Genomic DNA, 55247 nt, shown 5'->3' on the forward strand with positions numbered 1-55247 from the left:
GGAAGCGCGGCTTTGCGACCAGGTAGAAGTCGGCGCGGGGCATCAGGGTCGGGGATGCGGAGCAGGCAACCGCGAGCGGCGACGTACCGCGATCCCGTGGCCCGCAGGTGACGGCCGCAGTGCAACGCTTTTCACCATTGCCGGTTCCCGGTCCTCAGCCCGCGGTCGCGCCGCCGGCGCGATCCAGCAGCCACTGGCTGAGCAGGCCCACCGGGCGTCCGGTCGCCATGCCCATCTTGCCGTCGCCGCTGGCGCTGCCGGCGATGTCCAGGTGCGCCCAGCGCTGGCCTTCGGTGAACCGCGACAGGAAGCAGCCCGCCGTGATCGCGCCGCCCCAGCGGCCGCCGATGTTGTAGACGTCGGCGAAGTTGGATTCGAGCAGGGTCTGGTATTCGTCCCACAGCGGCAGGCGCCAGGCGCGGTCGAACACGTCCTCGCCCGCGGCCAGAAGTTCGGACGACAGGTCGTCGTGCTTGCTCATCAGGCCCGAGGCGTAGCGGCCCAGCGCGACCATGCAGGCGCCGGTGAGGGTGGCCACGTCGACCAGTGCCTCGGGCTTGAAGCGCTCGGCGTAGGTCAGCGCATCGCACAGGATCAGGCGACCCTCGGCGTCGGTGTTGCCGACCTCGATGGTCTTGCCGGCCATGCTGGTGATCACGTCGGACGGGCGGTAGCTGTTGCCGTCGATCGCGTTCTCGACCGCCGGCACGATCACCACCAGGTTGATCGGCAGCTGCATGCCGACCGCGGCGACGAAGGTGCCGAGCACGCCGGCCGCGCCGCACATGTCGAACTTCATTTCCTCGATGCCGCCCTGCGTCTTGAGGTTGACGCCGCCGGTATCGAAGGTGATGCCCTTGCCGACCAGCACGTAGGGCCTGGCGTCGCCGCCGTTGTTCCACTTCAGCACCACCAGGTGCGGGCGGTTGGCCGAACCGCGCGCGACCGCGAGCAGGGCGCCCATGCCCAGCTGCTCCATCTGCGCCTCGTCGAGGATCTCGGCCTCGGCCTTGTCGAAGCGCGCCGCGAATTCCTGCGCCTGCTGGGCGACATAGGCTGGGTTGCAGATGTTGGGCGGCAGGTTGCCGAGCTCGCGGGCGAACTTCACGCCGGCCGCGATCGCCTTGCCCTGCGCCAGCGCAGTCTCGTCCTCACCCTGCACCGCGAAGGCGGCCAGGCCGGTTTCGCTGCGCTTCTTGTTCTTCGCACCGAGGGTGCTGGTGTAGCGGTAGGCGGCATGGTCTGCGGCGATGACCGCCTGGCGGATGTTCCAGGCCGCGTCGCGGTCCTTGACCTCGAGCTCGGACAGGGTGAACAGCGCCGACTTCACCGGGCCGGTGCGCAGGGCGCGCACCGCGTCGGCGACCGCCTTGAGGTACTGGGCCACGCCGAACTTGGCCTTTTCGCCCAGCCCGATCACCAGAACGCGCGGCGCGGACACGCCAGGCAGGTCATGCACGGTCAGGCTGCGGCCGGTAGCGCCGGAAATGTCGCCGCGCGTGACCAGCGCGGCCAGCCGGCCTTCGCCGTCGAGGGCCTGGGCGGCGGGGCTCAGCGAGCCGTCGGAGAAGGCGCCTACCACGACGCAATCGGTGCCGGTGGCGCCCGCAGTCGAGCGGTTCAGGGTGAATTCGAGGGTCATCAATCAGATTCCAGAGGCTATTTCGTACAATCGCCGGCCACGCAGCGCCTGGACGCCGGAGCCGCGGCGATCAGGGCCGCATTTGCGGGCCGCAGGCAATGCCCTAGTCTAATCGAACCCCCCATCCGATGCCGAAGCTCGACAGCTACCTGTTCCGCGAATTCGCGCAGACCACGTTCGCGGCGCTGGTGGTGCTGATGGTGGTGAGCCTGGGCGGTGTGTTTGCCGACGTGCTCAAGGATATCGTCGGCGGCAAGGTGCCGGCCGGCATCATGCTGGCCCAGCTGGGCCTGCAGTTGCTCAACTACCTGCCGCTGATCCTGCCGCTGGGGCTGATGCTGGGGCTGCTGCTGGCCGTGGGCCGGCTCTACCGCGACAGCGAGGCGCCGGTGCTGGCCTCGATCGGCGTCGGCCCGCGACGGCTGCTGCGTCCGCTGCTGATGCTGGTGGTGCCGTTCGTGCTGGTGGTTGGCGCCTGCTCGCTGTGGCTGGGACCGTGGGCGCGCAGCTATTCGCAGCAGATGATCGAAGCCGGGCAGCGCACGCTGCTCGTGTCCGGACTGGAGGCCGGGCGCTTCGTCGAGCTGCCGGGCGGTGGCGGGGTGGTGTATGCCAACGCGATGTCGAACGACGGCACGCAGCTGGGACGCGTGTTCATCTACCGCCAGGAGGAGGGCCGGATGGACGTCACCTCGGCGCGCACCGGCGCGCTGGCCGTGGACGGAACGACCCGCTACCTGCGGCTGGACGAGGGTTTCCGCGTCGAGGGCCCGATGGATGGGGGCAAGGACTACCGGCTGATGCGCTATGGCTCCAACGAGGTGCGCCTGCCCGATGCGGACAGCACCGACATCGCCAACGATCCGGAAATGATGTCGACCCTGGCATTGCTGCCCGACGGGCGCCCGGAGGCGCGTGCGCAGCTGCATTTCCGGCTGGCGCCGCCGCTGCTGGCGCTGGCATTCGCACTGATGGCGGTGCCGCTCGCACGCAGCCCGCCGCGGCAGGCGCGCTGGGGGCGGATCCTGGTCGGCCTGCTGGCCTACGTGTTCGGGCTCAACCTGATGCTGCTCGGGACCAATGCGCTGGCGTCGGGCAAGCTGCCCGCGCCGCTGGGCCTGTGGTGGCTGGTGCTTCCGCTGCTTGCCCTGGGCCTGTGGATGTACTTCACCGATGGCCGCGTCACGCGTGTGCGCCCGCGCCTGCCGGGGAGGAGGGAATGATGGCGTTCCCCAGGCGCCACGACCTGCTGGTCGCGCGCGTGGTCATCGGCACGGTGCTGCTGACCTGGGCGGTCCTCACCGGCCTGGACCTGGTGCTGGCGATGGTGGATGAACTGCGCAGCGTCGGCCAGGGCAGCTACGACTTCATCAAGGCGGTCAACTACGTCGCGCACACCGCGCCGCGGCGCGCCTACATGATGTTCCCCACCGCTGCGGTCATCGGCTCGCTGATGGGCCTGGGCCAACTGGCGGCCAGCTCCGAGCTGACCGCACTGCGGGCGCTGGGCATCTCACGCCAGCGGCTGAGCCTGTCGGTGGCGCTGCCGCTGCTGCTGCTGACCGGCCTGATGATGGTCAATGCCGAGACGGTCGGCCCCTGGGCGCAGCGCAGCGCCGACATGATGAAGTCCGCCGCGCGCTCCAACGACATGATCGTGGCCCAGTACTCGGGCCTGTGGGCGCGCGAAGGCGACACCTTCCTCAACGCCCAGGCCGGCCGCGAGCGTGAGGAGGGCGGCGAGCACTGGCTCGAGCTCGACGACGTGCGCCTGTTCGAGTTCGACGAAAACGGGCGCCTGACCTCCATCGCCCACGCACGCGTCGCCGAGCACCGCAGCAGCGGCTGGCTGCTGCATGACGTCACGCGCACCTGGTTCGAGGAGCGTGCGGTCAGCCAGACCGAGTCGACCGAGGAGCGCTGGGAGTCGAACCTGGATTCCGCCGCCCTGGCCGCAAACGCCGGCAACATCTGGCGACCGCGTTACATGACTTCGGCCGAGCTCAGCCAGGGCATCGAGTACCGCAAGCGCAACCAGCTCGACGCCAGCGAGTTCGAGGAATACTACTGGGGCCACTGGTTCTATCCGCTCAACGTCCTGGCCCTGTGCCTGGCGGCCATTCCCTTCGCGTTCGGCAGCCTGCGCAGCGGCGGCCTGGGCAGGCGCCTGTTCATCGGCGTGGTCTTTGCGCTGGGCTTCTGGCTGCTGCAGACCCAGGTGGTGAAACTCGCCGCGGTCTACCAGTTCGACTACCGCATCGCCTATTCCGTACCCCCGCTGCTCATGCTCACCGTCTCCTGGCTACTGTTCAGACGTCGGAGTGGGTGAGGAGCGGGCGCTCGCGAGGCACTGCCTCGCGCCCGCTCCGAACGCCCGGCGCGCTGCGCCGGGCCGGACGTAAAACAACATCTGCGCTGCGCTTCGCGCTTTCGCGCGCCACGGTCCGGAACCTCCCCATGCAGATGATCGCGGACGTCGTTGCCCATCGCGGCTGAAGCCGCTCCTACAGATCCGCAATGCGATCGGCCCTGAGGGAACGTAGAGCGGCGAAGAACGCGCCATCGACGCGCACCTGCCCGCAAACGACGAATCACCGCTCCCGTTTCGGCACCCGCACCACGCGCGTTCCGCTGGCCCGGTCGTGCCAGGCAAGCCGGTCGCGATCCAGCCACGCCCACCAGAGCCCGAGTCCGCCCGCCAGCAGCGACAGGGTGCCGACTGCATAGCGCCGCCAGACGGCGCCCCGCGACGGCGGGCCGCCCTGCAGGGACACGACCCGCAGCCGCCACGGCCGCATGCCCAGCGTCTGCCCGCCGCGATGCCAGCTCAGCGTCGCGTAGAGGCCGGTCACCATCCAGCACACCGCCCACAGCAGCCACTGCAATACGCTGAGCGACCCGATGTTGTGGCGGACATCGCCAGTCACCGCGACATCCAGCAGCACGAACGGCACCGCCACCAGGAACCACAGCGCGAGCGCCGGGAACAGGTCGTACAGCAGCGCCAGCAGCCGCCGGCCGACGAAGGCGGAAGGGCGCTGTGTGCTGGCATCTGCGTCGTGGGCGTGCATCGGCACAGGATAGCGGCTCGGAGCGTCGGCTAAGCTGCACCGATGCCCAGTACCACGCCCGCCGAACGCCGCCAGCGCGCGCAGCAGCTGCCGCCGCTGCGCGATGCCGATGGCGACGCCGTCAGTGCCTTCCTCGACGCGCTGTGGGCCGAGAGCGGCGTGGCCCGGCAAACGCTGGACAGCTACCGGCGCGATCTCGAAGGGCTCGCCCGCTGGCTGGACGGTCGCGCGGGTGGCCTGGCCATGGTCGACCGGGGCGCGCTGTTCGACTATCTCGCCGCACGCACGCGCGACGGCTACTCCGCCCGCAGCAACGCGCGCCTGCTGACCGCGCTGCGCGCGTTTTTCGTCCATCTGCGCAGGCGCGGCGTGCGCGACGACGATCCGGTTGCGCTGATCGACTCGCCACGACTGCCCCGCTTGCTGCCCAAGGCCGTGGGTGAAGGCGAAATCGAGGCGCTGCTCGCCGCGCCCGACGTGTCGACGCCCGCCGGCCTGCGCGATCGGGCCATGCTCGAGCTGATGTACGCCTGCGGCCTGCGCGTGAGCGAACTGGTCAACCTGCCGGCGACTGCGGTCAACCTGCGCCAGGGCGTGCTGCGGGTGACCGGCAAGGGCGGGCGGGAACGGCTGGTGCCGCTGGGCGAAGAAGCGCAGCACTGGCTGGAGCGCTACCTGGCCGAGGCGCGGCCGGCGCTGGCCGGAAGGCGCGTGCTGGCGTCGCTGTTCCTCGCGGCCTCGGGTGAGCCGCCCAGCCGGCAACAGTTCTGGGCGACGGTGAAGAAGTCGGCCGCGGTCGCCGGCATGGATCCGTCGAAGATCAGCCCGCACGGCCTGCGCCACAGCTTCGCCACCCACCTGCTCAACCACGGCGCCGACCTGCGCGCACTGCAGATGCTGCTGGGCCACAGTTCGCTGTCGACCACCCAGATCTACACGCTGGTGGCGCGCGAGAAGCTCAAGCAACTGCACGCCAAACATCATCCGCGCGGATGACTGCGCGGCCTCGCGCGCAGCGGGAGAAAAAAAGTTCTTCTCCCGATCGAAAGAAGGGTGGGCACCGTTGCGAAGTCCGCGCGGCCTCGATTGGACGCCGCGCCCTGTCGACCGGGGGTCGCTTTTCGCTCGGTCAGGACATCCTGTCCTGACTCGCGCGCAAAACATCCATGTTTTGCTTTCCGCGACCCCCGGTCGCCAGGACACGGCTCACTGCGACGGGCGCTGCGATGTTTCGGTGGGCACTCCTTCGAGGCCACGCCAGTGACTGGCGACGGTCGTTCCGGGGCGGGGGTTGCGGAAAGCAGCGCATGGATGCGCTGCGGCGGCGAGTCAGCCATGGATGGCTGACCGAGCCGGGGAGCAACCCCCGCCCCGGGACGACTCCCGGCCGCAGGCCTGGTCCAGTCGCCAGCAATCCGGCTGACCCCCCGAATTGGCGAGGAGCCGCAAAAGCGCGTTGGCTGCCCTCTGCACAACTGCAACACGGACTCCACGCCACAGCATTGTTGCACCGCCGCAAGCAATCTCCAGCCCGAATGTTAGCGTTAACACTCGTCTCCAGGGGAAGTCGTCCACCATGCCGCATCCAGTTCGCCGTCGTCTGCTCGCCGTCACCCTCACCCTCGCGGCGTCCGGATCGGCGTTCGCTGCGCCGCCTGTTCTCAACGAGCTCGAGTACTTCAGCAAGCCGGGCCTCGACGTGCTGGCCTTCAACAACTACTACGACGGGCTGTTCAGCGACTCCAAGCACGCGGGCGTCGAGCTGATCCATCACGGCGTGCGCACCGCGACCAACGGCGACGTACGCCTGAGCCCCACGCCCGAGCAGTGGGATGCGGTGGCGCTGCTGGTCGATCGCAAGGTCGACGCGCGCACAAGCACCGTCACCACCCGGCTGGGCTATGCCGAGCACGGCTTCGAATACGACATCCGCGTCTCGCCCGCGGGCGAGGGCGTGAAGCTGCAGGTAGTGTTCGACAAGCCGCTGCCGCGCGCGCTGGAAGGCAAGGCCGGTTTCAACCTCGAGTTCCTGCCCTCGGCCTACTGGGGCAAGACCTGGCTGACCGAGGCCGGCAGCGGCCAGTTGCCGCTGTATCCGGCCGGCCCGACCACGCGCGGAGGCGACGGCAAGCCGGTGCGGCTGCCGATGGCATCCGGGCGCAGCCTGACCCTGGCGCCGGAGGATCCGCAGCGCCGCGTCACGATCAACTCCAACAGCGGTGACCTGGGCATCTTCGACGGCCGCAACCAGGCCCAGAACGGCTGGTACGTGGTGCGCGGACTGCTGCCGGCAGGGAAGACCGGCGTGGTGCTGGAGTGGACGCTCGAGGGCAATACCGTCCCGGGCTGGACGCGGCAGACCGTGATCGGCCACTCGCAGGTGGGCTACCACCCCGCGCAGCGCAAGGTCGCCGTGCTCGAGACCGATCGCCGCGCCGCCGCGCCTGGCGCCGCGCGCCTGCTGCGCATCGACGCCGATGGCCGCGAGCATGAAGCGCACGCCGCCGATGCCGAGCGCTGGGGCCCGTACCTGCGCTACGACTATTACACCTTCGACTTCTCCGACGTGCGCGAGCCGGGCATCTACGTGATCGAGGCGGCCGGCCAGCGCACCAGCGCCTTCCGCATCGCAGCCGACGCCTACGCCAATGCCTGGCATCCCACGCTCGACGTGTTCTTCCCGGTGCAGATGGACCACATGTTCGTCAACGAGGCCTACCGCGTCTGGCACGGCCGCTCGCACATGGACGACGCGCGCCAGGTGCCGCCGAACAAGGAGCATTTCGACCTGTTCGGGCAGGGACCAGACCTGGATTCGCCGTTCCAGCCGGGCGAGCACATCCCGGGCCTGAACTACGGCGGCTGGTTCGATGCGGGTGACTACGACATCCGCACCCAGACCCACTACGCCACGGTGATGTCGCTGGTCGACACCTGGGAGCAGTTCCGCCCCGAGCGGGACGAGACCTCGATCGACCAGAAGAAGCAGCATGTCGAGATTCATCGCCCCGACGGCGTGCCCGACATGCTGCAGCAGATCGAGCATGGCACCCTGGCGCTGATCGCCCAGCACCGCGTGTTCGGCCATGCGATCCCCGGCATCGTCGAGCCCGACCTCGGCCAGTACACCCACCTGGGCGACGCGGCCAGCAAGACCGACGGCAGGGTCGACGATCCCAACGATCCCGATTCGCCCAACGACGACCGCCTGGCTTTCACCACCAACACCACCGCGCTCAACTACGGCTCGGCCGCGGCGCTGGCCGCCGCCAGCCGCGCGCTGCGCGGCTACAACGACGCACTGGCCGACGAGTGCCTGGCCACCGCGCAGAAGGTGTGGGACTTCGAGCACGCGCGCGAGCCCAACCTGTTCCGCGTCGGCAACACCACCGGCGGCGATCCGGAGGACGAGGAACTGCGCGCGGCGGTGCAGCTGTTGCTGAGCACAGCCGACGCGAAGTACGGCGCGCGCATCGAGGCGCTGTGGCCGGCGATCGACACGCGCTTCGGCTTCAATGCCGGCCTTGCCATTGCCGCGCTGCCGAAGATGGACGCGGCATTCGCGGCCAAGCTGCGCGCCCGCGCGGAAGCCTTCAAGGTGGAGCGTTCGGAGATGGTGGCCGAGAACCCCTACGGGGTCCTGATCACCCGCGGCGGTTGGGCCGGCAACGGCGCCGTCATCGGCATGGCCAGCACCAACTACCGGCTGCACAAGGCCTTCCCCGACCTGTTCGACATCGAGCCGACCCTGCAGGGCCTGAACTACCTGTACGGCACGCATCCGGACTCGAACATCTCGTTCGTTTCCGCAGTCGGCGCGAAGTCCAAGCAGGTGGCCTACGGCATGAACCGCGCGGACTTCAGCTTCATCGCCGGCGGCATCGTGCCGGGCGTGCTCGTGCTCAAGCCCGATTTCCCCGAGAACAAGGAGGACTGGCCGTTCTTCTGGGGCCAGAACGAATACGTGATCAACCTGGGCGCCAGCTACATCTACCTGGTGCACGCGGCGCAGGAGCTGCTTTCGCAGCCGTAGCCGACAGCCTGGGACCGGCCGCTGGAGCGGCGGCCGTCTCAACCCTGCAGCGAGTTGACCAGGGCGAATGCCACCGCAAGCACCAGCGCGGCGCGCAGCAGCACGATGCCGGCTTGCTCGCTCAGCTTGCGGAAGGGAAGGTCGGAGAGGTTCATGGCTGCGGTCGCCTGTCGGTCCGTCGCTTCTGTTGACGGCACCGGGACGGCAAGCAGGAGTCGTGCCTGCGGGAACTGAGACGGGCGGCGCACTTTTTCGCGCAGAAGCTGACGCTGGCCGGCAGTCTGCTGCGTGGCGGCGGGCGGGTTGTGCCGTTGCGACTCGCCACCGGGCGTCGGCAATACGTCTTCGGCTCCCGGAACGTCTCGCCCGGATACGCAAAAGCCCCCTTGCGGGGGCTTCGGCGGATCTGGCGGGGAGGGGGGGATTCGAACCCCCGAGGCGCTATAAACGCCTGCCTGATTTCGAGTCAGGTACATTCAACCGCTCTGCCACCTCCCCTGGATGCGGGTGTTGCGCGGTCCCGGCGCTGAACGCCGGGGGCGCAATCATACGGGGCGGGCTGCCCGTGGACAAGGCGCGCGCTAGACTTCCCGGCCCGACTTTTCCGCAGGAACCGCGTCCATGTCCGAGATTTCCGTGCCCGTGTCGTTCGGCGAGCTGCTGGACAAGATCTCGATCCTGCAGATCAAGTCCGAGCGCATGACCGACGAGGCCAAGTTGGCCAATGTCCGCAACGAGCTGACGGCGCTGGAAAACACCTGGATGGCGCACCCGGTCGCCGGCAACGACATCGCGCGCCTGCGCGCCGAGCTCAAGGCCGTGAACGAGCGGCTGTGGGTGATCGAGGACGACATCCGCCTGAAGGAAAAGGCGCAGGCCTTCGACGAGGAATTCATCCGCCTGGCGCGCAGCGTCTACTTCGAGAACGACGTCCGCGCGCGGGTCAAGAAGGACATCAACCTCGGCCTGGGCTCGGCCTACGTCGAGGAGAAGTCGTACCAGGACTACGGCAGCGGGACTGGCGCCTGAGGCGAACGGTCAGCTGCGGTCGGCGCGATAGCGCTCGAACGCGGCGATGGCGTCGTCCACCGTCACCAGGTCCATCACCGCGTCGAACTCGATCTTGGTGCCCCATTTGAGTGCGGCCGCCGGTTTGCCCAGATAGCGACGGGCGGCGGCGTCGTAGCGGTCGACGCAGTAGCGCAGGTCCGAATACGGCCCGCTGCGCGCGGGATTGCTGGCCGCGTGCAGGCCCAGGACCTTGGTGCCCATGGCGTTGGCGATGTGCATGGGGCCCGAATCGGGGGTCATCACCAGGTCGGCGCGTTCGAGCAGGGCTGGCAGTTGTTTGAGCGTGTCCTTGCCGACCAGGTCGAGGGCGGGCGCGGCCATCGCGGCGAGGATCGCGTCGCTGGTGTCGCGCTCGAGCTGGCTGCGGCCGCCGCACAGGACGATGCGCCAGCCTTGGGCGGCCGCGTGGTCGGCAACGGCGGCATGGCGGTCGGCGAACCAGTTGCGGCGCACGTGGCTGGAGCAGGGTGAGATCAGCAGGGTCGGGGTGCCGTCGTCGGGCCACTGCGCGCGGGCCCAGTCGCGGGCTTCGTCGGGAACCGGCATCGTCCAGCGCACGTCGTCCTGGCGCAGGCCCAGCGGCTCGCAGAAGCTGCCGATGGCGTCGAGCACGTGGATGCCGGGCCGGTCGGGGATGCGCTGGTTGATGAACAGCCCATGCAGGTCCTTGGAGCGCGCACGGTCGTAGCCGATCCGGCACGTGGCCGGGATGAAGGCCGACAGCAGGTTCGCGCGCGCAGCCACCTGCATCTGCAGCAGCGCGTCGAATCGCCGGCCCTGCAGCTCGCGCCGCAGCGCGCGCATGCCGGCCAATCCGGTCTTCTTGTCGTAGACGATGAACTCCACGCCGGGCACGCCTTCCAGCAGCCGGTGCTCGCCGCGGCCGATGATCCAGGTCAGTTCGACACCCGGCCAGGCCTCGCGCAGGGTCCGCACCAGCGGCAGCACGTGGGTGACGTCGCCGAGCGCGGACAGGCGCAGCAGGCAGATCGAGCGCGGAGCAGGGTGGAGATGGGGCACGGCTTGTTAGACTCGCTGGATGGTCGCGTTCGATGCCACTGAGAGCCTGACGCCCTTCCGCGACCCTCGCGGCAGCGGGGAGTATGGCGCGATTCTGTTCGACGCCGCGCAGTTGCGGCAAGTCGACCCGCGCTGGTTCGATGCCCAGGAGTGGGGCGCGCGCGCGCAGGCGGTGACGGGCAGCGGTCGCGGCGGCGCCTGGTTCATCGAGGCCAGCCACGGCCCCTGCGTGCTGCGCCAGTACCTGCGTGGTGGCATGGCGGCGAACATCAGCCGCGACCGCTACGTCTGGCGCGACGCCAACGCGACCCGCAGCTTCGTCGAATACCGCCTGCTGCGCGAACTTCGGCGGCGCAAGTGCCCGGTACCCGAGCCGGTCGCGGCCTGCTACCTGCGCGGCCGCTTCAGCTATCGTGCCTGGATCATCATCGAACGGCTGATGGACGTGCGTTCGCTGGCAGACCTGGTGCGGGAATCCGCCGCCGGTGCGCCCTGGGAGGAGACCGGGGTGCTGATCGCGCGATTCCATCGCGAAGGCCTGGACCATGCCGACCTCAACGCCCACAACGTGCTGTTCGATGCGCGCGGCAAGGGCTGGCTGATCGACCTCGACCGCAGCCGCATGCTTATCCCGGCCACCGCCTGGCGCGAGCGCAACCTGCAGCGGCTGCTGCGCTCGCTGCACAAGATCGCCGGCGCGGGCAACAGCGCCGCGGTGGATGCCGGCTTCGCGCGGCTGCGCGAGACCTATGACGCGCGCTGGGCGCGGGGCAATTGAGCATGGACGGGCGTTGCTTGCGCGGCGCGCCACGCGTTGACCCGCGCCGCAGGGGCGCGCCCGGATGAGCTGGGCGCTGCGCTTCCACGGCGTGGGCAACGCTTCGGCGATCGAGCTGGGTTCACCCATGGCGACCATCGAGCGCGATGGCCGGCCGTGGCTGACCGTCGACTGCGGCAGCGAGGGCCTCACTGCTTTGCTCGAGCATTACGGCGAGCCGCCGCCCGCGCTGTTCATCACCCATACCCATCTCGACCACGTCGGCGGCTTCGAGCGGCTGTTCGTGTCGGAGTATTTCGATCCGGCGCGGCGCGGGAGGATGCCGGTGTACGTGCCGGCCAGCGTGCTGCCGCTGCTGCACCAGCGCGTGGCCGCCTATCCCAACGTGCTGGCCGAGGGCGGCGCCAACTTCTGGGACGCGTTCCGCGTGATCCCGGTGGGCGACGCGTTCTGGCACGACGGTCTGCGGCTGGAGGTGTTCCCGGTGCGCCACCACTGGCCGGACACCGCATTCGGCCTGCGCCTGCCGGGCAGCCTGGTGTGGACTGGCGACACCCGGCCGATCCCCGAGCAGCTGCGCAGGCACGCCGATCGCGACGAACTGGTCGCGCACGACTGCGCCCTGCATGGCAATCCCTCGCACAGCGGCATCGACGACCTGGAGCGCGAATACGAGCCGCAGCTGCTCGCGCGCTGCGTGCTCTACCACTACGCCAGCGCCGCCGACGGCCGGGCCATGGCGGCGCGCGGCCATCGCGTGGCGCAAGCGGGCGAGGTCTTCCCGCTGCGGGCGCCTGCGATTTCCCCGGAGACGGCGGCATGAGTGCGCAGCCCGGTTTCCCGCTGGCGCTGGTCGACCGACTGGCGCGGCCGCTGCATGACCTGCGGCTGTCGGTGATCGAGGCCTGCAACTTCCGCTGCGGTTACTGCATGCCGGCCGATCGGATTCCCGACGACCACGGCCTCGATGCGGCGGGCCGGCTCTCGTTCGACGCGATCGAGACGCTGGCGCGCGGCGCCGCCGGGCTGGGCGTGACCAAGCTGCGCATCACCGGGGGCGAGCCGCTGCTGCGTCGCGGCCTGCCCGAACTGATCGCACGCCTGGCGCGTATCGAGGGCATCGAGGACCTGGCGATGACCACCAACGGCTCGCTGCTGGCGCGACACGCCGCCGCGCTGCATGCGGCCGGCCTGCGCCGGATCACGGTGAGCCTGGACGCCCTGGAGCCGGACCTGTTCCGTACGCTGTCCGGCGGGCGTGGTGACGTGGCCGACGTGCTGGCGGGGATCGCCGCGTCAGAGGACGCGGGCTTTGGTCCGCTCAAGATCAACTGCGTGGTCCAGCGTGGCGTCAACGAATCGCAGGTGCTGGCCCTGGCCGGGCATTTCCGCGGCAGCGGCCATGTGCTGCGCTTCATCGAATACATGGACGTGGGCACCTGCAACGGCTGGCAGCGCGAAGGCGTGGTGTCTTCGGCCGAACTGCGCGCGCGCATCCACGCGCGCTGGCCGCTGCGTGCGCTCGACGCCAACTATCGTGGCGAAGTGGCCGAGCGCCATGCGTTCGAAGACGGCGGCGGCGAGATCGGTTTCGTCAGTTCGGTGACCGCGCCGTTCTGCGGCGACTGCCACCGCGCACGTGTATCGGCCGACGGGCATCTGTACACCTGCCTGTTCTCCTCGCAGGGCCTGGACCTGCGGCCTGCGCTGGCGCAGGGCGAGGCCGCGCTGGCGGCGCGCCTGGCGGAGATCTGGTCGCGGCGGGCCGACCGCTACAGCGAGCTGCGCGGCAGCCCCCACGCGTCGCCGCGGCACGTGGAGATGTTCCTGGTCGGCGGCTGAGTCCAGCGGGCGCGCCGCCGCCGCAGCGACTACGATGGCGCAATGGCGAAAGGCAAGACACTCACGCATCTGGATGCCGACGGCCGACCCGCGATGGTCGACGTGTCGGGCAAGGCCGTCACCGCGCGCCAGGCGCTGGCCGAGTGCCGCGTGCGCTTTCCGGCCGACGTGGCCGCGCAGCTGCGCCGCTCCGGACTGCGCAGCGCCAAGGGCGGCATCGTCGACACCGCGGTGATCGCCGGCACCATGGCGGTCAAGCGCACGCACGAGCTGATCCCGTTCTGCCACCCGCTGCCCATCGACGGCATCCGCATCGCCATCGACTGGCACGGCGAGCGTGACCTGCGCATCGAGTGCCTGGTCAGGACCACGCACCGCACCGGCGTGGAGATGGAAGCGCTGACCGGCGCCACCGTGGCCGCGCTCACCGTCTACGACATGTGCAAGGCGCTGTCGCACGCGATCGTGCTGGGCCCGGCCAAGCTGGCCGGCAAGCGCGGCGGCAAGCGCGATTTCGGGAAGGTCGGCTGATGGCGCGGGTGACGCTGCTGTATTTCGCCAGCCTGCGAGATGCCGCGGGCGCAGCGTCGGAAACGCTGGACACGGGCGCGGCCGATTTGGCCGCGCTGTACGCGCAGACGCGCGAACGCCACGGCTTCGCGCTGCCAGTCGAGCACCTGCGCGTCGCGGTGGATGGTGCCTTCGCCCGCTGGACCGATGCCGTCCCCGACGGGGCGGAAGTGGCCTTCATCCCGCCGGTGTCGGGAGGATGAGCATGCGCAGGCCCAATCCATCCGCCGTCATCCCGGCGAACGCCGGAAGCGCCTTTCAACAGCCCGCAGGGCTGGTCATCCATTTTGCCGCTGATGTTTTCGCGGCGGGTACGCCTGGATGCCTGCCGGCATGAAGCGCTTCCGCATCGCCGATGCGCCCTTCGACATCGCGCCCCTGCGCGAGCGCCTGTTGCACGAGCGCGCCGGCGCGTTCGCCGCGTTCGAAGGCTGGGTGCGCGACCACAACGATGGCCGTCCGGTGCTTGGGTTGCGCTACGAGGCCTACGTCGAGCTGGCCGAAACCGAGGGCGGGCGGATCCTGGAAGAAGCGCTGGCGAAGTTCGGCGCGATCGACGCCTGCTGCGTGCATCGCGTCGGCGATCTCGCGATCGGCGAACTGGCGGTCTGGGTCGGCGCCAGCGCCGCGCATCGCGACGCGGCATTCGACACCTGTCGCTGGATCATCGACGAGGTGAAGTCGCGCGTGCCGATCTGGAAGCACGAACGCTACGCCGACGGCCACGCCGACTGGTTGCATCCGCGCCAAACCGACCCTCCAGGTTCCGGCAACTGACACCGTCGCCACGGGCGAAAGCAAAGAGTGGCCGCTACGCCCGGTCTTTTGCACATCCCTGCCGGTCCATCCGCCGTCGCTGATTACGCAGAGGTCCTCATGAAGCGATTCACACTGTTCCTGCTGGGACTGCCGCTTTCCATGTCGTGTGCGGCAGCGTTCGCCCAGGATGCGCTCCTGGTCGGCAACAAGAGCGACGACACCGTGTGGCGGATCTCGCTCGAGGACGGGCGCAGGCTGGGCGAGATTGCGAGCGGCGCGGGGCCGCACGAGATCGCGGTGTCCGCCGACGGCCGCGTGGCGGTGGTGACCGACTACGGCCAGCAGCAGCCGGGCAGTTCGCTGACCGTCATCGACCTGGCATCGGGCGTCGCGCGCAGCATCGACCTGGGCGAGCACGGCCGCCCGCACGGCCTGCGCTTCCTGCCGGGCGGCGACCTGCTGGTCACCACCGAGCAGAGCCGTGCGCTGCTGCGCGTGGACCTGGAGGCCGGTGCGGTGGCGCAGGCGATCGACGTCGGCGACGGTGTCGGCCACATGGTCGCGATCTCGCGCGATGGCGCGACCGCCTACGTGAGCAAGATCGGCGCCGGAACCGTGTCGCGCGTCGATGTCGCGGCTGCGCGCGTCACCCATGAAGTCGCGGCGGGCGAGGGCGCGGAAGGCATCGAGGTCGCGCCCGACGGCAGCGTGTGGGTGACCAACCGCGCCGAAGACACGGTGACCGTGCACGACCCGGACACATTGGAAAAGATCGACACGCTCCAAGGCGCCGGCTTCCCGATCCGCGTGGTGTTCACGCCCGAGGGGCGCCATGCGCTGGTCACCAATGCCAGGGCCGCGACGATGTCGGTCTTCGACGCCGCGACCCGTGCGCCTGTGGCCACGGTGCCGCTGCAGCCCGAAGGCGGCGAGTCCGGCCAGAGCATGCTCGGCCAGGGCCCGATGCCGATTGGCGTCATCGCCGATCCATCGCGGCCGCGCGTGTACGTGGCGATCAGCGGCGCGGACCGGATCGCCGTGATCGACAGCAGCGACTGGCGCGTGCTCGAGTACTGGAACACCGGCCGCCAGCCCGACGCTCTGGGGATCGTGCGCCAGGGGCCGTGAATCCTGGTTCCGGGTTCGCCGCAGGACGCTGGCGTCGCGCGAAGCTTCCACTGTCATCCCGAGCGCAGCGAGGGATCTTGCATCGAGGCCGAGATCCCTCGCTGCGCTCGGGATGACAACCGTAGTGTGCGGACCATCGGCCGCCCGCTTTTGCTCGTCATTCCCGCGAAGTGCTCTGCAACAGCCGCAGGCTGGTCAAGCGGAAGCGCGTTTCAACAGCGGCGGAAGCGCTGGTCAATCCATTGGCTTCGAACTCAACGGCTTGCGGTCACTGGATCCCCGCGTTCGCGGGGATGACGACAGTTGTTCAGAGGTCACCTGCAACCGCCACCAGTGGCCGCTGCCGCCAGTGACGATCGGCGTGAATACGCAGCGGACTCCCGAAAGGGTGATGGCCCCGCCAGCTTGCCTCGGCACCCGCGTCGATCGATACCGTTGCTGCCTTCCGGCCCTGGCGGGATTTTCAACCTAGCGTCGCGAGGGGCCGACGGGGCCACCATAGGACGGGCCACGCAACGCGCGGCCCTTGAACATGAAACTGAAACTGGCGGAGAGAGGGGGATTCGAACCCCCGAAGCGCGGTTTAGACGCTTACACACTTTCCAGGCGTGCTCCTTCAACCACTCGGACACCTCTCCGGGAGGCCCCGGTGGGCGACAGCCGCCGCTCACAGGGGCGCAAATTCTAGCGGTCGCGCGGCTTTGCCACAACCAAAGACTGCGCTGGCGTCGCGCGATCGTTCGGGCATGGCCAATCGGGACAGGCAAACCGGGGCCCGGCGCGGCACAATGGGCGCATGTCGTATCTCGTCCTCGCCCGCAAGTGGCGCCCCAGGCGGTTTGCCGAGCTGGTGGGCCAGGAACACGTGGTCCAGGCGCTCTCCAACGCGCTCGATTCGGGCCGCGTGCACCACGCCTACCTGTTCACCGGCACCCGCGGCGTGGGCAAGACCACGATCGCGCGGATCTTCGCCAAGAGCCTGAACTGCGAGCAGGGCACGGGCGCCGATCCTTGCGGCCAGTGCGAAACCTGCCTGGCGATCGACGCAGGCCGCTACATCGACCTGCTGGAGATCGACGCGGCCTCCAACACCGGCGTCGACAACGTCCGCGACCTGATCGACAACGCGCAGTACATGCCTTCGCGCGGCCGCTACAAGGTCTACCTGATCGACGAAGTCCACATGCTGTCCAAGCAGGCGTTCAACGCGCTGCTCAAGACGCTGGAGGAACCGCCGGAGCACGTGAAGTTCCTGTTCGCGACCACCGATCCGGAAAAGCTGCTGGTGACGGTGCTGTCGCGCTGCCTGCAGTTCAACCTCAAGCGGCTGGACGAGGAACAGATCGGCGGGCAGATCTCGAAGATCCTCGAGGCAGAGGGCATCGCGGTCGAACCGGGCGCCGTGCGCCAGCTGGCGCGGGCGGCCGATGGCAGCCTGCGCGATGGCCTGTCCTTGCTGGACCAGGCGATCGCCTACACCGGCGGCAACCTATCCGAGGACGGGGTGGCGACGATGCTCGGTACCGTCGACCGCACCCGCGTGGGCGCGCTGCTCGATGCGCTGGCCGCGGCCGATGGCGCGCGGCTGATGGCGGAAATCGAGGCACTGGCCGGGTTCTCACCCGACTGGTCGGGCGTGCTGGACGCGCTGGCCGCCGCGCTGCACCGCATCCAGGTCCGGCAGCTGGTGCCCGACAGCACTGGCGAGGCCGATGGCATCGATATCGCACCGCTCGCCGCCGCGCTGCGGCCGGAGCTGGTGCAGCTGTGGTACCAGATGGCGCTGACCGGGCGTCGCGACCTGCCCCTGGCGCCAGGCCCGCGTTCTGGCTTTGAAATGATCCTGCTGCGGATGCTGGCGTTCCGGCCGGTGGAAGGCGGCAGCCAGGCGGCTGCGGCGACGCCGACGGGTAGCGTTGCGCCGGCGCGTGGCGGACGTTCCGCCGCCGCCGACGCCGCGCGCGCTGCACTCGCGGCGGAGATGGCGCCCGCTCCGCGTGCGGGGGCCGCGCGCGATGCGATGCTTCCGCGCGAAGCAGCCAGCCCTCGCGACGCCGCGCCTGCGGGCCACACGGCCGTTGCACGTGACAGTGCTCCAGCCGCTGGCGCCGTCGACACCCCACCGCCGACACCAGCGACACCGGCGCCAGAACCCGCGCCGGTCGTGGCTGCCTCGCCACTGGCGGCGCTCGACGCCGCGGCCTGGGTCGACCTGGTCGCCGGCCTGGCGCTGCGCGGTCCGGTCCGCGAGCTGGCTGCGCATGCCTCGTTCATCGACTGGAGCGGCGCCGTGCTGCGCCTGTCGCTGCCGGCCAGCGACGACCATCTCAAGACACCGTTCCTGATTTCACAGCTGGCCAATGCGCTGTCGCCGAAGCTTGGCGTCGCGCCGCAGATCCGGTTCGACGAGGTGGCCGCGGCCGTTGGCGAGACCCTGCATGCACGCACCGCGCGTGAGCGCGACCAGCGCCAGGCCGCTGCCGAAAGCGCGTTTCTGGCCGACCCGCAGGTGCAGCGCCTCATGCAGCAGCAGGGCGCCAAGCTCGTGCCAGATTCCATCCGACCATTCGACGAAGCCTAGGAACCAAACATGCGTGGAAACATCGCCCAGCTGATGCAGCAGGCGCAGAAGATGCAGGAGAACATGCAGCGCGTGCAGGAGGAAATCGCCGCGCTCGAAGTCATCGGCAGCGCCGGCGGCGGCATGGTCAACGTGACGCTCTCGGGCACCAAGGAGTGCCGCAAGGTGCGTATCGACCCGAGCGTGCTCTCCGATCCGGAGATGGCCGAGGACCTGGTCGCGGCGGCCTTCAACGACGCTTCCAACAAGATCGACGCGGCGTCCAAGGACAAGATGGCCGGTGCGACGGCCGGAATGCCGATCCCGCCGGGGATGAAGCTGCCGTTCTGAGAGCCCCGCTGATTCGTCAGCAACCGCCTGCCGCTCTCCTGAAGCGCGGTGGCCGCTCGCTGCGGCCGACGGTCGGCCTGGCGCTTTTCGAATCACCGGTTACCGGTCCAGCAGTCACCAGCCCATGTCCTCGCTCCTCGAACAGCTGATCGAAGCCTTCCGCGTGCTGCCCGGCGTGGGCCAGAAGACGGCGCAGCGGATGGCCTACCACGTGCTCGAGCGCGAGCGCGACGGCGGGCGTCGCCTGGCCTCGGTGCTCGCCGACGCGGTCGAGCGGGTGGGCCACTGCACGCGCTGCCGTGATTTCAGCGAGACCGAAGTCTGCGCGACCTGCGCCAGCGGATCGCGCGACGCGCACCTGCTGTGCGTGGTGGAATCTCCCGCCGACCGGCTCGCGATCGAGCAGGCCACCGGCTACCGCGGGCTGTACTTCGTGCTGCAGGGCCGGCTGTCGCCGCTCGATGGCATCGGGCCGCGCGAGATCGGCCTGGACCGGCTGGACGCGCGCCTGCGCGAGGGCCAGGTGCAGGAACTGATCATCGCCACCAATCCCACCGTCGAAGGCGAGGCCACCGCGCACTACCTCGCCCAGCTCGCGCGCCAGCACCAGGTCAAACCCAGCCGGCTCGCCCACGGCGTGCCCCTGGGCGGCGAGCTCGAGTACGTCGACCGCGGCACGCTGTCGCACGCGTTCGGCTCGCGCAGCGAGATGGCCTGAGTAAATCCCGGACACCCCATGCCCACCATCTTCCACAGGATCATCCGCCGCGAGATCCCCGCGCAGATCGTGTTCGAGGACGAACACGTCATCGCCTTCCACGACATCGCGCCGCAGGCGCCGGTGCACGTGCTGTTCGTGCCGAAGCAGGATTTCGCCACCTTGAACGACGTGCCGTCCGCGCGGCCGGAAATCATCGGCAGGCTTGCCCTCGCGGCGGCCGCGTACGCGAAGGCGCAGGGATTTGCCGAGGACGGCTACCGCGTCGTCATGAACTGCAACGGCGACGGCGGCCAGACCGTGTACCAGATCCACCTCCACCTGCTGGCAGGTGCGCCGCTGGGGCGATTCGGGGCTTGATGGCCCGCGGCGCGCCGATAACGGTTGCCGCTTACCACCACCCCCACCACGGCCAGGGCTCGGGGCGGGTGATCACGCGCACCGCGTCGCGCTTGGGCCACAGGTAGACCACGTCGGCGGCGAGCTTCGGGAAGCGGTAGTCGTACTCGCCGATGCGACGCGTGTCGTAGCCGGTGACGGTGCCGGTGAAGGTCACTTCCCGGTTCACTTCGAACACCGCCGGGTCGTAGAAGCCGGTGCGGCAGGCGATGAAACGGCCGTTGCTGTCGTCGCTGCCCCACCACGGGCGACCCGTCGAGGTCAGGCGCGTGGAGATCATCTCGAAGCAGGTCTGGTTCGGACCCGGTTCGACCCGGACGATGCGTCCGCCCCAGCGCACCGGAAGGCCGGTCGCGTCGGATTCCACCACGGCATGCGGCGTGGTCTCGCTGAAGCCACCCTGCAGTGGCCTGGGCTGCGACACGCAGGCCGCCAGCAGGAGCAGCATCGCGGCGGCGGGAAGCATGGGACGGACGGTCATGGTGGTGGTTCCGTGCGGTCGGGTCATTCGGGGCGATGCCTGCGCAGGTCGCGGATCAAGGGGCATGGGTCTGCAGCAGCGCTGCGCGGAGCGTAACGCCAGGCTTCGAAACGCGCGGTGAGCGAGAGCAGGGTTTCGCCCTTGCCCGGTCGCGCGGCGGCCACGCGCCTGGCCCACTGCAGCGCCGGCTCGTGTGGCGCACGCGCCAGCCCAAGTTTCGCGTAGCGTGCGCCCAGCCGTCGCCAGGCGGCCAGCACGACATCGCCGCTGCGCTCGGCGCGCGCGGTCAGCCACAGCATCCAGGCCAGCGCCAGGCCCGCGCATACGGCGAACAGGGCAACCAGTCCGCGCGTGCCGGTCTCGCCCATGCCCAGCGGCCGCAGCATCGCCATCTGCCGGCTGGCGTCGAAGCCCAGCACCAGGTCGTTCCAGCCGCGGCGCAGCCAGTCGCCGACATCGAGCATCGGCAGCACGCCGGGCAGGGCGCCGAAGCCGCCGGCGTTGGCGCGGTCGTCGATGGTGTCGTAGATGCGTTCGGGCGCGACCGCGGCGGTCGGATCCACCCGCACCCAGCCGCGGTCTTGCAGCCAGACCTCCGCCCAGGCATGGGCATCCTGGTTGCGCACGATCCAGTAGCCGCCGAACGGATTGCGGTAGCCGCCGGCGTAGCCGGTCACCACCCGCGACGGAATGCCGGCTGCGCGCATCAGGATCACGAACGCCGAACTGTAGTGTTCGCAGAAGCCTTCCTTCCATTCGAACAGGAACTCGTCGGCGCTGTGGCGACCGGGCAGGGGCGTGGCCAGCGTGTAGCCGAATTCGGCGCGGATCATCGCCATCGCACGTTCGACGATGGCGGCGTCGGCGGACGGGCCGAGCTCGCCCCGCCACTGCTGCGCAAGCGCGACGGTGCGCGGGTTGAAGCCGGCCGGCAGGCGCAGCGCGGCCTCCCGCACGAACGGATACAGCTGCGTTTCGAAGCTGCGCGGCGGCGCGGCGTCCATGCGCCAGCGCGTCACCGAACTCATCGGCAGCCGCGACTCCAACGTGTAATCCCACGCCAGCCGCGCGCCCGCCGGCACGGCATCGGGCAGCTCCAGCGCGACCAGGGTGCGGCGGTCGGTGGGTTCCAGCACCATCTCGTAGTGCCAGCGTCCGTCGACCCGCGCGGTTGCGGGCACTGGCAGCCCTTCCAGCCGCCGCGCGCGGGTCCATGTGCGCCCGTCGTAGTCCATCAGCACCGGGCCACGCCAGTACATCTGCGACTGCTGGGGAACCGGTCCGCTGAAGCTGACGCGCAGCGCGGGCCGGTCGTCGTTCATCATGTCCAGCCATTCGCCCGGCGCCATCTCGTCGGACAGGCCCGGACGCGCCAGCGCGCGCTCGGGCACGCCCCACAGCGGCGCACCCAGGCGCGGGAACAGCCAGAACCCCGCCAGCGCCAGCGGCAGCCCGATCAACAGCAGCCGGCCCACCGTGGCCAGGCGCGCGCGCGGCGCCAGCCGGGTCGCAGCGCCCGATTCGTGCTCCGACAGCTGCGCCAGCGCGGCCAGCGCGATGAGCACGCCGGCCAGCCCCAGCAGCAGCGACAGCGGCCCCTGGTCGAGCAGGAAGGTCGAGAACGGCGCGAACAGCGCAAAGCCGACCAGGCTGCGCGCGTCACGCAGGGAGGCCAGCTCGCCCGGCTTGATCGCGAGCATCGCCGCGAGCAGGGCGCAGGCCGTGTCGCGTCCCAGGCTGAAGCGCGACATCGACAGCACCATGCCGACCAGGCACAGCGCCAGCAGCACGCGGATCCAGGTCGGCAGCGGACGCCTTCGCGAAGCCAGAACCACCAGCAGTCCGACGCCGGCGCAGCCCAGCGCCAGGGTCGCCGGCAGCTGCAGCAGCAGCGGCAGCAGGCAGGCGGCCGCGGCGGCCAGCGCCCAGCGGCGGCTGCCGCGTTCGAGCGGCGCGCGCTCAGCCCGCCGCACCGGAGCCTCCCTCCCGCGGCAGCAGGGCCAGGGCACGCAGGCAGGCGTGCCGATGCGCGGCACCATGGCCCGGCCCCAGTACGGACTGGCCAGGCAGGTGCAGACGGTAGCGCCGCGATTCGCGCTCGGCCTCGTCGACCCAGCGCGCGAGCCGGCGGATGCGGTCCTCGTGGCGCAGCGCGTGCAGCGCCTGCCAGTCGAGCACGATGTCGGCGCCGAGCGGCTGTTCGAACTCGCGCACCAGCAGCGCGTCGCGCCGGGCCGAGGCTTTCCACGCCACCCCGCGCAGGCTGTCGCCGCGCCGCCACTCGCGCAGGTGGTGGACGTCGTCGCCGCTGGGCGTCAGGCGCGATTGCGCGTGTTCGCCTTCGCCGGTGGGCAGCGGTGGCCCGGCCGCTTCGGGCGCGGGATAGACCAGCAGCGGCGTATCCGCCCAGGCATAGGCCCAGGCGCGCGCCAGGCCCAGCGGCCGCGTGGTGGAGATGCGAAGCCGGCCGGGGTCGAGCCAGCCGCGGGTGGCGGTGGCTAGCGCCAGGTCGGCTTCGCCGGTGCCATCGTCCAGCGACAGCGTCGCGGCATGGCCTGCGCATTCCACGCGCAGGCCATGCCGCTCGCGTCCAGCCTCCGCGCGGGCGTGTATGCGCAGCTGCAGCGGCGAGCCGGCAGACACCGGCTCGGCGCCGATCACGTGGATCTCCAACCCACCCAGCTGCAGCTGTGCCTGCAGCAGGCTGGCGATGCCTGCGCCTGCCAGCAGCATGCACAGCAGCAGGGCCGGGTTGTTGTTGTAGTTGAGCGCGCCCGCGCCCATCACCAGCAGCAGCACGCCGAAGAACAGTCCGAAGCGCGTCGGCAGGACATAGATGCGGTGGCGGTCGAAGCGCACCGGCAGTGAAGCCGGCGTGCGCCTGCGCGTCCAGGCGTCGAAGCGTGCGTCCAGCCGCTGCCGGAGCTGCCGCAGCATCACGGCGCCGCGCGAACGGTCGCGGGCATGTGGCCAGCCGGCGCGGATGCGGGGATCGGAGTGACCGGAGCGGCAGTCATGGCACGGGCCGCATCAGTCCACCGGCACGTCCTGCAGGATCGACGTCGCCAGCGCGGCGCCGTCGCCCCCTGCCTCGATCTCCGGCACCAGCCGGTGCGCGGCCACCGCGCCAAACAGCGCCTGCACGTCGGCCGGGGTCGTGCTGGTCCGGCCCTGCAGCAGCGCGTAGGCGCGGGCCGCGCGTAGCAGGGCGATGCCGGCACGCGGCGACAGACCCACGCGCACGCCGGGCGCGTGACGGCTGCGCGCCAGCAGGGCCTGCACGTAGTTGACCAGCGCCTCGCTGGCGTGCACGGCGGTCACCGCCTGGCGCAGGCGCGTCACGTCGTCGCCGCCGAGCATCGGCGTGGCGCGCGCGATCAGCCCGCGCCGGTCTTCGCCGGCCAGCAGTGCGCGCTCGGCGGTTTCGTCCGGATAGCCCAGCGACAGACGCAACAGGAAGCGGTCGAGCTGCGAGTCGGGCAGGGGATAGGTACCCGACAGGTCCACCGGGTTCTGCGTGGCGATCACGAAGAACGGTTCGGGCAGCCGGTGGGTGGTGCCGTCCACGGTTACCTGGTGCTCGCCCATCGCTTCGAGCAGCGCGCTTTGCGTACGCGGCGGGGCGCGGTTGATCTCGTCCGCGAGCAGGACGTTGGCGAACACCGGCCCGGGATGGAATTCGAAGCGCCGCGCCTGCGCATCGAAGATCGATACGCCCACGATGTCGGACGGCAGCAGGTCGGAGGTGAACTGCACGCGCTGGAAACCAAGCCCCAGGGTCGCGGCGAGCGCGTGCGCCAGCGTGGTCTTGCCCAGGCCGGGCAGGTCCTCGATCAGCAGGTGGCCGTCGCACAGCAGCGCGACGAACGCCAGCTGCACTTCGCGCGCCTTGCCCAGCACCAGGCGATTGACCTGGTCCTGCGCGGCCGTCAACGCCTCTTGATCGCGGTCGGTTAGCATGGCCGGTTCATGGATGGCGGCGGACACGACGCTCTCCGTAATGATCAATTTCCAGTGTACGGGGTTGCGGCGGATGCGGGAACGGAACGGTCAGCGAACAGCGTTCATCGCGCTGTGGACGGGCGTGGTGCTGGCCAAGCTGCTGGTGGCCGCGCGCCTGCCGCTGTTCGTGGACGAAGCCTTCTACTGGCAGGAAGGGCAGCACCTGGCCTGGGCCTATTCCGACCTGCCCGGGCTGACCGCGTGGACGATCCGACTCGGCGCCGAGCTGTTCGGCGACAGCGTGCTCGCCGCGCGCTCGCTGTTCGTCATGATTTCCGCCGCGCTGCCATGGCTGGTGGTGCGTATCACGATGCGCGAGTCCGGGCCACGCCATGCCTGGATCGCCGGCTGTGGCGCGCTGGTCCTGCCGCTGTTCGGTAGCCTCGGGGTGATGGCGCTGCCGGACGTGCTGATGGCGCTGGCGACCCTGCTCTGCCTCGATGCGCTGACCCGGATGCTGCGCGAGGTCAGCTACGGCAGCGCGGTGCAGCTCGCGGCCGGCCTGGCGATCGGTGCGCTGAGCCACTACCGCTTCATCGCCGCGATCGGCGCAGGTGTGGTCGCGCTGCTGCTGATCGCGCGCGGCCGCGCGCTGCTGCGCGATCCACGGGTGATCATCGCCGTCGCGTTCGGCGCCGCAGCGTGGATGCCGCTGCTGGCCTGGAACATCGAAAACGCCGAGGCCGGCCTGCGCTTCCAGCTGGTCGACCGCCACCCCTGGGCGCTGCACCGCGACGGCATCGACTTCATCCCGATCCAGGCGGCCTTCGTCACGCCACTGCTGCTGGTGGCGCTGCTGGTGGCGGCCTGGCGCTTCCGTCGCCACGACAACGATGCGCTGCGGCTGCTGGCGCTGTCGGGCGGGATCGTGGTGCTGGGATTCTTCATCCTCGGTTTCTTCGCCGACACCGAGCGCGTGAGCTTCCACTGGCCGCTGCCGGGCTATGTCGCGCTGCTGCCGCTGCTGCCGCTGGTACTCGCGTCGTGGCCGCGCTGGCTGCGCACGCTGACCTGGGGCGTCGCGGTGGCCGGCATGCTGGCGATGCTCGGCTACTACGCTGCCGTCTCGGATCCCGCGCTGCGCGAGCGCAGTGCGGAGACCAAATGGTATCCGCAGAACTTCTCCGGCTGGGACGAGCTCGCTGCCGCCGTGCGCACCAAGCGGGCGGCCATGCCTGCCGGCACGCGCCTGATCGCAGACAACTTCAAGGTCGGCGCCGAGCTCGGCTTCGCGCTGGGCGACCCCGCCATCCCCGTGCTGCCGCATGCGCTCAACCGCGGCCACGGGCGCGCGCCGCAGCTGCAGCTGTGGGGGCTTGAAGTCGGCGCACAGGGCGCCGGCGACCGCCCGGCGCTGCTGGTCGTGTCGCCCAGCGACGTGAAACTCAGCGAACTGCTTGGTCACTACCAGGCGCTGTGCGAGCGCTTCGGGACCCTGCCTGCGCCGCAGGTCGTCCACGCCGATGGCGGCGGCAGGCGGTTCCTGCTGTTCGCGCTCGAGGACGGAACGCCGGATGCGTCGTCGCCCTGCGTGCCGCCGGCCATCGCCTATCTCAACGCGCCGCAGGCCGGGACGCGGGTGCCGGCCGTGTTCGAAGCCAGCGGCTGGGCGATCAAGGACGTTGCGGGCGTGGAGCGCGTGTCGCTGACGCTCGATGGCCGCGTGGTGGCCGAAGCCGAGTACGGGCTGCCCGACGACTGGCCGCAGCGCTTCTATGGCGACCGCTCGAAGGACCCGTCGCTGCCTCACGTGGGCTTCCGCGCGCAGGTCGATGCGGGCGACCTGCGCCCGGGCCGCTATTGGCTGGGCCTGGAAGTGGAGGGCAAGGACGGCAGCGTGGAGCGGTTCGCCGGCCAGCCGGTCGAACTTGTCGGGGAATGATGCGCGACGCGTGCCGCATGGGCAGGGGGGTGGGATGACGACGGTTCCGCTGCGCACATGGTTTGCGTTCGCCACCCTTGCCCTGCTGCTGCTTGTGGCCACGATGGCCTGGCACCTGCCGATGATGCTCTGGGACCACATCGACCTGGTGCCGATGTACGAGGCCTGGCGCGACGGAACGCTCGCATCCTCGGCGTTCTGGCGGATCCACGACGGCAGCCACCTGCACGTGTCCGGATACGCCGTGCTCCTGCTCACCACCGCTGCCTCGGGCGGGCAGCCGTGGCTGGATTGCCTGGCAAGTGTCTGCCTGCTGGTGCTGCAGGCCTGGATCCTCATGCGCATCGCCGGTGCGGCTCCAGTAGGCAGGATCGGCGGGATCTGGCTGCTGGCGTTGCTGTGGCTGGCGCTCAACCCGGGCCATCTGGTCAACCTGCAGTGGGGCTGGCAGGTGGCGGTGTTCATCAGCACGCTGGGCGCGGTTGCCACCATCGCGCTGCTGACGCGGCCCGGGCTGTCTGCGATCGGCAACCTGCTGGCGGTGCTGCTGGCCTCGCTGGGCGTGCTCGGGTTTTCGACCACGCTTGCGGTGTTCCCGATCGCGCTCGGCCTGCTGGCCCTGCATCCGGGCCTGTCGCGTGCGCAGCGTGTGTTGTTCGCGCTGCCGTGGCTGCTCGCGGGCGGGGCTCTGCTGGGCTGGGTCTGGGCGGGGCGGGGCGCCGCCGCCGGTGCGCCCGGGCTTGGCACCTTGTTGATGTACGTCCTCAATTACCTTGGCGCCGGTGTGTCGCGGCTGGCGACCACGGCCGCGCCGGTATGGGCCGCGGTCGCGCTGGCGACCGCGGTCTGGGCGGCGGCCAGGCGCTGGCAGCCCGCGCTGCTGCCGTGGCTGGCGCTGATGCTGTTCGGCATCGGCTGTGCGCTGTTGACCGCGCTCGGGCGCGCGGCCGAGTACGGCGCCGAGCACGCGTTCGTGACCCGATACGTCAGCTTCTCGTCGTTGTTCTGGTTCGGCTGGATCGGACTGATGCTGGTGGCCTGGCGCGACGTCCAGCCCGCGTGGCGGCGCTGGGTGCGACCGCTGCTGTCGGTGTTGCTGGTGTTCCTGCTGGGCAACGGCATCCACATGGCCAAGCAGGCCCGGGAGCTGCACGTGCGCGCCGAAGGCTACGCGGCGCATATCCGCGCAAGCTGGCCCGACGTGGATGCCGGCGTGATGGAAGCGGCCTATGGCTGGCGCGCCGAAGCGGCGCACGGGTATCTGGGGGTGCTGCGTGCGCGCGGCTTTGCGCCGTTCGATCGTGCGTCGCAGCCGGCCGGCACCGGCGTGGGCTCAGGGCAGGACGAAGCCGGCCGCGCGCAGTAGTCGCGCCGTTGCGATCAGCGGCAGGCCGACCAGCGCGGTCGGGTCGTGCGACTCGATCGCCTCGAACAGGGTGATTCCCAGGCCCTCGCAGCGGAAGCTGCCGGCGCAGTCCCAGGGCTGCTCGGCATCGACATAGCGGGCGATGGCGTCATCGGCCAGCGGGCGGAAGCGCACCAGGGTGGTGTCCAGCGCCTGCCCGGTCGCGGCGCCGGGGCCGGCCACCGCCACCGCCACCGCGGTCAGGAACACCACGTCCCGCCCCGACATTCCCTGCAGCTGCGCGATCGCGGCCTCGCGTGACCCCGGCTTGCCCAGCGGCCGACCGTCGCAGCTGGCCACCTGGTCGGAGCCGATCACCACCGCCTGCGGCTGCTGCCGGGCTACCGCCTCGGCCTTGGCGACGGCCAGGCGCAGCGCCAGCGAGGCCGGCGGTTCGCCCGCCCGAGGCGTCTCGTCGACCTCCGGGCGCGCGGCCTCGAACGGCAGGCGCAGCCGTTCCAGCAGCTGCGCGCGATAGCGCGAGGTCGAGGCAAGCACGAGTGGGAACGGATGCGGCACGAAGGTCGCCTAGTGGAGTGGGGCGCGTGCGCGTTCGATCTGCAGCAGCTGCGCGTCGATGCTGCTGCGTGCGGCCTCGATCGATTCGCGCACGCTGTGGAGCTGCTCCAGGGAGGCCGACTGCCCGTGCAGCTGCAGCCACAGCCGCTGCCGCAGCATTTCCTGCATCGCCTCGCGCACCGGGTTGTGCTCGTCGCCGGCAATGGCCTCGATCTCCAAGCGCGCGGTGCGCAGCCGGTCCTCCAGGGCATCGGCTGCGTCGAGCAGCTCCGCCATGGCGCGGTTGCGTTGTCCGCCGCGGCGGCGCAGCCATGCCGCCAGGCCGGCCGTCACCGCAACGACCAGCACGGAAAGGGCAATAACGGTCACAATGCAGCTCCCCAAAGTGGACGGCAGTCTGACCGCCGCCGCGCTGCCGGGCAAATTCCCCTGCCGGCACAACGGCTTGCCTTCCCCATTCGGGTTTGACAGGGGCGGATCCGACCTTTAAAATCCTACAGCTTATGTCTGCGGAACTGCCCGAAATCCTGGACGCCTGGCGGATGGTTGCCGCGCGGCGGGAGTTCAAGGGGAGCGTCGCGCTGGCGTCGCTGCCTAGGCTGCGCGATGCGCTGACGGATGCGGAGGGCGATGTTTCATTCGCACTCGGCTTCGACAGCGACGCGATGCAGGTGCCGTATCTGGAGCTGAGGATCGAGGCTGAGCTGCCGCTGCAATGCCAGCGCAGCCTGCAGCGGTTCCTGTTCCCGGTGCTGATCGAGCAGCGGCTGGGGCTGATCAGGGACGAGGACGAGGACGCCGGTCTGCCCGAAGGCTACGAGCCGCTGCTGGTCGCGGCCGACGGCATGCTGCGGACGCTGGACCTGGTGGAGGACGAACTGATCCTCGCCCTGCCGCTGATCCCGGTGAAGCCGGGCTCCGAGGCGGTCGAGCGCGACTGGCCGGTGTCCGCGGAAGAAGAGGTGCGTGCCAATCCGTTCGCCGGGCTGGCCGCGCTGAAGAAGAAAGAATAAGCGGTTGGCGCCCCGGCGCTGCCGCACTGGCAACAAACGAATCGTTCCTGGAGCAATCCCATGGCTGTGCAGAAATCCCGCGTCACCCCGTCCCGTCGTGGCATGCGTCGTTCCCACGACGCGCTCACGGCCAAGCAGCTGGCCACCGACCCGACCTCGGGCGAGACCCACCTGCGCCACCACATCACCGCCAACGGCTACTACCGCGGCAAGCAGGTGATCCAGCCGAAGACGAAGGCCGTCGAGGAAGATTGACCCGCTCCCGGGCCCGCACGCGGGCCTGGTGACCTCGGCTCGTCACCCGCGCCCGCGCCCTGCGGCATCCCGCGGCGCGGGCCGCCCCGTTTCGACCCGAGGGCCGTCCACGAGATGAGCAGCAGCGCGCGGATCTATTCACGTATCGCCGGTACCGGCAGCTACCTCCCCAGCAAGGTGCTGACCAACGACGACCTGTCGAAGATCGTCGACACCAGCGACGAGTGGATCGCCTCGCGCACCGGCATCCGTGAGCGCCATATCGCCGCCGAAGGCGAAACCACCGTGGACCTGTCGTACCACGCGTCGGTGCGCGCGCTCGAGGCTGCCGGCTGCAGCGCCGACGAACTCGACCTGATCATCGTCGGCACCACCACGCCAGACCTGATCTTCCCGTCCTCGGCCTGCCTGCTGCAGGAACGTCTGGGCGTGGCCGGCTGCGGCGCGTTCGACGTCAACGCCGCCTGTTCGGGCTTCCTCTACGCGCTCTCGATCGCCGACAAGTTCATCAAGTCGGGCGATGCCAAGACCGTGCTCGTGGTCGGCGCCGAAACCCTGACCCGCATGGTCGACTGGACCGAACGCACCACCTGCGTGCTGTTCGGCGACGGCGCCGGCGCGGTCGTACTCAAGGCCGATGCCGACACCGGCATCCTCAGCACCCACCTGCATGCCGACGGCAGCAAGAAGGAGCTGCTGTGGAATCCGGTGGGCGTGTCGGTGGGCTTCGAGGAGAATGCGAAGAACGCCGGCGTGCGCATCCAGATGTCGGGCAGCGACGTGTTCAAGTACGCGGTCAAGGCAATGGATTCGGTGGTCGAGGAAACGCTGGAAGCCAACGGGCTGGACCGCCATGACATCGACTGGCTGATCCCGCACCAGGCCAACCTGCGCATCATCGAGGCCACCGCCAAGCGGTTGGACATGCCGATGGAGCGCGTCGTGGTCACGGTCGACAGGCACGGCAATACCTCCTCGGCCTCGGTACCGCTGGCGCTGGACGAAGCCGTGCGCTCGGGCAAGGTGCAGCGCGGCCAGCTGCTGTTGCTCGAAGCCTTCGGCGGCGGCTTCACCTGGGGCTCGGCGCTGCTGCGCTACTGAGCACGTAGCTGTCGCGGCCCACGCCGCGCGGCATACGGCCCGGTACAGACGACGCGATGGCTTTGCCCGTATCATCCCGCCCTGTTTTCACCCCGGATGTTGGCGTGACCGATCCGAAACTCGCGTTCGTGTTTCCCGGGCAGGGCTCGCAGTCGGTGGGCATGCTTGCGGAACTTTCCGAACGTCATCCCGTCGTGCGCGACACCTTTGCCGAAGCCTCGCAGGGTGCGAGCGTCGACCTGTGGGCGTTGGCACAGGACGGCCCCGAGGAGCAACTCAACCGCACCGAGTTCACCCAGCCGGCGCTGCTTGCCGCGGGCGTTGCGGTGTGGCGTGCGTGGCTGGCTGCGGGCGGCGCGCAGCCGGCACTGCTGGCTGGCCACAGCCTTGGCGAATACGCGGCGCTGGTCGCTGCCGGCGCGCTGTCCCTCGAAGACGGCGCGCGTCTGGTGCGCGTGCGCGGCCAGCTGATGCAGGACGCGGCACCGGCCGGCACCGGCGCGATGGCCGCGGTGATCGGCGCCGAGGACGCACTGGTGGAGGAGGTCTGCCGCGAGGCCTCGCGGGACGGCGTGGTGGTGCCGGCCAACTACAATTCGCCCGGCCAGATCGTCATTGGCGGGCACGCGGCCGCGGTCGACCGCGCGCTGGCGCTGCTGTCCGAACGCGGCGTGCGCAAGGTGGTGAAGCTCGCCGTCAGCGTGCCCTCGCACACGCCGCTGATGCGCGATGCGGCCAATCGCCTGTCGGAAGTGATGGCGGGCCTGTCCTGGAGCGCGCCGTCGATCCCGGTGGTGCAGAACGTCGATGCCGAGGTGCACGACGGCGCACACGCGATCCGCGACGCGCTGGCGCGCCAGCTGTACCTGCCGGTGCAGTGGACCGGCTGCGTGCAGGCGCTGACCGCGAAGGGCGCGACGCGTATCGCCGAGTGCGGCCCGGGCAAGGTGCTGGCCGGACTGGCCAGGCGCATCGACAAGGGCATCGACATGCGCACGCTCGGCACGCCAGGCGACCTCGACGCTGCGCTGGAAGGTTTGAAAGGCTGACCAGCCACGGATTTACGCGGATCACGCGGATTGGAAAGCGCGCGACGCTGCGGCTGATCCGTGTCCACCCGCGAAATCCGCGGCAGAATGCTCCAGTTTGAGACAGGCAGGAACAAGATGACCCAGGAACTCAAAGGCGAAATAGCGCTGGTGACCGGCGCCAGCCGCGGCATCGGTGCCGCGATCGCCGACACGCTGGCCGCGCAGGGCGCGACCGTGATCGGTACCGCGACCTCGGAGCCGGGTGCCAAGGCGATCGGCGATCGGCTCTCCGCGCACGGCGGCCATGGCCGCGTGCTGGATGTGTCCGTGCCGGGCCAGGTCGAGGCGCTGATCGATACCATCGGCAAGGAGATCGGCCCGCTGTCGATCCTGGTCAACAATGCCGGCATCACCCGCGACGGCCTGCTGATGCGCATGGGCGACGAGGACTGGCAGGCGATCCTGGATACCAACCTCACCAGTGTCTACCGGTCCTCCAAGGCCGCGATGCGCGGCATGATGAAGGCGCGCAAGGGCCGCATCATCAACATCGCCTCGGTGGTCGGCGTCACCGGCAATGCCGGCCAGACCAACTACGCCGCGGCCAAGGCTGGCGTCATCGCCTTCAGCAAGTCGCTGGCCAAGGAGATCGGTTCGCGCGGCGTGACCGTGAACGTGGTCGCGCCGGGTTTCATCGAGACCGACATGACCGCCGCGCTTCCCGAGGAAGTAAAGAAGGGCCTGGTGAGCCAGATCGCGCTCGCGCGCCTGGGCCAGGCCTCCGACATCGCCAATGCGGTGGCCTTCCTCGCCGCCCCCGGCGCCGGCTACATCACCGGTGAAACCATCCACGTCAACGGCGGCATGTACATGCCCTGATGCACCCTGTCTTCCGGGGAGCACCGCGGCCCGCCGCGATGCTTTCCTAAGTTGCCGTTTTCAAAGGGAATGCGGGGCCGGATGTCGCGGCCTGCCTGCCCGCACCGGGGCCGCGCAGCGGCAACGCGCTATCCTCGCCCCGGATCAGACCTTACACTTGTCAACGTAACAGCCTCCGCGGAGCTACAACCAATGAGCAGCATCGAAGAACGCGTCAAGAAGATCGTGGTCGAACAACTGGGCGTCAAGGACGAGGAGGTCAGCGCAAGCGCGTCCTTCGTCGACGACCTCGGCGCGGATTCGCTGGACACCGTCGAACTGGTAATGGCGCTCGAAGAAGAGTTCGAGTGCGAAATCCCCGACGAGGAAGCCGAGAAGATCACCTCGGTGCAGCAGGCGATCGACTACATCAAGACCCACGTCAAGGCGTGATGTCGGGCCGGCGCGCCTGGCCTGTCGGCCGGGCGTCGTCGCGCCAGGCGATACCGTCGACCCTTCAGGTCGATCTGTAACAACCCGGGGCCGCATTGCGGCCTCGTGCGTTTTGCATCGCGCCATCGAAACGGCGCATGCCCACGAATGCATCGAAGAGAGAGCTGCCCATGTCCAAGCGCCGCGTCGCCATCACCGGAATCGGCATCCTGTCGCCGCTCGGCAACGACCTGGCCTCGAGCTGGGACGGCGTCGTCAACGGTCGCTCCGGGATTGGCCCGATCACCCATTTCGATGCTTCCGCATTCGCCACGCGCATCTCCGGCTCGGTCAAGGGCTTCGATCCGGCGCAGTGGATCCCGGCGAAGGACGTCAAGAAGATGGACCCCTTCGTGCACTACGGCGTGGCGGCGGCCCTGATGTCGATCGCCGATGCGGGGCTCGAGATCCGCGACGCGGACGCCGATCGCATCGGCGTGGCCATCGGTGCCGGCATCGGCGGCCTCAAGGGCATCGAAGAGACCGCGATCAAGTACCACGAGGGCGGTCCGCGCAAGATCTCGCCGTTCTACGTGCCCAGCACGATCATCAACATGGTCGCGGGCCAGGTGTCGATCATGACCGGTGCGCGCGGCCCCAACATCGCCGTGGTCACGGCGTGCACCACGGCCACGCACAACATCGGCCTGGCCGCGCGCATGATCCAGTACGGCGACGCCGACGCGATGATCGCCGGCGGCTCCGAGTTCGCGACCACGCCGACCTCGCTGGGCGGGTTTTGCGCGATGAAGGCGCTGTCCACGCGCAACGACGATCCGGAGCGTGCGTCGCGTCCCTGGGACGCGGGCCGCGACGGCTTCGTGATGGGCGATGGCGCGGGCATCCTGGTGCTCGAGGAATACGAGCGGGCGAAGGCGCGCGGCGCGCACATCTACGCTGAACTCGCAGGCTTCGGCATGAGTGGCGATGCGCACCACATGACCGCGCCCAGCGAGAGTGGCGAGGGTGGCGCGCGCTGCATGGTGGCGGCGTTGCGCGATGCGGGCATCGATCCGTCCGAGGTCGGCTACATCAACGCGCATGGCACCTCCACGCCGCAGGGCGACCTGGCCGAGACCATGGGCATCAAGTCGGTGTTCGGTGCGCACGCATCGAAGCTGATGGTCAGCTCGACCAAGTCGATGACCGGCCACCTGCTCGGCGCGGCCGGCGGGGTGGAAGCGGTGTTCTCGGCGATGGCGCTGAAGACGGGTGTGGTGCCGCCGACGATCAATCTCGACAACCCGTCCGAAGGCTGCGATCTCGACTACGTGCCGCATACCGCGCGCGAGGCGAAGATCGACATCGCGCTGTCCAATTCGTTTGGATTCGGCGGGACGAACGGGACATTGATCTTCAGGCGGGTTTGAGGATCTGTTCTATGCAGCTACGGAAGGATGTTGCGGCTCAGCGATTGCGTAGAGCGAGCGCCTTCGGAAACAGCGCCCTGCCGGCCGGGGATTGCTCCTCGGCTCGGTCAGCCATCCATCGCTGACTCGCCGCCGCAGGCCATCCATGGCCTGCTCTCCGCAATCCCCAGCCGGCACGGCGCCGGGATATTCGTTGACGTCGCTTGAAGCAGGCGGCTTGAGCGTCTATCTCGCCAAGAGCTCGGTGCTTGATCAGGTCTGGATAGCCATCATTTTCGGGAGTTTGCAGAAACTCTTTGTGCAGTGAAGATTGGCTGCGCTTGGGATGGCAGCATTCCAGCCTCCAGACGATTACTCAAAGCGAGTCCACGTGCTGATCAGCAGGCCGCTACCGCCCGACACCGACCTGCTGGCGCTGCACCGCCTCGATCCGGGCCGCTATCGGCTGCTGCTGCAGTCGGTCGCGCACGGGACGGCGCAGGCGCGCTGGGACCTGCTGCTTGCAACCGATGGCGGCTCGCTGACGCTGGGCAACGACGGCGTCACGCGCGACGGGTCCGGTGTCGCGATGGCCGGCACCTTCCTCGATGCGCTCGATGACGCGTGGCGTGCCGCGCGCCTGCCGCGCGAGGAGCCGCGCTGGCCGTTCCGCGGTGGCTGGGCGTTGCTGCTGGGCTATGAGCTGGCGCGGCAGGTCGAGCCGGTGCTGCGATTGCCGGACGCGGCGGGCAGCCTGCCGGTGGCACAGGCGCTGCGCTGCCCGGCTGCCATCCTGCGCGACCACGCCAGCGGTGAATGTGTCGCGGTTGCCGAGGCCGACCAGGACGCGATGCTCGATGTGATCGAAGCCGACCTTGCCGCGGCTGCCACGCTGCCGGCCCTGCCTGCGTGGCAGGCGCCTGCGCAGGTGCGGGAGGACGCGCCGGCGCGCTTCACCGCTGGTGTGGTGCGCATCCTCGACTATCTGGCCGCGGGCGACGTGTTCCAGGTGAACCTGTCGCGCGGCTGGCGCGCGGATTTCGCGCAGGCGCTGGATCCGGCGCGGCTCTACGTGCGCATGCGCCAGGCCAATCCCGCGCCGTTCGCGGGCCTGTACGCAGGCGATGGCTGGGCGGTGGCCAGCGCCTCTCCCGAGCGGCTGGTGTCGATCCGCGGCGAGGTGGTGGAAACGCGGCCGATCGCAGGCACCCGTCCGCGGCTGGCCGGCGATGACGATGCCGAGCGCGTGCGCGAGCTGATCGGACATCCCAAGGAACGCGCCGAGCACGTGATGCTGGTCGACCTGGAGCGCAACGACCTCGGCCGCGTCTGCGTGCCCGGCAGCGTCGAGGTGGACGAGCTGATGACGATCGAGAGCTACGCCCACGTGCACCACATCGTCAGCAACGTGCGCGGCCGGCTGCGCGCCGATGCCAGCCCGGGCGACGTGATCGCGGCGACGTTCCCCGGCGGCACCATCACCGGCTGCCCCAAGGTGCGCTGCATGCAGGTCATCGCCGAACTCGAGGGTCGCGGGCGCGGCGCCTACACCGGCGCGATGGGCTGGCTCAACCGCGACGGCGACCTCGACCTCAACATCCTCATCCGCAGCGCCGAGGTCGAAGGGGCGCGGGTGCGCTTTCGCACCGGCGGCGGCATCGTGGCCGATTCGGATCCTCCGCGGGAACTCGACGAGACCCGCGCCAAGGCCCGCGGCATGCTGCAGGCGCTGGCGGCCGACGCCGACGCCGACGCCGACGCCGACGCCGACGCCGACGCCGACGCCGACGCCGACGGCGCCACGGTATCCTAGGCCGATGATCCGGAATTTCCCCTCGATGGAGCAGGCGCATGGCCAAGGCTCCTAGGCGCTGGCGCGGCCTGCGGCTGCTGTTCGTGCTGTCGGCCCTGGTGGCCGGTGCCGCCGCGTTCTTCCTGTCTGAGCGCTACACCGGTTTCGCCGATGCGCCGCTCTCTGGGATCGAGGCGGGCGACACGCTGCGGGTCGAGCGCGGCGATTCGTTCCGGCGCGTGCTGTCGCGGCTGCGCGAGGCCGGCGTGCGCGACGGCCATGACCTGGAGTGGCAGGCGCTGGCGCGCCAGCTCGGTGCCGACGCGCGCGTGCAGGTCGGCGAGTACGCGCTGGAGCCGGGCATGACGCCGCGCACGCTGCTGCAGCACATGCGCAATGGCCGCGTGGTCAGCTATCGCTTCACCATCGTCGAAGGCTGGAACATGCGCGAGCTGCGCGCTGCGCTGGCCAGGGCCACGCCGCTGCTGCAGACCATCGGTGAACTGGACGACGCCGCGTTGATGGACACGCTGGGCCGCGCCGGCGTGCACCCGGAAGGCCGATTCCTGCCCGAAACCTATGCCTACACCCGCGGCGACAGCGACCTGGATGTGCTGCGCCGCGCCAACCAGTCGCTTGAACGTGCGCTGCAGGCCGCGTGGGAGGCGCGCGCACCGGATCTGCCGCTGGACGACGCGGAGCAGGCGCTGGTGCTGGCCTCGATCATCGAGAAGGAAACCGGCATCGCCGAGGAACGCGCGCGCATCGGCGGCGTGTTCGTGCGCCGCATGAAGAGCGGCATGCGCCTGCAGACCGATCCGACCGTGATCTACGGCATGGGCAGCCGCTATGCGGGCAACATCCGCCGCGCCGACCTGCTCGCCGATACGCCCTACAACACCTATACCCGCGATGGCCTGCCGCCGACGCCGATCGCCATGGCCGGCGTGGCTGCCATCCGTGCGGCGACGCAGCCGGCCGCTGGCGACGAACTGTATTTCGTGGCCGTCGGCGACGGCAGTGGCCGCCACGTGTTTTCGCGCACGCTGGACGAGCACAACGCCGCGGTGCGCGAATACGTGCGGCGCTACCGCGCACAGTTCGGGCCGTGATGGCGCTGCGTTCGCATGCGCGCTTCATTTCGCTCGAAGGCGGCGAAGGCGCGGGCAAGACCACCGTGCTCGATGCGCTGCGCGAAGCGCTGCGCGAAAGCGGGCAGGAGGTGGTGTGCAGCCGCGAGCCGGGCGGTACGCCGCTGGCGGAAATGATCCGCGGCCTGCTGCTCGATCCGGCACACGAGCCGCCCGCGGCCGACACCGAACTGCTGCTGATGTTCGCCGCCCGTGCCCAGCACGTGCGCGAGACGATCGCGCCCGCGCTCGAACGCGGCGCCTGGGTGCTGTGCGACCGCTTCACCGATTCCAGCTACGCCTACCAGGGCGGGGGCCGTGGCCTGGACGCCGGCTGGATCGCGGAGCTGGAGCGGCGCGTGGTCGGGCTGCAGCCGGGATTGACCCTGCTGCTGGACGTCGATGTCGGTCGGGGGCGCGAGCGCACGCGCGGCCGCGATCTCGCGCCCGATCGCATCGAGTCCGAACGCGATGAATTCTTCGAGCGCGTGCGCGCGGTCTACCGCGCGCGCGCCGCTGCCGAGCCACAGCGCTTCCGCGTGATCGATGCCTCGCAGCCGGCGGCCGACGTGGCCAGCGAGGCGGTGCGCCTGTTGCGTGAATGGATGGCGCGCGCATGACTGCGCCGCTGGCCCCCTGGCAGCAGCGTGCGTTCGACCATGCGGCGCGCACGCTGTCCGAAGGCCGCCTCGGCCACGCGCTGCTGATCTGCGGCCCGGCGCGACTGGGCAAGCGCGCGGTGGCCGCGCGCCTGGCCGCGCACCTGCTGGGCGCGCACGAACCGCGTGCCGCGCATCTGATCGAGGCGGGAACGCATCCGGATTTCCACGTGGTCACGCTGCTGCCCAACCGCGAAGGCACGAAGCTGCGCACCGAGATCGTGATCGAGCAGATCCGCGAACTGTCGGAAAAGCTGTCGCTGACGCCGCAGTACGGCAGCGCGCAGGTGGCGATCGTCGATCCCGCCGACGCGCTCAACGCTTCGGCCGCCAATGCGCTGCTCAAGACCCTGGAAGAACCGCAGCCCGGCCGCTACCTGTGGCTGCTCGCCTCCAGTCCCTCGCGCCTGCCGGCGACGATCCGCAGCCGCTGCCAGCGCCTGGAGTTCGGTCTGCCGCCGCGCGATGAAGCACTGGCCTGGCTGCAGGCACAGGGTCATGCCGCCAAGGTTGCGGGTGAGGCGCTGGACGCCGCGCGCGGCCATCCGGGCCTGGCCGATGCCTGGCTGCGCGATGGTGGCATGCAGCTGCGCCACGAAGTGGCTGCGGACCTGGACAAGCTTGCGCGCGGCGAGCTGGCGCCGGTCGAGGCCGCGCAACGCTGGACCGGCGACGAACATGCCGTCCTGCGCCTGCGCCTCGCCGCCGACCTGGCGCTGGCCGAGGCCTCGGGCTTGACCGATCCAGCGCGAATCCGGAAGCTGGCGCAGTGGTTCGACGCGGCCAACCGCACGCGCGACCTGTTGCGCACCACGGTGCGCGCAGACCTCGCAGTCGCGGAGCTGCTGCTGTCCTGGCGAGGCACGGATGTGCCAGGCCCGGCATCCGCCAACAAGAGGTATCGATGAATACGACCGCGGGCGGCGCGCGGCAGGGAATCCTGTCGCTGGCACTGAAGGACAAGGCGCAGCTCTACAGCGCCTACATGCCTTATCTGAAACACGGCGGCATCTTCGTGCCCACCGCGCGGCGCTACTTCCTCGGCGACGAGGTGTTCCTGCTGCTCACCCTGCCCGAATCCAACGAGCGCCTGCCGGTGGCCGGCAAGGTGGTGTGGGCCACCCCGACCGGCGCGCAGGGCGCGCGCACCGCGGGCGTCGGCGTGCAGTTCGCCGACACCCCGGAAGGCGAGACTGTGAAGGGCCGGATCGAAACCCTGCTCGCGGGCACGCTGTCCGCGGAAAAGCCGACGCATACGATGTGACGGGCGCGATCGCGTCGCGCATGTGGCAAGGCGCTGCAGCGCTGTTGCTCGCGGCGTCGCTGGCACTGCCGGCGATCGCGACCGAGCACATCCGGCTGGATGATGGCCAGCTGCAGGTCGAGGTGGCGCCCGCGGTCGGCGGGCGGATCGTGCACCTCTCGTTGCCCGGCCGCGGCAATGTGCTCAAGGTCGGTCCAGCGCTGGCGACCGTGCCCGCGCCAGAACCCTCCGCCGACGGCCCGGACCTGCCTTATTTCGGACACGAGCTCTGGCTCGGCCCGCAGTCGCGCTGGTGGCTCGACCAGGACGTGAACCAGACCCGGCGCGCGGCCGCGGCGCCGTGGCCGCCGGATCCCTGGCTCGCGCATGCGCGCAACCGCATCGTCGAGCGCGACGCGCACGCGCTGGTGCTCGAAGGCGTGACAAGTCCGGTGAGTGGCCTGCGGGCGACACAATCGTTCCGCCTCTCCGGCGGCACTCCGGCGACACTGGAACTCTCCGCTGAGGCGGTGAACCGCCGTGACCGGGACGTGCGCCGCAACCTGTGGTTCAACACCCGCCTGCCGGCGGGCAGCCGCGTGTTCGCGCCCGTGGCCAGGCCCGAAGATGCGCGCCTGCGGGCGGATGCGGACGCGGTGTTCGACGGCCCCGTCGCCTGGTGGCGGGACGGCCTGTACTCGCTGCAGCTCGAGCCGCCATCGGCCGGGAAGGGCGGTCGCCGCGGCAAGATCTTCATCGCCCCGTCGGCCGGCTGGGTTGCCGGCTTCAACGCCGGGCAACTGCTGGTGATCCAGTTCGAGCGCCAGGACGGCGCGCTGATCGATCCCGAACACGGCCAGCTCGAGCTGTATCAGCAGTGGCACCACGACGATCCGCAGGCGGGGATCCTTGAGCTCGAGGTCCACGCTCCGCTGCGCACGCTGGCGCCGGGCGAGTCGATGCAGGCGCGCGAACGCTGGACGGTGTTCGCCTACGAGGGACCGGACACGCTGGACGCGCAGCGCGCCGCGCTGGAAGAAGCGCTGCGCGGCCTCGGCCTGGATCGCTGAAGGGCGACTTGCGCGCCTCCCGAACGCGTGCGAACCCGGGCAACTGATTCGCGTCGCGGTCCAGGGCTGGCCGGATCGCGCCCGTTCCGGGATTTCTCCCTGCGGTCGAAATGACAGGGTCGGGGCGCACGCCGTGCGCCCCGATTACCGTTCGTCCTGCTGACGCCCCGGCCTCAGCGCAGCAGTGCATCAACGCAGCAGTACATCAACGCAGCAGCGCATCCGCGCATCAACGCATCAGCGCATCAGGACGCCAGGCTGCCCGTCTCCGCGCCGTCGCGCAGCGCGGGGTTGTCCCAGCCCGCGCGCGGCGCGAAACGATCGCCGTATCGCGCCTGCAGCACCTGCAGCCGCGCGAGCAGCACGTCGACGCCGACTTCGCGGATGGTCTGGATCGGGCCGCCGCGGAAGGGCGCGTAACCGGTGCCGAAGATCACGCCGGCATCGAGCAGGTCGGCATCCTCGACCACGCCCTCGTGCAGGGCGGCCACGGCCTCGTTGAGCAGAGGCAGGATCAGTCGATCCTCCAGGTCCTCCGGCACGCGGTATTCCTTCGGCACCTCCGGCTTCTTCGGCTTGCCGTTCTCCCAGGCGTAGATGCCCTGGCCGTCCTTCTTGCCGCGTTTGCCGGCTTCCGGTGGCTGCGACAGCGCCGGCGGGATCGCCAGGCCAAGGAAGGGAGCCAGTTCCTGGCCGACGCCGTAGGCCACGTCCAGGCCCACGGTGTCGATCAGCTCGATCGGCCCCATCGGCATGCCGTACTTGACCGCCGCCTTGTCGATCACCGATGCCGGGATGCCTTCGGCATACGCGGTGGCGGCCTCGAGCATGTACGGGAACAGCAGCCGGTTGACCAGGAAGCCCGGCGTGCCCGCCACCGGCACCGGCAGTTTGTCGATCGCCTTGCAGAACGCGGCCAGGCGCTGCTCGGTCTGCGCCGACATCGCGTCGTGGCGCACGATCTCCACCAGCGGCATCGACGCCACCGGGTTGAAGTAGTGCAGGCCGGCGAACTGCGCCGGACGCGCGATATGCCCGCGCAGCTCGTCCAGCGGGATCGACGAGGTGTTGGTGGTCAGCAGCGCATCGGGCTTCAGGCGCGGCTCGACGCCTGCATACAGTTCACGCTTGGCATCGGCGCGCTCGATGATCGCCTCGATCACCAGGTCGGCCTGCGCGAGGCCGCTGCCTTCGAGGTCGGATTTGAGCCGCGCCGCGACCGCCGGACGCTTCGCCTCGTCCTTGACCCGCTTCGCGAACAGCGCCTGCGCGCGCGTCATCGCACCGTCGATGAACTTCTGCTCGCGGTCCTGCAGCGTGACCTCGAAACCCTTGTACGCCGACCACGCGGCGATGTCGCCGCCCATCACGCCGGCGCCGACCACGTGCACGTGCGTGATGCCGTGCGGATCCTTGCCGCCCAGGCCCTTGAGCCGCTCCATCAGGAAGAACACGCGGGTCAGGTTGCGCGCGGTCGGGGTGCCGGCCAGCTTCACCACCGACTTCTGCTCGGCCTTGAGCAGGGCCTGGATGCCGCCACCGCTGCGCCGCCAGGTTTCGATCAGCGCGTAGGGCGCCGGATAGTGTTCCTTGCGCGCCTTGCGCGCGACCTGCTTGACCAGCATCGGCGCCAGCAGCTGGCGCACTGGCCAGGTGTTGGTGAACCAGCCGAGGAAGCGCTGCTTGAAGGGGCGCTCGCGGCCGCCCAGCGCGAGCTTCGCGGCCTCGTCGAGCAGCAGCGCGGGTTCGACCACCTTGTCGACCACGCCCATGGCCTTCGCGGACGCGGCCGACAGGTTGCGGCCGGTCAGCATCACGTCCATCGCCGCTGGCGCGCCAATCAGTCGCGGCAGGCGCACGCTGCCGCCCCAGCCCGGGTAGATGCCCAGCTTCACTTCGGGCAAACCGATGCGCGTGGACGGGTCGCTGCTGGCGATGCGGTAATCGCAGGCCAGCGCGATCTCGGTGCCGCCGCCCATGCAGAAGCCGTGGATGGCCGCGACCGTGGTGCAGGGCAATTCGGCCAGGCGCTGGAACACCTGTTGGCCGCGCCGGATCGAATCGCCGATCGTGCCCTTGCGGTCGAACTCGGCGAACTCGCGGATGTCGGCGCCGGCGATGAAGCCCTTGTCCTTGGCCGAGCGCAGCACCAGGCCCTTCGGCGGCTCCAGCGCCACGCGCTCGAGCAGGCCTTCGAGTTCCAGCAGAACGTCCTGGGCGAAGGTGTTGACCGACTCGTCGGCGCGGTCGAACGACAGCACCAGCACGTCGTCCGGGCGCAGTTCGACCTGCCAGTGGCTGAAGCGCAATCCATCGAGGCCAGCGATCATGCGGGACCATCCGTTAGGGTATGGGAACCCCTTATGATCCAGAGGGTGTTGCGCCGCAGTCAAATCGGATGTCTTGGCAAAGCCGCAGGCGGCCTGTGGCGCGGCTTGCGGCGGACGGCTGGCGCCCCCAGATCCGTCCGATGCGGGAACTTCCCGCCCCAGCGCAGGTCACAGCGCCCGGCCCCGGCCGGCCAACCCAGGAGTGACCAAGGCCGATGGCCGAGATCGACACCCAGACACTCGACCTCGAACTGGTCAAGCGCGTGCAGCGCGGCGACAGCGCCGCGTTCGACCTGCTGGTGCGCAAGTACCAGCATCGCATCGCAGGGCTGATCGGGCGCTATGTGCACGACTGGAGCGAAGTCCAGGACGTCGCCCAGGACACGTTCATCCGCGCCTACCGCGCGATCGGCAACTTCCGCGGCGACGCACAGTTCTATACCTGGCTGCACCGGATCGCGGTGAACACCGCCAAGAACCACCTGGTGGCCGGCAACCGCCGCCCGCCGGGCGCCGATATCGACATCGAGGACGCCGAACAGTTCGATTCCGGCATCCGCCTGCGCGACAGCGACACGCCCGAACGCGAACTGATGCGCCACCAGCTGGAACAAACCGTGATCCGCGCGGTCGAAGCATTGCCCGAGGAGCTGAGGCTGGCGATCACGCTGCGTGAGGTCGACGGTTTGAGCTACGAGGAAATCGCCCAGCGCATGGATTGCCCGATCGGCACGGTGCGCTCGCGCATCTTCCGTGCGCGCGAAGCGATCGACCAGGAGATGAAACCCTTGTTGGACAGCGACAACAGATCGGAGCGTGCTGCACGATGACTTCCGTCCACGACAACGAAACCCTGCAGATCGTCCCTGACCCGGACAAGCTGTACGTCTACCACCGGCAGCAGCTGTCGGCGATGCTCGACGGCGAGCTGTCGCCCGACGAGGCGAAGTTCATGCTGCGCCGGCTGCAGCACGACGGCGAGCTCGCCACCTGCTGGGAGCGCTGGCAGGTCTGCGGCGACATGCTGCGTGGCCAGCGCAACGACCTGCTTCCGGCCGACTTCGCGCACCGCGTCGCGGTCGCGGTGGGTGCTGACGGCGCGGGCGTGGAGACGGTCGAGCCGCGTCGCGCGACGCGACCACGCCTTGCACGCTGGGGCGGCGGCGCGGCGGTGGCCGCTTCGGTCGCGCTGATGGCGGTGTTTGCCACCCGGCAGCTTCCCGAGGCGGGCCTTGTGCCCGTTGCCGAGCCTGCGCCGATGGTGGCGGCGGTCGCCCCGCCCCCGCTGCAGGAACCGGGAGCAGCGGCGTCCGCCTCCATGAACGACGATGTGTCCGCCGCGATTGCCGACGCAGCCGATCCGGCGCCGGCAATGCCGCGCGCGCAACCCGACGCGACCGTCGCGGTGGCGGCGATGGCTGTGGCTGCGGCCGTCGAGACGCCGCGCCGCGCCGCGCAGCGGCGGCGTGCGGCGCGTGCGCAGCCAGCGTCGGTCGAAGTCGCGCGCGCGTCCGTGCCCGCAGCGATCGACGACCCGACGCCGCCGATGTCCCTCGCCAGCGAGGACATCGCGCCCGCCATCGTGTTTCCCATGCCGCAGGCCGCGCGCCGGCCCTGGCCGCGCGCGCTGCTGGCGCCGCAAGGCGCGTTCACCGTGGCCAACGGCAGCCTGCTGCCGCGCGAGCCGCAGTTCGAACCGCTGTTGCCGCGCGAGTCGCAGTTCGACCCCGTGCTGCCGGGTGGTCGCGTCGCGCCATGGCTGGCACCGACGCCGTCCGAGCCGCAGGCGGACGCCACCCAACCCTGAGGTCGCTGCGGCCCTGCCGCGTCGCGCTCCGGTCACCATCTTCCCCACGCGTTGTCCAGGGTCACATCCCGATGAAAACCCCGCTGCATGCTCTTACGCTGATCCTCCTTGCCTCTGCTGCCACGACCGCCGTGGTGCTGCCCATCGCCACCGCACAGCCGGGAGCGGACGCCGTTGCCGCGCCGCTGGCCGGACAGGCGACCGCGGTCCCGGCCGCGCCGCTGGTCACCGGGCTGCCTGATTTCACCCGCCTGGTCGAAGAGGTCGGCCCGGCCGTGGTCAAGATCGACACCATGATCGGCAGCCGCCGCACCGCCCAGCAGCCCGACGACAGCGTCCCGGGCGAGGAGCAGATCCCCGAAATCTTCCGCCGCTTCTTCGGCCCCGGCTTCCAGATGCCTGGCCCCGGCGGCCCGGGAGGCCCGGGTGGCGGCGGCCAGGCCCCGCGCGGGCGCGCAATGGGCACCGGCTTCATCATTTCCGATGATGGCTACATCCTCACCAACCACCACGTCATCGACCGCGCCGACGAGGTCAAGGTCACCCTCAGCGACCTCAGCGAGTACACCGCCAAGGTGGTGGGCAGCGACGAGCGCTCGGACGTGGCCCTGCTCAAGATCGAGGGCAAGGGCCTGCCGGTGCTGCGCACGGGCGATGCCTCGGGCGTGAAGCCCGGCCAGTGGGCGGTGGCGATCGGCTCGCCGTTCGGCTTCGACCAGACGGTGACCGCCGGCATCGTCAGCGCGGTCGGCCGCAGCAATCCCTACGCCAACCAGCAGTACGTGCCCTTCATCCAGACCGACGTCGCCATCAACCAGGGCAACTCGGGCGGCCCGCTGCTCAACACCCGCGGCGAGGTGATCGGCATCAACTCGCAGATCTTCAGCAACTCCGGCGGCTACATGGGCGTGGCCTTCGCGATCCCGATCGACGTGGCCATGAACGTGGTCGACCAGCTCAAGAAGACCGGGCGCGTGCAGCGCGGCCAGCTGGGCGTGCAGTTCCAGGCGACCGGCATCACCGCCGACCAGGCGAAGGGCTTCGGCCTGCCCGATACCCTGGGCGCGCTGGTCAGCGAGGTGGTCCCGGGGAGTCCGGCCGAGAAGGTCGGCATCGAGCCCGGCGACGTGATCCGCGGCGCCGACGGTGTCACCATCCGCCAGCCGGGCGACCTGCCGCCGATCGTGGGCAACAAGGTGCCGGGTGCGAAGATCAAGATCGTGGTGTTCCGCGAAGGCCGCGAGCGCACGCTCGACGTGACCCTGGCCGAGCTCGACGACGATGCGCTGGCGAGCGCCACCCCGCGCCCGGGCGCGCCTTCGCCGGCGGCGGCGAGCGATGCCAATGCGCTCGGCCTGGTCACCCAGGAGCTCACCGAGGCCCAGCGTCGCCAGCTTGGCCTGGAGGCGGGTGAAGGGGTGCGCATCGCCCGCGTCGAAGGCGCGGCAGCCCGCGAGGCCGGCCTGTCTGCTGGCGACGTGGTGCTGCGCGTGGGCCGCACGCCGGTCGGCAGTTCGGCCGCGCTGGCCCGCGAAGTGCGTGGCGTGAAGGCGGGGCAGACGGTGATGCTGCTGGTCCGCAGCCAGGGCGGCGGCAGCCGCTTCGTTGCAATCACGCCCGAAGGCTGAGCGGCTCCATCAGGCCCCTGAAAGCGCCTGCCCTGCATCGCCGGGCAGGCGCCTTGCCGCGCGGTGATGGGGCTGGGAGCCGCGGCGGGGACCACGTCTGCCCTATGCGATAATCTCCGGCTGTCCTGACGACGGCCGCTGCCGCTTCCCCATGTCCGACCCCATGCGGCTTATCCGCAACTTCTCCATCATCGCCCATGTCGACCACGGCAAGTCGACGCTTGCCGACCGCATCATCCAGCTGTGCGGCGGCCTGACGGCGCGCGAGATGGAGGCGCAGGTCCTCGACAACAACCCGATCGAGCGCGAGCGCGGCATCACCATCAAGGCGCAGTCGGTGTCGGTGCCCTACACCGCGCGCAACGGCGAGACCTACCACCTCAACTTCATCGACACGCCCGGCCACGTCGACTTCAGCTACGAGGTCAGCCGCTCGCTGGCCGCTTGCGAAGGCGCGCTGCTGGTGGTCGATGCCGCCCAGGGCGTCGAGGCGCAGTCGGTCGCCAACTGCTACACCGCGGTCGAGCAGGGCCTGGAAGTGGTGCCGGTGCTCAACAAGATCGACCTGCCCACCGCCGACATCGAGCGCGCCAAGGCCGAGATCGAGGCGGTGATCGGCATCGACGCCAGTGACGCGGTCGCAGTCAGCGCCAAGACCGGCCTCAATGTGGAGGAGGTGCTGGAAGCCATCGTGCACCGCATCCCGCCGCCGCAGCGGCGCGACAGCGACAAGCTGCAGGCGCTGATCATCGACTCCTGGTTCGACAATTACCTGGGCGTGGTCTCACTGGTGCGGGTGATGCAGGGCGAGATCAAGGCCGGCGCCAAGATGCTGGTGATGTCCACCGGCCGCACCCACCAGGTCGACAAGGTCGGCGTGTTCACCCCCAAGCGCAAGGAAACCGCTGCTCTGCGCGCGGGCGAGGTGGGCTGGATCAACGCCTCGATCAAGGACGTGCACGGCGCGCCGGTCGGCGACACGCTCACGCTCGCCGGTGACCCGGCCGCCGAGCCGCTGCCCGGTTTCCAGGAGATGCAGCCGCGCGTGTTCTCGGGCCTGTTTCCGGTCGACGCCGACGACTACCCGGACCTGCGCGAGGCGCTGGAAAAGCTGCGTCTCAACGACGCCGCGCTGCGCTTCGAGCCGGAAAGCTCGGAGGCCATGGGCTTCGGCTTCCGCTGCGGGTTCCTGGGCATGCTGCACATGGAAATCGTGCAGGAGCGGCTGGAGCGCGAGTACGACCTCAACCTGATCAGCACCGCGCCGACGGTGGTCTACGAAGTGCTGTTGACCGGTGGCGAAGTCATGTCGCTGGACAACCCGGCCAAGCTGCCGCCGGCCAACAAGATCGAGGAAGTGCGCGAGCCCATCATCCGCGCCAACATCCTCACGCCGCCCGACTACGTGGGCAACGTGATCACGCTGTGCGAAGAGAAGCGCGGCAGCCAGATCGGCATCCAGTACCTGGGCAGCCAGGTGCAGATCAGCTATGAGCTGCCGATGGCCGAGGTGGTGCTGGACTTCTTCGACAAGCTCAAGTCGGTGTCGCGTGGCTACGCCTCGCTGGACTACAACTTCCTGCGCTTCGAGGCCGGTCCGTTCGTGCGCGTGGACACGCTGATCAATGGCGACAAGGTCGACGCGCTGAGCATCATCGTCCACCGCAGCCACGCCGATCGCCGCGGTCGCGACCTCACCGAGAAGATGAAGGAACTGATCCCGCGGCAGCAGTTCGACGTCGCGATCCAGGCCGCCGTCGGCTCGCAGATCATCGCCCGCAGCTCGGTCAAGGCGCTGCGCAAGAACGTGCTGGCCAAGTGCTACGGTGGCGACATCAGCCGCAAGAAGAAGCTCCTCGAGAAGCAGAAAGAGGGCAAGAAGCGGATGAAGCAGGTCGGCCGGGTCGAGATCCCGCAGGAAGCATTCCTGGCGGTGCTGCAGGTGGACAACAAGTAGGGGATGGCGTGACATGATGAAATGGTTCGAGCTGGGGCTGGTCGTGCTGACCTTCGCAACCGGCATCACCTGGCTGCTCGACCGGCTGTTCTTCGCCAAGCGTCGCGCGCAGCGGTCGGGTCTGCTGGAAGAGAAGGAGCCGATCCTCGTCGACTACGCGCGGGCCTTCTTCCCCGTGCTGTTCGTGGTGCTGATCCTGCGCAGCTTCATCGCCGAACCGTTCCGCATCCCCTCCAGTTCGATGATGCCGACCCTGCTGATCGGCGACTTCATCCTGGTCAACAAGTTCAGCTACGGCATCCGCCTGCCGGTCAACAACCGCAAGGTGATCGCGCTGGGCGAGCCCGAACGCGGCGACGTGGTGGTGTTCCGCCCGCCGCACCATCCCGACCAGGACTGGATCAAGCGCGTGGTCGGCCTGCCGGGCGACGTGGTGTCGTATCGCGACAACACCGTGTACGTGAACGGCGAGTCGTTCGGCTACGGCGAGCCCCGGCACTATGTCGGCGTGGGCCGCGGCAGCGACATGACCGGCGCTGGCCTGATCGACGAGACCATGCCCGGCCGCACCCACCAGGTGCTCGAGACCCGGCGCCCCGGCATGCTCGACCCCGGCGAGGGCGAGTGGCGGGTGCCCGAAGGCGAGTATTTCGTGATGGGCGACAACCGCGACCGCAGCGACGACAGCCGGTTTTGGGGTACGCTGCCGGAGAGCCAGCTGCGCGGGAAGGCGTTCCTGGTCTGGATGAATCTCGACAGCAGCGCGCCGGGCTGGATCGACTGGAGCCGGATCGGCAGCCGCATTCCGTAGCGCCGGCGCGGAAGGCTGTCAGCGTGCCGGCACATCTGCAGCAACAGGGGATCGGATCATGGACATGCGTCGCAGGCAGGGCGGCATCACGCTGCTGGGCTTCATCATCGTCGCCGGCGTGGCCGGCTTCCTGGTGTTCATGGGGATCAAGCTGTTCCCCATGTACTCCGAGTACTACAGCGTCAAGTCGGCGCTCAAGAGCCTGGCGGCCGAACCCGGCGTGGGCAACTACGCGCCGGGGCGGATCCAGGACCTGTTTTTCCGCCGGCTCAACATCAGCTACGCGTCCAACATCAAGAAGGAACACGTTAAGATCCAGCGCGTGGACAACGGCTGGCAGATGGACGTGACCTACGAGGTGCGCAAGCCGATGGTCGCTAACCTCGATGCGGTGGGCCGGTTCCATGCCAGCCAGCACCTGACCGGGACCGGCGGTGCCGCAAACTGACCCACGGGGCGGGGTGTTCGACGCGCATGCGTTCGGCGACCCGTCCCTGCTCCAGCAGGCGCTGACGCACCGCAGCGCGGGGGCGCCCCACAACGAACGTCTGGAATTCCTCGGCGACGCGGTGCTGGGCGTGATCGTGTCCGATGCGCTGTACGCGCGCTGGCCGAAGGCCGACGAGGGCTCGCTCACCCGTGCCCGCGCCGAACTGGTGCGCGAATCCTCGTTGGCTGAAGTGGCGCGGCGGCTGGCGGTCGGCGAGTGGCTGACCCTGGGTCCGGGCGAGATGAAATCCGGCGGCCACCGGCGCGATTCGATTCTGTCCGACGCGCTGGAGGCGGTGATCGGCGCGATCTACCTCGACGCCGGCTTCGAGGCCTGCCGCGCCGTGGTGTTGCCCTGGTTCGAGGAAGCGGTGTCGGCGGTGCCGGCCAGCAAGGTCGGCAAGGATGCCAAGACCCGCCTGCAGGAGTGGCTGCAGGGGCGGCAGAAGCCGCTGCCGCAGTACGAACTCAAATCCGAGAGCGGCGAGGAACACGCGCGCGTGTTCGTGGTGCGCTGCGTGCTGTCCGACCCGGCGGCGGCCGGAGAGGGCGAGGGCGGTTCGCGGCGCGCGGCCGAGCAGGTCGCGGCCGGCGTGGTGCTGGAGTTGCTGGAAGCAGGCGACTGACGTCGCGCGCTCGCGGCGGGTTCGGGCTGCCGATCACCCGCCCACGTCCGCAACTCCCCTACAATCCGCGCCATGCAGCAGCCCCCCCCCGCCGCGCACCGCGCCGGCCACCTCGCCGTGATCGGCCGTCCCAACGTTGGCAAGTCCACCCTGGTCAACGCGCTGGTGGGCGCCAACGTCAGCATCGTGTCCAACCGGCCGCAGACCACGCGCCACCGGCTGCTGGGCATCGCCACCTTGCCTGCGGGGCAGATCGTCCTGGTCGATACGCCCGGCCTGCACCTGGAAGGGGGCAAGCGTGCCTCGTCGGCGCTCAACCGGGTGCTCAACCGCGCCGCCCGCGGCGCGCTCGAGGGCGTGGACGCGGCCGCGCTGGTGGTCGAGGCCGGTCGCTGGGACGAGGAAGACACGCTGGCCTACGACACCCTGCACGCCAGCGGCCTGCCCCTGGTGCTGGTGGTCAACCAGGTCGACCGCATCCCCGAGAAGGCGAAGCTGTTGCCCTACCTGCAGCGCATCACCGAAGGGCGCAGCTTTGCCGCGGTGCATCCGGTGTCCGCGCTCAAGCGCACCGGCCTCGATGCACTCACCACGTCGCTGCTGTCGCAGCTGCCCGAGCAGCCGCCGCTGTATGGCGAAGACGAGATCACCGACCGCAGCCAGCGCTTCCTGGCGGGCGAACTTCTGCGCGAGCAGCTGATGCGCCAGCTCGGCGCCGAGTTGCCCTACGCCACGACGGTGGAGATCGAATCATTCACCGAGGAGCCCTCGCCCAAGGCCGGGGTGATGTACCGTATCGGCGCGGTGATCTGGGTCGAGCGCGAGGGCCAGAAGGCGATCGTGATCGGCAAGGGCGGCACCCGCCTGCGCGACATCGGCAAGCGTGCGCGCGAGCGGATGGAACAGCTGTTCGACGCCAAGGTGTTCCTGCAGACCTGGGTGCGCGTGCGCGAGGGCTGGTCGGACGACGAAGCGGCGCTGCGCACGCTCGGCTACGAGTAGCCGGCGCGCTGGGGGCGGGCATCCGTGCGCTACGACGCCGAACCGGCCTATGTCCTGCATGCGCGAGCCTGGCGCGAGACGAGCCTGCTGGTCGACGTGCTGACGCGTTCCCACGGCCGCCTCGGCCTGCTCGCGCGCGGCGTGCGCGGACCGCGCAGGCAGGCGCAGTTCGCCGCGCTGCAGCCGCTGCAGCACGTGCGGCTGGTGGCGGTGCAGCGCGGTGAGCTGGCCACCCTGACGTCGGTGGAGGCGATCGACGCGCCGCCGCGGCTGCCCGGGCACGCCGCGCTGTCGGCGTTCTACGTCAACGAACTGGTGCTGCGCATGGCGCCACGACAGGATCCGCACCCCGAGCTCTACGAGCTGTACGGATGGTTGCGCGCGCGGCTGCACGATGCTGCGGGGCTGGCCTGGAACCTGCGCCGCTTCGAGCGCGACCTGCTGCAGGTGCTGGGCTTCGGCTTCGATCTTGGCCATGACGGCGACGGCACGGCGATCGACCCGGCCGCGCGCTACCGGCTTGATGCCGAGCACGGCCCGCGGCGTGTGCTGGGCGAGCGCGTCGGCGAATCGCGCGCGCGCTACGCGACCGGTAGCGCGCTGCTGGCGCTGGGCGAGGACCGCAGGCCCGATCCCGCCGATCTCGACAGCCTGCGCGGCGCCATGCGCGACGTGCTGTCGCAGCACCTGGGTCCGCGCGGATTGAAATCCTGGCAGCTGGCCGGCGAGCTGGGACGGCTCGCGCGCGGGTCCGATCAGGCGCCTGACAGCGTGTCCTGAACCGCATCGCGGAACGCCTGCAGCGCATCGCCCGAGCCGGGCGCGGCGTGCAATCGAGAGACCGCCGCGCCCAGCCGCGCCGCGCCCACGAAGCCGCATCCGGCCTCGAGCCTGTGCAGCGTGGCGCGCAGCGCCTCGGCATCGCCCGCGGCTGCGGCCGCGGCCACTGCGTCGCGCGCCCCCGCGAGTTCGGCAATGAACAGCCCGCGCATGGCCGCGACATTGTCGGCGTTGCCGGCCAGCGCCGACAGCGCCTGCGCATCGTCCCAGACCGGCAGGTGGTAGCCCGCGGCCGGTTGCCGCACGTGGTGCGTGCCGTCAGCGGTATCGCCGTCGCCCCGCGGTTCCAGCACGCGCCGGATCGCAGCCAGCCAGGCATCGGCCGGTAGCGGCTTGGCGACCGTGGTGGCGAAGCCGGCTGCCAGCAGCGCTGCGTGTTCGTCCTGCTCGCGCGAGGCCGTATGCGCGATGGCCGGCGTCTGCAGCCCGCGTGCGCGCAGTCGCGCCAGCAGTTCGCTGCCGCTGCCGTCCGGCAGGCGGGCATCGAACAGCCACAGTGCGTGTGGATTGGCAGTGGCGAGCGCGAGCGCTTCGGCCATGCTGGCCGCCGCATCGACCACGGCCGGCAGCAATTCGGTCGCCGCCTGCAGGAACGCGCGGCTGGTGGGATCGTCCTCGACCAGCAGGATCCGTGGATTCATCGTCGCCCCCTGCGCAGCGGATATGCTCGCCCGATGCCTTGGCGCATCTTAACGCTGTTGCTGCTGGTGCTGGCCGCGAGCCCGGCGCTCGCGCGCACCGCGACCGCGCGCATCGACGCCATCGATGCCGCCGGCGTGGCGCTGCGCGACGTGCGCGTGCGCCTGCACTGGCCGGCGGACGCGGCGCAGGGCGAACTGCGGATCGAGGCGGCGCTGATCGAGGCGTCGGCGCTGGGCTACCGTTTTGACAACGTGCGCTGGCAGTGCCCGCTGGCACGGCCGCAGGCCGATGCCTGGCGCTGCGAAGGGCCGCTGCAGGGCCAGGGCGGCGCCCCTATGCGACTGGCGGTGGATCTCTCGCCGGCCAGCACCGACGCGCTGCTGGCCCGCGGCGACGCGCGGCTGGCGCTGCATCGCAATGCCGCCAGTCCCGACGCCACGCAGCTGCAGCTCACGCGCGTGCCGATGCTCTGGGCGCAGGCGCTGCTGGCCAATGCCTGGCCGGGCGGGCGGCTGGCTGCGGGCACGATGGATGGGGCGATCACGCTGCAGACGCCGAGTGGACGACCGCTGCAGGTCGAAGGGCGTCTTGCGCTGGCCGGCCTTGGCCTGGAATCGGACGACGGCACGATCGCGCTGGGTGATGTCGATGGCAGGGTGCGCTTTGACCTGCGCGTGCCCGAGGACAGCGGCATGCTGCTGTCGCTGGACGGCGAGGTCGATCGCGGCGAGGCGCTGTTCGGCAATGCCTACCTCGCGCTGGGCGGCACGCCGGTGGCATTCGCGATCGATGCGCGGCAGATGCCCGGCGGCGGCTGGTCCGCGCCGCGGGTCGAATGGCGTGACGCGGGCGCAGTCGATGCGCGCGGCAGCGCTGAGCTCGATGCCCAAGGCGGGCTGCGCGCGCTCACGCTCGACGTGCGCAGCGATGCGCTCACGACCTTGCCCGACCGCTACCTCGCCGGCTGGCTGGGCCTTGCCGGAATGTCGGGCCTGGCGCTGGACGGCGCGGTGGGCGCACAGATTCGCGTCGAGGAAGGTCGGGTCGAGGCGCTGGAGCTGCAGCTTGGCGGGGTGGATATCCGCGACCCGCGTGAGCGCTTTCGCATCGACGGCCTGGAGGGCGACCTGCGCCTCGCCGCAGGCGGAATGGTCGACAGCGAACTGCGCTGGCGCGGCGGCGCGCTCTACGAGCTGGCCTTCGGGCCGATCCGCCTGCCGCTGCGCAGCCAGTCCGGCACGCTGCAGCTGCGCGAGGCCGTTGCGCTGGACATGCTCGGCGGCCAGCTCCAGCTGGAGAACTTCAGCCTGACCCCGCCGGATGAGGACAGCGGCCTGCGCCTCGGTTTCGGGCTGGCGCTCGACGCGCTGGACGTCGGCCAGCTCGCCAGCGCCTTCGGCTGGCCGGAGTTCCGCGGCACCCTGGGCGGGCGCATTCCCAGCGCACGCTATGCCGACGAACGCCTGGAGTTCGACGGCGGCCTGAGCGTGCATCTGTTCGATGGCCGCATCGACGTCGGCGCGCTGTCGATGGAGCGTCCGTTCGGGGTCGCGCCCACGCTGTCGGCCGACCTGTCGCTGCACGACCTGGACCTGATGGACATCACCGGCGTGTTCGACTTCGGCAGCATCAGCGGTCGGCTGCATGGGCGCATCGACGGGCTGCGCCTGGTCGACTGGACTGCGACCGCCTTCGACGCCGAACTCCATACCGAACCACGTCGTGGCGTGCGCCAGCGCATCAGCCAGCGCGCGGTGCAGGACATCTCCAGCGTCGGCGACGCCTCCTTCGTCAGCAGCCTGCAGGGGCAGCTGATCGGGCTGTTCGACGATTTCGGCTATCGCGGCATCGGCATCGGCTGCCGCCTGGCCAACGAGGTCTGCGCCATGTCGGGACTGCATTCAGCGGGAGACGGCTTTACTATCGTGCAGGGTGCGGGCGTGCCCAGGCTGCAGGTGGTCGGGTTCAACCGCAACGTCGACTGGCCTACCCTGCTCGAGCGCCTGGCCGCAGTGGCCGCCGGCGATGTCGCGCCGGTGGTGGACTGAGCGGCCGCAACGTCATCAACGCAAGGGAGTCGTCGCATGCGCCGTGTCTTGGGAATCTCGCTGTTTTCGCTGGTGCTGTGCGCCTGCGTCACGATCAACGTCTATTTCCCCGCCGCCGAGGCGCGCGAAGCCGCGCGTGAGTTCGTCGAGAACGTGATTGGCGACGAGGCCGCGCCCGCGTCCACGCCCCCGGGCGACGGCGGCATGGCCACGCGCCAGCTGCGCTTCGATCCCTGGATGCTGCTTGGCATCGGCAGCGCGCAGGCGCAGTCGCAGCCGGACATCACCATCCGCACGCCGGCGATCCAGGCGATCCAGTCGCGGATGGAGTCGCGCTTCAACTCGATGCGCCCGCATTTTGATTCCGGCGCGCTGGGTTTTGCCGGTGACGGCACGGTGGTGGTGCGCGATGCATCGCAGCTGGCGATCAAGGACCGGGTTGCGGTCAACGCCGCCGTCGCCGACGACAACCGCGACCGCAAGGCGGTCTATCGGGAGATCGCCGTGGCCAACGGCCATCCCGAATGGGAGTCGCAGATTCGCGACGTGTTCGCCCGCCAGTGGATCGCGAGCGCGCGCCCGGGCTGGTGGTACCAGCAGGGCGGGGTCTGGAAGCAGAAGTAGGGCGCGGCGCTCCAATGCCAGCGCAGGGGACGGAACGGCACCGGCCAATCCGTCCCCTCCATCGCATCTGCGACAATGTCCGGCCCTGCAAGCAGCCTGATGCCACGTGGCCCGGATCGACCAGACGCCTTTTGAACTCGACATCGTCGACCTCAGCCACGATGGACGCGGGGTGGCGCGCCGCGCCGACGGCAAGGCCGTGTTCGTGGCAGATGCGCT

Annotated in this window: 54 protein-coding genes, 2 tRNA genes, 1 other RNA gene and 1 pseudogene (2 of these 58 cut by a window edge); 43 read left to right on the top strand and 15 right to left on the bottom strand. The window is 70.0% G+C overall.

What is annotated here, in order from left to right:
* Both ACW5EG_RS03725 and ACW5EG_RS03730 read right to left on the bottom strand, forming a co-directional pair.
* Positions 1–43, bottom strand: the 5' portion of a protein-coding gene (locus ACW5EG_RS03725) for a DNA polymerase III subunit chi (protein ID WP_457017420.1). 383 nt of this gene lie to the left of the window's left edge; the window shows 43 of its 426 coding nt (coding positions 1–43); it begins with the start codon at positions 41–43; its stop codon lies off the left edge, out of view.
* A 111-nt stretch (positions 44–154) separates the two neighbouring features.
* The gene (locus ACW5EG_RS03730) at positions 155–1642 is read right to left on the bottom strand and encodes a leucyl aminopeptidase (protein WP_457017421.1); all 1488 of its coding nucleotides are present in this window, start codon (positions 1640–1642) and stop codon (positions 155–157) included.
* Positions 1643–1770: 128 nt separating this feature from the next.
* On the opposite strand from ACW5EG_RS03730, the gene lptF reads away from it, so the two are divergent.
* Together lptF and lptG are read left to right on the top strand one after the other, a co-directional pair.
* Positions 1771–2865 (top strand): LPS export ABC transporter permease LptF, encoded by a 1095-nt coding sequence (lptF, locus tag ACW5EG_RS03735; protein WP_457017422.1) that lies wholly within the window; start codon positions 1771–1773, stop codon positions 2863–2865.
* Positions 2799–3971: an LPS export ABC transporter permease LptG gene (gene lptG, locus ACW5EG_RS03740; protein WP_457017423.1), complete on the top strand. Its 1173-nt coding sequence runs from the start codon at positions 2799–2801 to the stop codon at positions 3969–3971. Before lptF ends, lptG begins: the two co-directional genes overlap by 67 nt.
* 262 nt (positions 3972–4233) lie before the next feature.
* On the opposite strand, the gene ACW5EG_RS03745 is transcribed toward lptG, so the two are convergent.
* The gene (locus ACW5EG_RS03745; protein ID WP_457020877.1) at positions 4234–4713 is read right to left on the bottom strand and encodes an RDD family protein; all 480 of its coding nucleotides are present in this window, start codon (positions 4711–4713) and stop codon (positions 4234–4236) included.
* Positions 4714–4755: 42 nt separating this feature from the next.
* Between ACW5EG_RS03745 and xerD the strand changes: the two genes are divergently transcribed.
* Entirely contained in the window at positions 4756–5709 is a 954-nt protein-coding gene (xerD, locus tag ACW5EG_RS03750; protein ID WP_457017425.1) for a site-specific tyrosine recombinase XerD, read from the top strand.
* Between the two features lie 580 nt (positions 5710–6289).
* Entirely contained in the window at positions 6290–8746 is a 2457-nt protein-coding gene (locus ACW5EG_RS03755) for a glycoside hydrolase family 9 protein (protein WP_457017426.1), read from the top strand.
* A 407-nt stretch (positions 8747–9153) separates the two neighbouring features.
* On the opposite strand, the gene ACW5EG_RS03760 is transcribed toward ACW5EG_RS03755, so the two are convergent.
* Positions 9154–9244, bottom strand: a tRNA-Ser gene (locus ACW5EG_RS03760).
* A 123-nt stretch (positions 9245–9367) separates the two neighbouring features.
* Here ACW5EG_RS03760 and ACW5EG_RS03765 point away from each other — a divergent pair.
* Positions 9368–9775: a DUF6165 family protein gene (locus ACW5EG_RS03765; RefSeq protein ID WP_457017427.1), complete on the top strand. Its 408-nt coding sequence runs from the start codon at positions 9368–9370 to the stop codon at positions 9773–9775.
* Between the two features lie 9 nt (positions 9776–9784).
* Here the strand turns inward: ACW5EG_RS03765 and ACW5EG_RS03770 are convergent, their stop codons facing one another.
* Positions 9785–10837 (bottom strand): glycosyltransferase family 9 protein, encoded by a 1053-nt coding sequence (locus ACW5EG_RS03770; protein ID WP_457017428.1) that lies wholly within the window; start codon positions 10835–10837, stop codon positions 9785–9787.
* 19 nt (positions 10838–10856) lie between these two features.
* Here ACW5EG_RS03770 and ACW5EG_RS03775 point away from each other — a divergent pair, with 19 nt between their 5' ends.
* The 7 genes from ACW5EG_RS03775 to ACW5EG_RS03805 all read left to right on the top strand — a co-directional run bounded on the left by ACW5EG_RS03775 (position 10857) and on the right by ACW5EG_RS03805 (position 15914).
* A complete protein-coding gene (locus tag ACW5EG_RS03775) occupies positions 10857–11615 on the top strand; it encodes a 3-deoxy-D-manno-octulosonic acid kinase (RefSeq protein WP_457017429.1) in 759 nt (252 codons plus the stop codon).
* A gap of 64 nt (positions 11616–11679) precedes the next feature.
* Complete coding sequence (locus tag ACW5EG_RS03780) at positions 11680–12438, top strand: MBL fold metallo-hydrolase (protein WP_457017430.1); 759 nt, start codon at positions 11680–11682, stop codon at positions 12436–12438.
* Positions 12435–13457, top strand: a complete 1023-nt coding sequence (gene moaA / locus ACW5EG_RS03785) for a GTP 3',8-cyclase MoaA (protein WP_457017431.1) — start codon at positions 12435–12437, stop codon at positions 13455–13457. Before ACW5EG_RS03780 ends, moaA begins: the two co-directional genes overlap by 4 nt.
* Positions 13458–13499: 42 nt before the next feature.
* Positions 13500–13988 carry a cyclic pyranopterin monophosphate synthase MoaC gene (gene moaC / locus ACW5EG_RS03790; RefSeq protein WP_457017432.1) on the top strand — a complete coding sequence of 163 codons (489 nt, stop codon included), beginning with the start codon at positions 13500–13502 and terminating at the stop codon, positions 13986–13988.
* Complete coding sequence (locus tag ACW5EG_RS03795) at positions 13985–14230, top strand: MoaD/ThiS family protein (RefSeq protein WP_457018395.1); 246 nt, start codon at positions 13985–13987, stop codon at positions 14228–14230. Before moaC ends, ACW5EG_RS03795 begins: the two co-directional genes overlap by 4 nt.
* Before the next feature lie 130 nt (positions 14231–14360).
* Positions 14361–14804, top strand: a complete 444-nt coding sequence (locus ACW5EG_RS03800; protein ID WP_457017433.1) for a molybdenum cofactor biosynthesis protein MoaE — start codon at positions 14361–14363, stop codon at positions 14802–14804.
* Between the two features lie 99 nt (positions 14805–14903).
* Positions 14904–15914, top strand: coding sequence for a Vgb family protein (locus ACW5EG_RS03805; RefSeq protein WP_457020878.1), 1011 nt, complete (start codon positions 14904–14906; stop codon positions 15912–15914).
* Between the two features lie 394 nt (positions 15915–16308).
* On the opposite strand, the gene ffs is transcribed toward ACW5EG_RS03805, so the two are convergent.
* Both ffs and ACW5EG_RS03815 read right to left on the bottom strand, forming a co-directional pair.
* An RNA gene (ffs, locus tag ACW5EG_RS03810) (signal recognition particle sRNA small type) lies at positions 16309–16405 on the bottom strand.
* Positions 16406–16459: 54 nt separating this feature from the next.
* A tRNA-Ser gene (locus ACW5EG_RS03815) sits at positions 16460–16552 on the bottom strand.
* Positions 16553–16710: 158 nt separating this feature from the next.
* Here ACW5EG_RS03815 and dnaX point away from each other — a divergent pair.
* The 4 genes from dnaX (at position 16711) to ACW5EG_RS03835 (ending at position 19903) form a co-directional block, all read left to right on the top strand.
* Positions 16711–18495 carry a DNA polymerase III subunit gamma/tau gene (dnaX, locus tag ACW5EG_RS03820; RefSeq protein WP_457017435.1) on the top strand — a complete coding sequence of 595 codons (1785 nt, stop codon included), beginning with the start codon at positions 16711–16713 and terminating at the stop codon, positions 18493–18495.
* A gap of 9 nt (positions 18496–18504) precedes the next feature.
* Positions 18505–18825, top strand: coding sequence for a YbaB/EbfC family nucleoid-associated protein (locus tag ACW5EG_RS03825; RefSeq protein ID WP_457017436.1), 321 nt, complete (start codon positions 18505–18507; stop codon positions 18823–18825).
* Between the two features lie 124 nt (positions 18826–18949).
* A complete protein-coding gene (gene recR / locus ACW5EG_RS03830) occupies positions 18950–19543 on the top strand; it encodes a recombination mediator RecR (protein WP_457017437.1) in 594 nt (197 codons plus the stop codon).
* A gap of 18 nt (positions 19544–19561) precedes the next feature.
* A complete protein-coding gene (locus ACW5EG_RS03835) occupies positions 19562–19903 on the top strand; it encodes a histidine triad nucleotide-binding protein (protein WP_457017438.1) in 342 nt (113 codons plus the stop codon).
* 31 nt (positions 19904–19934) lie between these two features.
* Here ACW5EG_RS03835 and ACW5EG_RS03840 read toward each other — a convergent pair whose 3' ends face one another.
* From ACW5EG_RS03840 to ACW5EG_RS03855, 4 genes are all read right to left on the bottom strand, one after another.
* Positions 19935–20423 (bottom strand): Slp family lipoprotein, encoded by a 489-nt coding sequence (locus tag ACW5EG_RS03840; RefSeq protein WP_457017439.1) that lies wholly within the window; start codon positions 20421–20423, stop codon positions 19935–19937.
* A 23-nt stretch (positions 20424–20446) separates the two neighbouring features.
* The gene (locus ACW5EG_RS03845) at positions 20447–22396 is read right to left on the bottom strand and encodes a transglutaminase TgpA family protein (protein WP_457017440.1); all 1950 of its coding nucleotides are present in this window, start codon (positions 22394–22396) and stop codon (positions 20447–20449) included.
* Positions 22383–23360, bottom strand: a complete 978-nt coding sequence (locus ACW5EG_RS03850; protein WP_457017441.1) for a DUF58 domain-containing protein — start codon at positions 23358–23360, stop codon at positions 22383–22385. The genes ACW5EG_RS03845 and ACW5EG_RS03850 overlap by 14 nt, the downstream gene beginning before the upstream one ends.
* Positions 23361–23453: 93 nt before the next feature.
* Positions 23454–24410, bottom strand: a complete 957-nt coding sequence (locus ACW5EG_RS03855) for an AAA family ATPase (protein WP_457020879.1) — start codon at positions 24408–24410, stop codon at positions 23454–23456.
* A 46-nt stretch (positions 24411–24456) separates the two neighbouring features.
* Between ACW5EG_RS03855 and ACW5EG_RS03860 the strand changes: the two genes are divergently transcribed.
* Together ACW5EG_RS03860 and ACW5EG_RS03865 are read left to right on the top strand one after the other, a co-directional pair.
* Complete coding sequence (locus tag ACW5EG_RS03860) at positions 24457–26307, top strand: ArnT family glycosyltransferase (RefSeq protein ID WP_457020880.1); 1851 nt, start codon at positions 24457–24459, stop codon at positions 26305–26307.
* 34 nt (positions 26308–26341) lie between these two features.
* The gene (locus ACW5EG_RS03865; protein ID WP_457017444.1) at positions 26342–27673 is read left to right on the top strand and encodes a hypothetical protein; all 1332 of its coding nucleotides are present in this window, start codon (positions 26342–26344) and stop codon (positions 27671–27673) included.
* On the opposite strand, the gene ACW5EG_RS03870 is transcribed toward ACW5EG_RS03865, so the two are convergent.
* Entirely contained in the window at positions 27641–28231 is a 591-nt protein-coding gene (locus tag ACW5EG_RS03870) for a Maf family protein (protein ID WP_457017445.1), read from the bottom strand. The genes ACW5EG_RS03865 and ACW5EG_RS03870 overlap by 33 nt on opposite strands.
* Positions 28232–28240: 9 nt before the next feature.
* Positions 28241–28600 carry a hypothetical protein gene (locus tag ACW5EG_RS03875; RefSeq protein WP_457017446.1) on the bottom strand — a complete coding sequence of 120 codons (360 nt, stop codon included), beginning with the start codon at positions 28598–28600 and terminating at the stop codon, positions 28241–28243.
* A 134-nt stretch (positions 28601–28734) separates the two neighbouring features.
* Between ACW5EG_RS03875 and ACW5EG_RS03880 the strand changes: the two genes are divergently transcribed.
* The 13 genes and pseudogenes from ACW5EG_RS03880 to ACW5EG_RS03940 all read left to right on the top strand — a co-directional run bounded on the left by ACW5EG_RS03880 (position 28735) and on the right by ACW5EG_RS03940 (position 40224).
* On the top strand, positions 28735–29244 hold the full coding sequence (locus tag ACW5EG_RS03880) for a YceD family protein (protein WP_457017447.1): 510 nt from the start codon (positions 28735–28737) through the stop codon (positions 29242–29244).
* Between the two features lie 60 nt (positions 29245–29304).
* Positions 29305–29499: a 50S ribosomal protein L32 gene (rpmF, locus tag ACW5EG_RS03885; protein WP_457017448.1), complete on the top strand. Its 195-nt coding sequence runs from the start codon at positions 29305–29307 to the stop codon at positions 29497–29499.
* 114 nt (positions 29500–29613) lie between these two features.
* A complete protein-coding gene (locus ACW5EG_RS03890; RefSeq protein ID WP_457017449.1) occupies positions 29614–30600 on the top strand; it encodes a beta-ketoacyl-ACP synthase III in 987 nt (328 codons plus the stop codon).
* Positions 30601–30704: 104 nt separating this feature from the next.
* Positions 30705–31649 (top strand): ACP S-malonyltransferase, encoded by a 945-nt coding sequence (gene fabD / locus ACW5EG_RS03895; protein ID WP_457017450.1) that lies wholly within the window; start codon positions 30705–30707, stop codon positions 31647–31649.
* Between the two features lie 117 nt (positions 31650–31766).
* The gene (gene fabG, locus ACW5EG_RS03900) at positions 31767–32510 is read left to right on the top strand and encodes a 3-oxoacyl-ACP reductase FabG (RefSeq protein ID WP_457017451.1); all 744 of its coding nucleotides are present in this window, start codon (positions 31767–31769) and stop codon (positions 32508–32510) included.
* Positions 32511–32702: 192 nt separating this feature from the next.
* Complete coding sequence (acpP, locus tag ACW5EG_RS03905) at positions 32703–32942, top strand: acyl carrier protein (protein WP_457017452.1); 240 nt, start codon at positions 32703–32705, stop codon at positions 32940–32942.
* A 170-nt stretch (positions 32943–33112) separates the two neighbouring features.
* Complete coding sequence (gene fabF, locus ACW5EG_RS03910; protein ID WP_457017453.1) at positions 33113–34351, top strand: beta-ketoacyl-ACP synthase II; 1239 nt, start codon at positions 33113–33115, stop codon at positions 34349–34351.
* Positions 34352–34721: 370 nt separating this feature from the next.
* A pseudogene (locus tag ACW5EG_RS03915) lies at positions 34722–36071 on the top strand (aminodeoxychorismate synthase component I); the annotation flags it as partial.
* A gap of 110 nt (positions 36072–36181) precedes the next feature.
* Positions 36182–37234 carry an endolytic transglycosylase MltG gene (gene mltG / locus ACW5EG_RS03920; protein WP_457020881.1) on the top strand — a complete coding sequence of 351 codons (1053 nt, stop codon included), beginning with the start codon at positions 36182–36184 and terminating at the stop codon, positions 37232–37234.
* Positions 37234–37872, top strand: coding sequence for a dTMP kinase (gene tmk / locus ACW5EG_RS03925; RefSeq protein ID WP_457017456.1), 639 nt, complete (start codon positions 37234–37236; stop codon positions 37870–37872). The genes mltG and tmk overlap by 1 nt, the downstream gene beginning before the upstream one ends.
* A complete protein-coding gene (locus tag ACW5EG_RS03930) occupies positions 37869–38819 on the top strand; it encodes a DNA polymerase III subunit delta' (RefSeq protein WP_457020882.1) in 951 nt (316 codons plus the stop codon). Before tmk ends, ACW5EG_RS03930 begins: the two co-directional genes overlap by 4 nt.
* The gene (locus ACW5EG_RS03935; protein WP_457017458.1) at positions 38816–39175 is read left to right on the top strand and encodes a PilZ domain-containing protein; all 360 of its coding nucleotides are present in this window, start codon (positions 38816–38818) and stop codon (positions 39173–39175) included. Before ACW5EG_RS03930 ends, ACW5EG_RS03935 begins: the two co-directional genes overlap by 4 nt.
* Before the next feature lie 20 nt (positions 39176–39195).
* Positions 39196–40224 (top strand): DUF4380 domain-containing protein, encoded by a 1029-nt coding sequence (locus ACW5EG_RS03940; protein ID WP_457017459.1) that lies wholly within the window; start codon positions 39196–39198, stop codon positions 40222–40224.
* A 245-nt stretch (positions 40225–40469) separates the two neighbouring features.
* Here ACW5EG_RS03940 and ACW5EG_RS03945 read toward each other — a convergent pair whose 3' ends face one another.
* Positions 40470–42554: a 3-hydroxyacyl-CoA dehydrogenase NAD-binding domain-containing protein gene (locus ACW5EG_RS03945; protein WP_457017460.1), complete on the bottom strand. Its 2085-nt coding sequence runs from the start codon at positions 42552–42554 to the stop codon at positions 40470–40472.
* Positions 42555–42769: 215 nt separating this feature from the next.
* Between ACW5EG_RS03945 and rpoE the strand changes: the two genes are divergently transcribed.
* The 9 genes from rpoE (at position 42770) to recO (ending at position 51654) form a co-directional block, all read left to right on the top strand.
* Positions 42770–43384 (top strand): RNA polymerase sigma factor RpoE, encoded by a 615-nt coding sequence (rpoE, locus tag ACW5EG_RS03950; protein ID WP_457017461.1) that lies wholly within the window; start codon positions 42770–42772, stop codon positions 43382–43384.
* The gene (locus ACW5EG_RS03955; protein ID WP_457020883.1) at positions 43381–44361 is read left to right on the top strand and encodes a sigma-E factor negative regulatory protein; all 981 of its coding nucleotides are present in this window, start codon (positions 43381–43383) and stop codon (positions 44359–44361) included. Before rpoE ends, ACW5EG_RS03955 begins: the two co-directional genes overlap by 4 nt.
* 71 nt (positions 44362–44432) lie before the next feature.
* Positions 44433–45989, top strand: a complete 1557-nt coding sequence (locus tag ACW5EG_RS03960) for a Do family serine endopeptidase (RefSeq protein ID WP_457017463.1) — start codon at positions 44433–44435, stop codon at positions 45987–45989.
* 163 nt (positions 45990–46152) lie between these two features.
* Positions 46153–47946 carry a translation elongation factor 4 gene (gene lepA / locus ACW5EG_RS03965; RefSeq protein WP_457018396.1) on the top strand — a complete coding sequence of 598 codons (1794 nt, stop codon included), beginning with the start codon at positions 46153–46155 and terminating at the stop codon, positions 47944–47946.
* A 16-nt stretch (positions 47947–47962) separates the two neighbouring features.
* Positions 47963–48757 (top strand): signal peptidase I, encoded by a 795-nt coding sequence (gene lepB / locus ACW5EG_RS03970; protein ID WP_457020884.1) that lies wholly within the window; start codon positions 47963–47965, stop codon positions 48755–48757.
* A 64-nt stretch (positions 48758–48821) separates the two neighbouring features.
* Positions 48822–49205 (top strand): DUF4845 domain-containing protein, encoded by a 384-nt coding sequence (locus tag ACW5EG_RS03975; protein WP_457020885.1) that lies wholly within the window; start codon positions 48822–48824, stop codon positions 49203–49205.
* The gene (rnc, locus tag ACW5EG_RS03980) at positions 49192–49872 is read left to right on the top strand and encodes a ribonuclease III (protein ID WP_457017465.1); all 681 of its coding nucleotides are present in this window, start codon (positions 49192–49194) and stop codon (positions 49870–49872) included. Before ACW5EG_RS03975 ends, rnc begins: the two co-directional genes overlap by 14 nt.
* Before the next feature lie 72 nt (positions 49873–49944).
* Positions 49945–50874 (top strand): GTPase Era, encoded by a 930-nt coding sequence (era, locus tag ACW5EG_RS03985; protein WP_457017466.1) that lies wholly within the window; start codon positions 49945–49947, stop codon positions 50872–50874.
* Between the two features lie 24 nt (positions 50875–50898).
* On the top strand, positions 50899–51654 hold the full coding sequence (gene recO / locus ACW5EG_RS03990) for a DNA repair protein RecO (protein ID WP_457017467.1): 756 nt from the start codon (positions 50899–50901) through the stop codon (positions 51652–51654).
* Here recO and ACW5EG_RS03995 read toward each other — a convergent pair.
* Positions 51630–52355, bottom strand: a complete 726-nt coding sequence (locus tag ACW5EG_RS03995; protein ID WP_457017468.1) for a response regulator — start codon at positions 52353–52355, stop codon at positions 51630–51632. The two genes, recO and ACW5EG_RS03995, sit on opposite strands and share 25 nt — an antisense overlap.
* Before the next feature lie 33 nt (positions 52356–52388).
* On the opposite strand from ACW5EG_RS03995, the gene ACW5EG_RS04000 reads away from it, so the two are divergent.
* The 3 genes from ACW5EG_RS04000 to rlmD form a co-directional block, all read left to right on the top strand.
* The gene (locus ACW5EG_RS04000; RefSeq protein WP_457017469.1) at positions 52389–54404 is read left to right on the top strand and encodes a hypothetical protein; all 2016 of its coding nucleotides are present in this window, start codon (positions 52389–52391) and stop codon (positions 54402–54404) included.
* A 36-nt stretch (positions 54405–54440) separates the two neighbouring features.
* Complete coding sequence (locus tag ACW5EG_RS04005) at positions 54441–55028, top strand: YdbL family protein (RefSeq protein ID WP_457017470.1); 588 nt, start codon at positions 54441–54443, stop codon at positions 55026–55028.
* A gap of 106 nt (positions 55029–55134) precedes the next feature.
* Positions 55135–55247, top strand: the 5' end (the start) of a protein-coding gene (gene rlmD, locus ACW5EG_RS04010; RefSeq protein ID WP_457017471.1) for a 23S rRNA (uracil(1939)-C(5))-methyltransferase RlmD. It continues 1219 nt past the right edge of the window; only the first 113 of its 1332 coding nucleotides appear in the window; it begins with the start codon at positions 55135–55137; its stop codon lies beyond the right edge, outside the window.

Source organism: Luteimonas sp. A611 (genome assembly GCF_054072715.1).

What these genes read in the sequence shown, in the direction of transcription:
- ACW5EG_RS03730 (WP_457017421.1), bottom strand. Translation starts at nt 1,642, where the DNA reads ATGACCCTCGAATTCACCCTGAACCGCTCGACTGCGGGCGCCACCGGC.
- lptF (WP_457017422.1), top strand. Translation starts at nt 1,771, where the DNA reads ATGCCGAAGCTCGACAGCTACCTGTTCCGCGAATTCGCGCAGACCACG.
- ACW5EG_RS03745 (WP_457020877.1), bottom strand. Translation starts at nt 4,713, where the DNA reads ATGCACGCCCACGACGCAGATGCCAGCACACAGCGCCCTTCCGCCTTC.
- xerD (WP_457017425.1), top strand. Translation starts at nt 4,756, where the DNA reads ATGCCCAGTACCACGCCCGCCGAACGCCGCCAGCGCGCGCAGCAGCTG.
- ACW5EG_RS03755 (WP_457017426.1), top strand. Translation starts at nt 6,290, where the DNA reads ATGCCGCATCCAGTTCGCCGTCGTCTGCTCGCCGTCACCCTCACCCTC.
- ACW5EG_RS03765 (WP_457017427.1), top strand. Translation starts at nt 9,368, where the DNA reads ATGTCCGAGATTTCCGTGCCCGTGTCGTTCGGCGAGCTGCTGGACAAG.
- ACW5EG_RS03775 (WP_457017429.1), top strand. Translation starts at nt 10,857, where the DNA reads ATGGTCGCGTTCGATGCCACTGAGAGCCTGACGCCCTTCCGCGACCCT.
- ACW5EG_RS03780 (WP_457017430.1), top strand. Translation starts at nt 11,680, where the DNA reads ATGAGCTGGGCGCTGCGCTTCCACGGCGTGGGCAACGCTTCGGCGATC.
- moaA (WP_457017431.1), top strand. Translation starts at nt 12,435, where the DNA reads ATGAGTGCGCAGCCCGGTTTCCCGCTGGCGCTGGTCGACCGACTGGCG.
- moaC (WP_457017432.1), top strand. Translation starts at nt 13,500, where the DNA reads ATGGCGAAAGGCAAGACACTCACGCATCTGGATGCCGACGGCCGACCC.
- ACW5EG_RS03800 (WP_457017433.1), top strand. Translation starts at nt 14,361, where the DNA reads ATGAAGCGCTTCCGCATCGCCGATGCGCCCTTCGACATCGCGCCCCTG.
- ACW5EG_RS03805 (WP_457020878.1), top strand. Translation starts at nt 14,904, where the DNA reads ATGAAGCGATTCACACTGTTCCTGCTGGGACTGCCGCTTTCCATGTCG.
- dnaX (WP_457017435.1), top strand. Translation starts at nt 16,711, where the DNA reads ATGTCGTATCTCGTCCTCGCCCGCAAGTGGCGCCCCAGGCGGTTTGCC.
- ACW5EG_RS03825 (WP_457017436.1), top strand. Translation starts at nt 18,505, where the DNA reads ATGCGTGGAAACATCGCCCAGCTGATGCAGCAGGCGCAGAAGATGCAG.
- recR (WP_457017437.1), top strand. Translation starts at nt 18,950, where the DNA reads ATGTCCTCGCTCCTCGAACAGCTGATCGAAGCCTTCCGCGTGCTGCCC.
- ACW5EG_RS03835 (WP_457017438.1), top strand. Translation starts at nt 19,562, where the DNA reads ATGCCCACCATCTTCCACAGGATCATCCGCCGCGAGATCCCCGCGCAG.
- ACW5EG_RS03840 (WP_457017439.1), bottom strand. Translation starts at nt 20,423, where the DNA reads ATGACCGTCCGTCCCATGCTTCCCGCCGCCGCGATGCTGCTCCTGCTG.
- ACW5EG_RS03850 (WP_457017441.1), bottom strand. Translation starts at nt 23,360, where the DNA reads ATGCTGCGGCAGCTCCGGCAGCGGCTGGACGCACGCTTCGACGCCTGG.
- ACW5EG_RS03860 (WP_457020880.1), top strand. Translation starts at nt 24,457, where the DNA reads ATGCGGGAACGGAACGGTCAGCGAACAGCGTTCATCGCGCTGTGGACG.
- ACW5EG_RS03865 (WP_457017444.1), top strand. Translation starts at nt 26,342, where the DNA reads ATGACGACGGTTCCGCTGCGCACATGGTTTGCGTTCGCCACCCTTGCC.
- ACW5EG_RS03880 (WP_457017447.1), top strand. Translation starts at nt 28,735, where the DNA reads ATGTCTGCGGAACTGCCCGAAATCCTGGACGCCTGGCGGATGGTTGCC.
- rpmF (WP_457017448.1), top strand. Translation starts at nt 29,305, where the DNA reads ATGGCTGTGCAGAAATCCCGCGTCACCCCGTCCCGTCGTGGCATGCGT.
- ACW5EG_RS03890 (WP_457017449.1), top strand. Translation starts at nt 29,614, where the DNA reads ATGAGCAGCAGCGCGCGGATCTATTCACGTATCGCCGGTACCGGCAGC.
- fabG (WP_457017451.1), top strand. Translation starts at nt 31,767, where the DNA reads ATGACCCAGGAACTCAAAGGCGAAATAGCGCTGGTGACCGGCGCCAGC.
- acpP (WP_457017452.1), top strand. Translation starts at nt 32,703, where the DNA reads ATGAGCAGCATCGAAGAACGCGTCAAGAAGATCGTGGTCGAACAACTG.
- fabF (WP_457017453.1), top strand. Translation starts at nt 33,113, where the DNA reads ATGTCCAAGCGCCGCGTCGCCATCACCGGAATCGGCATCCTGTCGCCG.
- mltG (WP_457020881.1), top strand. Translation starts at nt 36,182, where the DNA reads ATGGCCAAGGCTCCTAGGCGCTGGCGCGGCCTGCGGCTGCTGTTCGTG.
- tmk (WP_457017456.1), top strand. Translation starts at nt 37,234, where the DNA reads ATGGCGCTGCGTTCGCATGCGCGCTTCATTTCGCTCGAAGGCGGCGAA.
- ACW5EG_RS03930 (WP_457020882.1), top strand. Translation starts at nt 37,869, where the DNA reads ATGACTGCGCCGCTGGCCCCCTGGCAGCAGCGTGCGTTCGACCATGCG.
- ACW5EG_RS03935 (WP_457017458.1), top strand. Translation starts at nt 38,816, where the DNA reads ATGAATACGACCGCGGGCGGCGCGCGGCAGGGAATCCTGTCGCTGGCA.
- ACW5EG_RS03940 (WP_457017459.1), top strand. Translation starts at nt 39,196, where the DNA reads ATGTGGCAAGGCGCTGCAGCGCTGTTGCTCGCGGCGTCGCTGGCACTG.
- ACW5EG_RS03945 (WP_457017460.1), bottom strand. Translation starts at nt 42,554, where the DNA reads ATGATCGCTGGCCTCGATGGATTGCGCTTCAGCCACTGGCAGGTCGAA.
- rpoE (WP_457017461.1), top strand. Translation starts at nt 42,770, where the DNA reads ATGGCCGAGATCGACACCCAGACACTCGACCTCGAACTGGTCAAGCGC.
- ACW5EG_RS03955 (WP_457020883.1), top strand. Translation starts at nt 43,381, where the DNA reads ATGACTTCCGTCCACGACAACGAAACCCTGCAGATCGTCCCTGACCCG.
- ACW5EG_RS03960 (WP_457017463.1), top strand. Translation starts at nt 44,433, where the DNA reads ATGAAAACCCCGCTGCATGCTCTTACGCTGATCCTCCTTGCCTCTGCT.
- lepA (WP_457018396.1), top strand. Translation starts at nt 46,153, where the DNA reads ATGCGGCTTATCCGCAACTTCTCCATCATCGCCCATGTCGACCACGGC.
- lepB (WP_457020884.1), top strand. Translation starts at nt 47,963, where the DNA reads ATGAAATGGTTCGAGCTGGGGCTGGTCGTGCTGACCTTCGCAACCGGC.
- ACW5EG_RS03975 (WP_457020885.1), top strand. Translation starts at nt 48,822, where the DNA reads ATGCGTCGCAGGCAGGGCGGCATCACGCTGCTGGGCTTCATCATCGTC.
- era (WP_457017466.1), top strand. Translation starts at nt 49,945, where the DNA reads ATGCAGCAGCCCCCCCCCGCCGCGCACCGCGCCGGCCACCTCGCCGTG.
- ACW5EG_RS03995 (WP_457017468.1), bottom strand. Translation starts at nt 52,355, where the DNA reads ATGAATCCACGGATCCTGCTGGTCGAGGACGATCCCACCAGCCGCGCG.
- ACW5EG_RS04000 (WP_457017469.1), top strand. Translation starts at nt 52,389, where the DNA reads ATGCCTTGGCGCATCTTAACGCTGTTGCTGCTGGTGCTGGCCGCGAGC.
- ACW5EG_RS04005 (WP_457017470.1), top strand. Translation starts at nt 54,441, where the DNA reads ATGCGCCGTGTCTTGGGAATCTCGCTGTTTTCGCTGGTGCTGTGCGCC.